Source organism: Nostoc sp. PCC 7524 (genome assembly GCF_000316645.1).
Taxonomy (GTDB): domain Bacteria; phylum Cyanobacteriota; class Cyanobacteriia; order Cyanobacteriales; family Nostocaceae; genus Trichormus.
The window spans coordinates 3463944-3521614 of the sequence record NC_019684.1; the positions used below are offsets into that span (position 1 = coordinate 3463944).

A 57671-nucleotide genomic window follows, 5' to 3' on the forward strand; every position below is an offset into this window, starting at 1 on the left:
AACCAATGGGCAGATTACCGGGATTAACTGCATGAATAAATTCACTACCTGAATTTGGTCTACCGCGTTTATAACTCGCTTCTTCTGGTTTACCCCAACCAAGCTGTAAAATTATCTCCAAAAAGTTAGAATTTTCCCACTTCCATAAACTAGCCCATTCTGTTCTTTGAGCAATTCTCTCTACATCAGATGCTGTAATTTTTTGGTGTTGTTTACTGTTATTAAAACTCAAATACAAATCCATTTGTGCTGTGACTTCACACCAAAAATTCCAGATAGAATTTTTGGCGGATTTCAATATTGCTAAGTCACTGGAGAGTGCAATTAATTGGGCATCTACTTCTGGATAGCGCAAGCTTTTACCCTTGACTGTCATATCGCGCCAAATAATCCCAGACACTAGATATTCTCTTTGATAATCGTGAATCGCAGCTTTAAAATCTTGATAAGCTGTGAATTTCTGTAGCCCATCTGTTCTGATAAACTGGTCAATTAAGGGATTACCAGAAACTGTTACTTCTAACTTGAGACGTTCACCTTTGAGGCAAGCTTGGCGTTCAGCTGCCAAAATTTGAATTAACTCCTCGGTAGTGTAAACCTTTGACATCAGAACACACTCAATTAGTCAATGGTCAATGGTCAATAGTCAACAGTCATTAGCCATTAGTTATTACTTTCGACTATTGACTAAATCAACATTATCCTTTGCAACATGGAGAATACAGTAACAGATGGCACTAAAATTCAGGGCAGACCAATTTGGCCTACCCCCACAGTTATTTAGCTAACTCACTACTGAACTCATTGAACGATCGCCGCCTTAACTGTACTGATTCGGTACGAGGTAGTAAATCAAACACTTCTCGCAATCTGTCATCGATCTCTTCATAGGGTACTTGACCCTGTTTATTTAAAACTACCTTACCTGATTGATCAAACACTACAACTTGAGGCACACCTCCAGTATAGTAATATCCTGGTTCTGTGGGGTCGTAGCTGTTTTTGGCTGGAATGGTATCAACATTAATCGGCATAATCTCAGCTACTTGACCGTAAAATTCCTGTACTCGTGAAATCACGATCGCATACTGTTTACAATCACGGCTATCATCCAAATAAAAAGCCAACACTGTCGGTCTATGTTCGGCTAAAGATTGCGCTAGGGTGATTTTAGGCGGTACTAACGAACCATTACCAGCGTAAACCACAAACATATTCCCATCATAAATGTCATCGTTAATACCTGCTAAAGCTGGCTGTGTACTAACAATAAACAAACAAGTCAGCAACAACAGGCATTTGGAAACCAACCGCCGCCAGTCAGCATTTTTTTTATGTAAAAAAGGAAACTTGATACTAATCATCAAAAAGCACCTTGCCAGTTACTATTTATCGTTAGGTGTGCTGAATTAGGCAACCAGGGCTGGATATATAATTACGCCCGTACACTATTTTTTAAGATAACGCCTAGGGGGATCTATGGGGATAGGTGACAGGTGACAGGTGACAGAGGGGGCAGGGGAGCAGAGGAGCAGGGGAGAATAACTATTGCCTATTGCCTATTGCCTATTGACTCCTATTGCCTATTGACTATTGACTATTGACCATTGACTATTGATCAAAAGAATTAGGGTATGGATGTGGGTAATAAGATAAAACTTATAGATAGACTACGTTTGGGGTTTGCGGTGTTGGTGGCGAAAAGCGTCACCTTTGGGGTGCGATCGCTGCGTCTGGGTGCTGCTAGTGTATTACCAGGGTCAATCGCTCGTCGTATTGAACCTAGGCTGTTAGAATTGTTGAGCCAGCAAGTCAAAAACGGGGTGATTATCATTGCTGGGACTAACGGCAAAACTACCACTTCGCTGTTGTTACGCACGATATTAGAAAATCAAGGCTACCGCGTCTCTCATAACTCCACAGGTGCAAATCTGGAAAATGGCTTGATGACAGCGTTGATAGAAAGCACCAACTTGGTGGGGACGCTAGATGTTGATTATGCGATTTTGGAAGTAGACGAGAATATTGTTCCCAAGGTATTAAAACCACTCCAGCCGCGAATTATCCTGTGTTTAAACCTCTTTCGGGATCAACTTGATAGATACGGCGAAGTAGACACCATCAGCAAGCGGTGGACAAAAGTTATCTCGACTCTCCCACCAGAAACAGTTGTCATTCCTAATGCTGATGACCCCACTTTATCCCATCTTGGTCAACAGCTACCCCAAAAAGTCTTATTCTTTGGTTTAAATGAACCAGAACATTATTTAGAAGCCATTCCTCACGCCGTTGATTCTATATATTGCCCTCGCTGTGGACATTCCTTAGATTACCAAGGTGTATATTTATCTCATTTAGGAGATTTTACTTGTCCTAGTTGTGGATTTAGTAAGAGTCAACCAGCCTTAGAAAGTAGTGAATGGCAACAGATTTTAGTTGGTTTATACAACAAATACAACACTTTAGCCGCAGCCACAGCCGCTAAAGAATTAGGAGTTAATGAAAGTACAATTAGAGATACTATTAATAACTTTCAAGCTGCTTTTGGACGGGCTGAAGATTTAGTCATTGATGGTAAACGAGTCAGAATTTTATTATCAAAAAATCCAGTGGGGACGAATGAAACAATTCGCGTCGTCACCCAAAGCACTGATAAAACTACATTAATGGTATTAAACGATCGCACACCCGACGGCACAGATGTATCCTGGATTTGGGACGTAGATACAGAAAAATTAGTGGAACGTGGTGGGACTTTAGTAGTAAGTGGCGATCGCGTCTATGATATGGCCTTACGTCTGCGTTACAGCGAAAAATCACCGGAGAGTAACATAAATTTAATTGTCGAAGAAGATTTACGTCAAGCGATCGCCACCGCCTTAGAACATACACCACCAGATGAAACTCTGCACATTCTCCCCACCTACTCAGCCATGCTAGAAGTGCGAGAAGTTCTCACAGGAAGGAAAATTCTTTAAATTAGTCAATACTCATTTTCTCCCCTGTCACCTGTCACCTGTCACCTGTCCCCTATTCCCTACTCCCTAAAACCATGAAACAATTAGACTTAACAATAGGTTGGCTATATCCTACACTGATGAGTACCTATGGCGATCGCGGTAATGTGATTACTATAGAACGTCGCGCTCAATGGCAGGGATACAGCGTTAAAGTATTACCCCTCGACCAAAACGCTACAGCAGATGATATTAAGTCTGTAGATGTCATAGTTGGTGGTGGCGCACAAGACAGGCAGCAAGAAATTGTCATGCGTGATTTGCAAGGCGCAAAAGCCGCAGCCATCCGCGAGAAAATCGAAAACGGTACACCAGGAGTCTTTACTTGTGGTTCACCCCAACTCTTAGGACACTATTACGAACCAGGATTGGGACAGCGTATTGAAGGTTTAGGAATTCTCGATTTAGTCTCCGTCCATCCCGGCGAAAATACCAAGCGTTGCATCGGTAACTTAGTCATAGAAGTGACAGCCAGCCGACTAGCAAAAGATTTAGAAGAGATGACTGGAAGCAAACCCTATCTAGTAGGTTTTGAAAATCACGGTGGACGCACGAAACTAGGTAAAGTCGAAGCCTTGGGCAAAGTCGTCTATGGCTTAGGTAATAACGGTGAAGATGGTACAGAAGGCGCATTTTATCAAAATGCCATAGCAACTTATTCCCACGGGCCATTATTACCCAAAAATCCCTTCGTTGCCGACTGGTTAATTCAAACAGCACTGCGGTTAAAGTATCAGCAGCCAATTACTCTCAAACCATTAAATGATGATTTAGCCGCACAAGCCAGAGAAGCTATGTTTAAAAAGTTAAAAGTTAATCTGCCGAATACTACTGTGGCTAAAGTTTAAATTTGATATCAGGTGGGTAATACCTACCTGAATTTATTAGATTTTCTTAATATTTAAAAAGTCAATTTTTCCTCTAAAAAAGTAAAAAATCTATATTTTTCTAGAAGTAATGTTCCCAATTAATAACTTTAGATAGATGACAAATTGCAGTATCACTTGTTTTGTGTATGACATCTTCATAGAATCTTTAAAATAATAAAAATCATCAAAAATATTCATCTTTTGGTTGTTTTTCCAGCAATTTTACTAAACAATCTTGCTTAGTGTTGAAATTTACCAAGCGTAATTAATCAGGCAAAGTTGCAATTCTCGTAGGGTGTAATTAGCAAAAAATTAGCTAAATTTCTCTATTAATTTAGCAAACTTAACACTAGCAAGTATCTTACAGATAAAAGATTTTCTTGATTAATGACATTGGCAGTTTCTGATGGCAAAGATTCCTGACCACAAGCATTTTGATCAAAGCTATGTTTACAACAAATAATTCCAATGACAAACTATCTCAGGCAGTCACTGAAGGTAGTACAAACCGTGGCATTTTGTTTATGGATGGGGCAGTAGAAAATTACTCCAGTTTAGTAACAGGAGTCTTACCAGGATTTGAGGTGATTATCCTTGATTCTACACAGGATGGAGTAGAGCAAATTACTCAAGTATTGTCACAGCGTCAGGGAATTGACAGCGTTCACATCGTCTCACATGGCAGTTGTGGCAGCGTGCAGTTAGGAACGGCTAACCTCAGTTGGGATACCCTGTCTTTCTACGCCAGTCAACTGCAAAGTTGGCAAAATGCCCTCACAGATGCAGCGCAAATCTTGTTATATGGTTGCAATGTAGCAGCCGGTGCAGTTGGTAAAGCATTTGTACAGAGGTTGAGTGAACTAACCTCTAGTGTAGTCGCTGCTTCGGATGACTTGACTGGCAATGCGGCGTTGGGTGGTGACTGGGAGTTAGAAGTGCAGACTGGTTGTGATGCTGTGACATTGGCATTTAGTCAAGCCAGCATAGAGGCTTATGAGGGAGTATTGAATTCTCAACCATACTTAGTAACCGATATCAATCTTGGTAATTTTTTCTCTCCCAACTATTTGACCAATGTTAATGGCACACTCTACTTTGAGGCATATACCCCCACCTACGGTAGAGAACTATATCGCTTAGACAACACCACAGGCAATGCTGTACGCCTGACTGATATTAATCCTGGTGCACGAAATTCCAGTCCCTACAACCTGACCAACATCAATGGCACACTCTACTTTGTGGCAGAAAACCGTACCTATGGTAGAGAGTTATATCGGTTAGACAATACCACAGGCAATGCTGTACGCCTGATTGATATTAATCCTGGTGCGGGAAGTTCTCGTCCCGAAGCTTTGAGATACATCAATGGCACACTCTACTTTGAGGCATATACCTCCACCTACGGTAGAGAATTATATCGATTAGACAACACCACAGGCAATGCTGTACGCATTACTGATATCAATCCGGGTGCAGGGGATTCCAATCCCTACGAGCTGACTGAAATCAATGGCGTACTCTACTTTAGAGCATATACCTCCACCTACATCTATGACTTATATCGGCTAGACAATACCACAGGTAAAGCTGTACGCGTTACTGATAGCAATACTGGTGATGGGTTGTCCTTTTCCCAAGAGCTGACCAACATCAATGGTACACTCTACTTTACAGCAGTAAATACACTAGATTCCTATCGTAATTTTAAGTTATATCGAATAGACAACACTACAGGCAATGCAGTCGTTATTGATATCAATGCTGGTGCTAACTCTTCCGATCCCTATCGGCTGACCAATATCAATGGCACACTGTACTTTACGACATCTTATGGCATATATCGAATAGACAACAGCACAGGCAATCCTGTACCTGTTACTGATAACAATTTTGGTAATGTGTCTGCCGCTCCCTACCAGCTGATCTACATTAATGGCACAGTCTACTTTAGGGCATATAACTTCACCTATGGCCATGAGTTATATCGAGTAGACAACTCCACAGGTAAAGCTGTACTTGTCACTGATATCAATCCTGGTGTTGAGTCTTCCCATCCCGACACCCTGACGAATATCAATGGCACACTCTACTTTACAGCATCTACCCCCACTTTTGGTAGAGAGTTATATCGAGTAGACAATTCCACAGGTAAGGCTGTACTCGTCACTGATATCAATCCTGGTGTTGAGTCTTCCCATATCGACAACCTGACGAACATCAATGGCACACTCTACTTTACGGCATCTACCCCCACTTTTGGTAGAGAGTTATATCGAGTAGACAACTCCACAGGTAAGGCTGTACGCATTACTGATATCAATCCGGGTGCAGGGGATTCCTATCCCGGCTACCTGACCTACTTCAATGGCATACTCTACTTTAGAGCATCTGACTCTACTCTTGCCTATCAATTGTGGGCTTTACCAATTGAGGCTGCCAATCAGAACGAAATTACAGGCACATCAGCATCAGAAACCCTCAACGGTACTGCCAATCCAGATATTATCTATGCTTTAGAAGGCGATGACAAGTTGTATGGCTTTGTAGGAAATGATACCCTGTATGGCGGCACTGGTAACGATTGGCTAGATGGTGGTGCTGGCGCAGACGAGATGATTGGCGGTAGTGGCAATGATATTTACTTTGTAGACAATCCACAAGACACCATCATCGAAGATGCAAATGGCGGCATAGATGCAGTTATCTCTACTATCAGTTGGGAATTGGGCAATCACCTAGAGAATTTAACACTCACAGGCAACAATACTATTAACGGTACTGGTAATAGTGGTAATAATGTCCTGATTGGTAACTCCGCAGCCAATATTTTGTCAGGTGGTGATGGCAATGATTGGCTTTCTGGTGGTGCGGGAAATGATACCTTGTATGGGGAAACTGGTAATGACACCCTGTATGGTGGCACTGGTAACGATTGGCTCGATGGTGGTGCTGGTGCAGACGAGAAGATTGGCGGTAGTGGCAATGATATTTACTTTGTAGACAATCCACAAGACACCATCATTGAAGAGGCAAATGGTGGCATAGATGCAGTTATCTCTAGTATTAGTTGGCAATTAGGCAATCACCTAGAGAATTTAACACTCACAGGCAGCAATGCGATTAACGGTACTGGTAACGGTGGCAATAATGTCATCATTGGTAACTCGGCAGCCAATATTTTGTCAGGCGAGAATGGCAACGATTGGCTGTCTGGGTTGGGTGGAAACGATCGCCTGTTGGGTGGCAATGGTAATGATACTCTCGATGGTGGTACTGGTGACGATTGGCTCGATGGTGGTGCTGGTGCAGACGAGATGATTGGCGGTAGTGGCAATGATATTTACTTTGTAGACAATCCACAAGACACCATCGTTGAATATGCAAATGGTGGTACAGATGCAGTTATCTCTAGTATTAGTTGGCAATTAGGCAATCACCTAGAGAATTTAACACTCACAGGCAGCAATGCGATTAACGGTACTGGTAACGGTGGCAATAATGTCATCATTGGTAACTCGGCAGCCAATATTTTGTCAGGCGAGAATGGCAACGATTGGCTTTCAGGGCTAGGCGGAAACGATCGCCTCGTTGGTGGCCATGGTAATGATACTCTCGATGGTGGTACTGGTGACGATACACTCATCGGTGGTAGAGGTTTAGATGATTTAATTGGTGGTGCTGGCAAGGATAGTTTCCAATTAAGTCTGCCTGTGGTGGGTGATTTTGATACCATTGCTGACTTCAGTGTTGCCGATGACAAAATCCTCATTTCTAAAGCGGAGTTTGGTTTAACTCAAGCTTTGGGTGTACTGGATGCGAGTGTATTCCGCCTGGGTACAAGTGCGGTCACAGCAGGCGATCGCTTCATCTATGACCAATCTACAGGTAATTTGTTCTTTGATACCGATGGGTTAGGTGGTAACACACAAGTTCAGATTGCCCGACTCTCCAATCAAGCTGTCCTGAACAATACCCACATTACCGTAATTGCATAGTTTGATGGATAGGTCGCCTGCGTCTGCGGTGAAGTAGGCGATCTATCTATGACCAATCTACAGGTAATTTGTTTTTTGATACCGATGGCAATGGTAGTAATACACAAATCAGAATCGCTCAACTCTCCAATGAGAAAGCTGTGGCCAATATCAGCATCACTGCGATCGCATAGTCGGTTCACAACCAATCCAATATTTTTACACTCAATACCAAATACACAATCCTATGTCTACAATCAATCTTTCCGGGAATCCTTCAGTTTTTACAGTTGCTGTTGACAACCAACACCAAGGCATGGTGTTTATTGATGGGGCGGTAGAAAATCATTCCAGTTTATTGGCGGGAGTCTTACCAGGATTTGAGGTGGTTATCCTTGACCCTACACAGGATGGAGTAGAGCAAATTACCCAGGTATTGTCACAGCGTCAGGGAATTGGCAGTGTTCACATTGTCTCACATGGCAGTTGTGGCAGTGTGCAGTTAGGAACAGCTAACCTCAGTTGGGACACCCTGTCTTTCTACGCCAGTCAACTGCAAAGTTGGCAAAATGCCCTCACAGATACAGCGCAAATCTTGTTATATGGTTGCAATGTCGCTGTCGGTGCTGTTGGTCAGGCATTTGTGCAGAGGTTGAGTGAATTAACCTCTGCTGTAGTCGCCGCTTCAGATGACTTAACTGGCAATGCGGCGTTGGGTGGTGACTGGGAGTTAGAAGTGCAGACTGGGAAAGACACTATTGCACTTGCTTTCGATGCAGCAAAGCTCAAGGCTTACGAAGGAATATTGAACTATGAGCCATACAGAGTCAGGAATATTGTTCAAGGGTTAGACCCTGTAAATCCTAGAAACCTCACTAACCTGAATGGCACACTTTACTTCATTGCCTATGACACCAATCATGGTGAAGAATTATGGCAAGTTGACCCGACAACAAATAAAGCAGTCTTGGTCAGTGACATCAATCCCGGTGCTGGGAGTTCTTCCCCCCGTTCACTGACCAACGTCAATGGCACACTCTACTTCACCGCCTATGACACCAATCATGGTGAAGAATTATGGCAAGTTGACCCGACAACAAATAAAGCAGTCTTGGTCAGTGACATCAATCCCGGTGCTGGGAGTTCTTCCCCCCATTTACTCACCAATGTTAACGGTACACTCTACTTCACCGCTAATGACAACACTCATAGTGATGAATTATGGAAAGTTGACCCGACAACAGGTGAAGCAGTCTTGGTCAGTGACATCAATCCTGGTGCTGGGAGTTCTTCCCTCCGGTTACTGACCAACGTCAATGGCACACTCTACTTCACCGCTAATGACAACACTCATGGTGAAGAATTATGGCAAGTTGACCCGACAACAAATAAAGCAGTCTTGGTCAGTGACATCAATCCCGGTGCTGGGAGTTCTTACCCTGGTTTACTAACCAACATCAATGACACACTCTACTTCACTGCTTATGACAATATTCATGGTGAAGAGTTGTGGAGCATAAACAATAGCACAGGCGATATTGTACAAATCACTAATGATCCCATTAATGTAGATATTCAAAACTTTTTCCACTTCGATAACGAAATTTACTTAGTCCAATCTTTGTCTGGCATCCGGGAGCTATGGAAGATTGAGCAGGATACAGGCAACAAAGTCTTGGTTGAAGATTTTGCAGATTACAGCGATTTTTACGGTTACATTGACAGTATCAATAACCCAATTGAAATTAACGACACACTTTATTTCAGTGTAAAACTCTCTTACCCACAACCAGAAGATGATACCTTTTTCTGGTGGAAGATAGACAACAGCACAGGCAAAGCAGTGCAAGTTACCGAACGTTATAGCGGTACTGATATACTAGGTTACTTGGATGGCACACTATACCTAATAAAAAATGATGGTACTGGTTTGGAGTTGTGGGAAATAGACGATGTTACAGGCGATGCTTTACCTCTGACCGATATTAATCCTGGCACTGGCTCTTCCAATATTCTAGACTTAACATCCGTCAATGGTACACTGTACTTTAGTGCCTATGATGGCTTGAGTAGACAACTTTGGGCTTTGCCTACTGACGGTCTATCTAATTATCCTCCCATCGCCAACAACGACAGCATTATTGCAACTAAGAATACACCCATTATTATCAGTGCTGCCAATATTCTGGCTAATGATCTAGATCCAGAAGAAAGTAATTTGTCAATTATTGCCGTCAGTCAACCTAGTAATGGTAGCTTAGTTAACAATAATGATGGCACTTATACTTACACTCCTAATCCAGACTATTATGGCTTAGACAGCTTTACTTACACCGTCAGTGATGAGCAGGGAGGTAATAGTTCTGCTACTGTTAACTTGACCATTAATCCAGTATCTACTTCTGCACCATACTTGGTTGCTGACCTCAATCAAGGATCTGCGTCTTCCATACCTAGGAACCTGACTAATATTGATGGCACACTCTACTTTATTGCAGCTGATGCCGATCATGGTGAACAACTGTGGAAACTTGACAATAACACAGGCAGCCCAGTCAGAATCACAAATGCTAGTTTCATAAATACGGAAAATGTTGGCAGGCCTAACTCTGTCTTATGGACACCCCTAACAACTGTCAACAATAAGCTTTACTTTTTTGTCCTCCAAGAAGTAGAACTTAGAATTGACCCTTTTGAAGGCACTTCAGTTAGATTATGGGAGATTGATAAAACTACAGGTGATGCAGAACTTAAATACACTTACCTTAGTTTTGGAGATATCAATGACTTCAAAAATTTCAATATCATCGAAACAACTAGCGTTGATGGCATATTCTACTTTGTTACCCAACCATACACAGAAAGTGAGTTTTTGAAAGTTGACAATGAAACTGGCAACGTCATTGCAGTTCAAGGACTGACAGATATAGAGTCAGTCGATGGTTTGACCAACGTTAACGGTACGCTTTACTTTATTGGATTTGACACAAATTATCAAAGAAGTTTGTGGAAGATAAATAACTCCACTGGTGGAGCTGTGCGGGTTAATGGTAGTAATGGTTCTGAATTTTCGTCTCCTGGCATACTCACCAATGTTAACGGTACACTGTATTTCACCGCCTATGACAACATTCATGGTCAAGAATTATGGAAAGTTGACCCGACAACAGGTAATGCCGTTTTGGTTAGTGACATTAATCCTGGTTCTGGGAGTTCCAATCCTGACATACTGACCAATATCAATGGCACTCTGTATTTCAGAGCCAATGACAAATTATGGAAAGTTGACAATACTACTGGAGAGGCTGTGCAGCTAGCAAATCTCCCCGGTACTGGAAGTAGTGTGGATTTCTCTGACCTAACCGATGTCAACGGCACACTCTACTTTGTCGTATATGAATTTGCTCAATTCTCCCGAAGATTGTGGAAAATTGATAGTGGTGTCAACGAAGCCGTACGGGTGAATGAAACGTTAGAGGTGGAGGCATATTTAAATGCTGCCACTAATCTGATGAATGTGAATGGAACCCTGTATTTTATTGCTGATGATGGTACTCACGGTAAAGAGTTGTGGAAGATAAACAACAGCACAGGCAATGCTGTATTGGTACAGGATATTAACCCAGGTTCTGGCTCTGCCAATATCAGTAACCTCAGCAACATTAAAGGTACACTCTACTTTATTGCTAACAATAACATTAACGGCGAAGAACTGTGGAAGATTGACAATTTTACAGGTTTACCAGTGCTGGTGGCGGATCTCAATCCTGGGACAGCATCCTCCTCACCCAGAGAATTGACCTATATCAACGGCACACTATATTTCCGTGCCTCTAATCAAACTACAGGTAATGAACTGTGGGCATTACTTATCAATGAAGTATCTAATACTTCTCCCATTGCAGCCAACGACAGCATCACTGCTAACAAGAACACACCTATCATCATTAGTGCTGCTACACTCCTAGCTAACGACACCGATGCAGACGGCGATACCCTGTCAATTACAGCCATCACTCAACCCAGCAATGGTAGCCTGATTAATAACAACAACGGTACATACACTTACACCCCTAATCCCAACTACTACGGCACAGATAGCTTTACCTACAGTATCAGCGACGGACAAGGCGGTAGTAGTACAGCCACAGTCAACCTCACAATTAACAACGTCATTACAGGCACATCAGCATCAGAAACTCTCAACGGCACAGCCAGCAAAGATATCATTTACGCCTTAGACGGTAATGACAAGTTGTATGGCTTTTCCGGAAACGACACCCTTGATGGCGGTACAGGTAACGATTGGCTAGATGGTGGTACTGGCGCAGACGAGATGATTGGCGGTAGTGGCAATGATATTTACTTCGTAGACGATTTAGGAGACACCATCATCGAAGAAGCAAATGGCGGCACAGATGCAGTTATCTCCAGTATTAGTTGGCAATTAGGCAATCACCTAGAGAATTTAACACTGACAGGAAGCAATGCCATTAACGGTACTGGTAACGGTGGCAATAATGTCATCATTGGTAACTCCGCAGCCAATATTTTGTCAGGCGGTGATGGCAACGATTGGCTTTCTGGTGGTGCGGGAAATGATACCTTGTATGGGGAAACTGGTAATGACACTCTGCATGGTGGCACTGGTAACGATTGGCTCGATGGTGGTGCTGGTGCAGACGAGAAGATTGGCGGTAGTGGCAATGATATTTACTTTGTAGACAATCCACAAGACACCATCGTTGAATATGCAAATGGTGGTACAGATGCAGTTATCTCTAGTATTAGTTGGCAATTAGGCAATCACCTAGAGAATTTAACACTCACAGGCAGCAATGCGATTAACGGTACTGGTAACGGTGGCAATAATGTCATCATTGGTAACTCGGCAGCCAATATTTTGTCAGGCGAGAATGGCAACGATTGGCTTTCAGGGCTAGGCGGAAACGATCGCCTCATCGGTGGCAATGGTAATGATACTCTTGATGGTGGTACTGGTGACGATACACTCATCGGTGGTAGAGGTTTCGATGATTTAATTGGTGGTGCTGGCAAGGATAGTTTCCAATTAAGTCTGCCTGTGGTGGGTGATTTTGATACCATTGCTGATTTCAGTGTTGTTGATGACAAAATCCTCATCTCTAAAGCGGAGTTTGATTTAACTCAAAGTTTGGGTGTACTTGATGTTAGTGTATTCCGTCTGGGGACAAGTGCGGTAACGGCAAGCGATCGCTTCATCTATGACCAAGCCACAGGTAATCTATTCTTTGATACCGATGGGTTAAGTGGTAACACACAAGTTCAGATTGCCCGACTCTCTAATCAAGCTGCCCTGACCAATACCCATATTACCGTGATCGCATAGTTTAACGTCAGTTCGATAAACCTCTCCCTCCCAACCTCCCTCTCCTGCAAGGAAAGGGAGGAGTAATGAAAAACTGGGCTTTTTACTCCCCTCTCCGCGTCGGAGCGAAAAGTCTGAGCGGAGGTTTCCTCCGATCAGAACTTTTCAAGAGAGAGGGGTTGGGGGAGAGGTCAAAAAAGACTTATCGAACTCACGTTAGTTTAATGGTTTACGATGGATAGCGATCGCTATCCTCTGTCAATCTTCCCAAATCCAAAATTTTATAACTTGGTAAATTGAGCATCCGCCTTTTATCGGGAAATCAAAACCTCATGCTTCTATCGTGGGGGAGATATAACCAATTGGAAGATTGATCAGAATATGAGAGCATCTTCGTACCAAAAGGTAGCTTATGAAAAGTTTAGTATCCCTTACTGTAGCAGTGGTGTTGGGAACTGCTTTTTCAGGATTAGTATTTTCTCGTCCTGAAGCAGTAAACCGACAAGTGGTGGCACAAGAAACAACACCCACACCGACACCCACACCGACACCCACACCCACACCGACACCTACACCCGATTAACTCTGTCTAGATTCCAACAAGACTTCTCAACGTTTTTATTAGTGTCTTAGTTCATACCTTCCATACCCTGACCATCTTATCGGTTCTTGGCAACTTTTGGTGATCTTAGCCGGGGGAAGGCAGAGGGCAGAGGGCAGAAGGCAGAAGTCGGAAGAGTAGAAGTAATAATTTCAACCCTTGAGTTTGTTTAAAGTAGCAACTAATATACTTTGCATTTCCTCAACTTCATTTAATACGGGAGTGAAAAGGTCTTTATCAGCTAAATCTACTTCTTTGGCAATGATTAATTGCGTATCAAGTTCTCTCAAAGAACCTAGCGCAATATGTAAAAACTGGATATATTCTGGTTTGGAACGCCTACCATAGCCTTCAGCTATATTAGACGCTACAGATACGGATGAACGGCGTATTTGACTAGTTAAACCGTACAATTCTGACTGAGGAAATAGGCGGGTAAATTTATAACAATTGATAGCAAGTTGAACTGCCCTTTGCCAGATAAACTGATTTCTATAACTCATATAATCAAGTGTAAATTGTCAAAATTTTCTTTTCAAATAGCCAACAGAAATCGTCGTTCTAGTAAGTCTATCTTGGCGCGACCATACATCTGCCGTTTTAACATTTTCAGTCGATTAATATGCCCTTCAACTGGGCCATTACTAACTGACATAGTTACACCTGCTTTCACAGCATCGTAGTCAGACTCTAAACTAACAGCAAAGGAGCGCAACAAAGAAACCAAGCTGTTTTTAGCTTTGTTTAACCAAGCATCGAGCTGCTCAGGCAGGCGTTGACGCACAAGAGATGCAAACTGTTGTGCTAGTTCAATAGCTGACTTCAAATCCGAATGGGCTTTTTGTAGTTGAGCGATGACTTCACGCTCATTAGGCTGTATTAATTCTGGTCGTCGCAAGACTAAAGCTGTGACGCGACTGGGGGTGAGAGGACGATGGGCGCAAGAGCTAACCCTGGGGGAAGCGTTTTTTCTTGAACCTTTTGCTGGCTCAAATCCGGGCAAGGTCTTGAGATAACGAGTGAAGCGAGCGACCGTGGCATAACTACCGGTATAGCCGCAGGTGCGAATTTCTTCAAACAGTTCTTGGGTGTTGTGGTTCCCGCTATTCCAGCGACTGAGGAGGTAATCATGATAAGGGTTGAGAAGACTCAGACCGTGGTCGCTACGTTCACGACGTTCGGTAAAAGTTGAGCTACGCAAGTAATTGAATACGGTAGTTTTAGAAACTCCCAGCTCTTGAGCGATTGCTAGCCCTGATAAGCCAATAGACCGCAGTCTCCAAACTTGCTCATGGATTTCTCTGCGTCTATCCCGTGCTTTGGCGGATTGAACTTTTCTTTTTAAAGATGTGTTTTGGGGAAACCTTGGCACAACTGGACTCTTATTAGTCTCAGCAATCATGGAAAGGTTGTTTGCTGTTTCCACCTCTAAATGCACTTTAGTATCAGTATTAAAGACTTGTTTTTCCACTTCTTTTAGTGTTTTGGCGTGATTACCAAAGACTTGATAAAGCGTTTGAGATAAGTTCTGCAATAGATGAAAGCGGTCTGCAACTTGAATGGCTTCTGGCGCACCTTGGCGAATACCACTTTCATAAGTTTTTGACCGATCTCGTGAGACGACTTTGACACCAGGGTGAGCTTTTAACCATTCTGCCAAAGTTTCAGCCTTTGCATCTTTGAGTAGAGCAATTGGTCGTCTGCGTTCGAGATCAATTAGTGCTGTGCCGTAAGTTTTACATTTACGAAAACAAAAGTCGTCTACCCCAAGAGTATGTGGCGTTACGATGGGTGGTAGTGGAATTGAGCGGACTAAATTTAATAGCGTGTTGCGAGAAACTTTTATCCCCAAGTCCTGTGAGAGTCTTACCCCTGCTGCACCACCATTAGCTAAACCAATCGCACTCAGTCTTTGAGCTAAACGTAGAGTTCTTCTCGCCCAAGGTGCGGTAACATTGGTCAGCCTTTCTGCAAAAATGCGCCGTTTACACAATTTATTAAGGCAAAAAAACTTCCGCACCCTTAACTGTAAAGTAATGCTGTAATCAGCCCAGGGTAAATCTGCTAACTTTCGCTCATAGCGACTATGAATTTTATGAGTTGGTTGGTTACAAACTGGACAATTAACTACTCTATTGATAGCAGAAACAATCAACTTTATCTGAGTTTTTATCTCGTCAAGAATGCAATTTTCAAGTTTCAGGTTTGCTGAATCTGGTAATAGATAACTTAGCACTGACATAACCAAGCTGAGGCTTATCCCTCAAATGTTTGATGGAGTGAAGTTTGACGTATCTCAATTATATCTTTCTAACTTCTGCCTTCTGCCTTCTGCCCTCTGCCTTCCCCCAACCAAGATCACCAAAAGTTGCCAAGAACCATCTTATCTTTCAAATCAAGATATCTCTAAACCATTGTTCTACGCGATCGCCCATTGCTGATTGAGAATATTCTACCTCTGCCTGTTGGCGACAAGCACGACGCTCAATTTTATCTAGTTGTTTGATAGCATTCACCAACCCATCAACGCTATCTGGTTCTACTAAAAAGCCCGTTGCACCATCTTTGACAATTTCCCTGAGTCCACCACGACGATAAGCTATCACCGGTACACCACAGGCTAACGCTTCAATAGCCACGTTACCAAAGGCTTCTACCCAACGCGGTGTTACCAGTAGCGCCCGACACTTACCTAATTCCTGTTGCAGTTGCTCTGTGGGCAGAAATCCTAAATATTCTATGGGAGCATCTGGATATTGTTGCAAAATTTCTTGCCAATATTGCTCATTTTGTTTGAATCCAAAAATTTTCAGAGGAATTCCAGTCATTTGTGCTGCGGCTACTGCATCCTCCAAAGCTTTTTCTGGTGCAATTCTACCTACCCACGCTAGAGATTCACCTGGTTGATTACAGAACTGATAAATCGATAAGTCCATCCCATTCGCTAAACAACGACATTGATCTGCAAAGTTAAATGTCTGCGCTTGTGTCAACGTATGTACGCCAATCGTACCAGGAAAATTAGTTGCTATTTGCTCAAGTATGCAATCCATTGCATCGGTTAATGAACCCATACTGATTAAATGAGCGATGGGACGGCTAAAAAATGGAGTCAGGTATAAAGGTAGCCAATCATAGGCAAAATTGACGATTAAATCGTAATCTGTCTGCACTTGTCGAGCATAGTCCCACATATTCGCCAATACAGAATTTCTGGGCAAAATAACCGGCTCATCACGGCTCTGGGTTTGGGCTGGTGTCTGCACTTCGCCAGGAATTTCTACTACAGGTACATTTTTTACTACTGAGCCACTAGGCGCTACTATTTTTACAGTATGTCCACGCCGAATCATTTCTTGGGCAAGATTGCTGAGAGTAAGTTCTACTCCACCTCCCACACCTGAACCAATCGCACCCACAGGGGTAGATAACATGAGCAACTTGAGCAAGTTGCTTTGGTATGTAGTCATGGTATTTAATCAACAAAACTTAGTATAGGATATTACGAATAACAACTTGGTATAACCCTTTCCTATGGGCTATTCTAAATTTTGACTTTTGCAAAAATTATTGATGAAATCGACAATCTTACCTGAACCTCTCAAAAGCGGAGATTTACTGCGAGTGATTGCCCCCAGTGGAGCTTTGCGAGAATTTGCAGCTTTAGAGCGCAGTATAGAAATTTGGCGATCGCGCGGTTATCGTATAGAAGTTACCCCTGATATTGCTCATCATTGGGGATATCTAGCGAACACAGATGAAATCCGCCGTCATCAATTAGCTGCTGCTTGGCAAGATCCAGATTGTCGCGGTATTCTCTGTGCTAGAGGTGGTTTTGGTAGCACTCGCATCTTAGAAAATTGGCATTGGCAAACTAACTCCACTCCCAAATGGCTGATTGGCTTTTCTGATATTACTGCTTTATTATGGAGTCTTTACAACGCAGGTATATCTGGTGTTCACGCCCCTGTGCTGACAACCTTGGCGGATGAACCAGATTGGTCAATTCAGCGTCTGTTTGATTGGGTAGAAGGAAGAACCCTCACACCACTCAAAGGTTACGGTTGGGGTGGAGGTGTGGCTACTGGGATTTTGCTCCCAGGCAATTTGACAGTGGCTACCCATCTTTTAAGCACACCAATTCAACCTAATTTTGATGGGGTAATTTTAGCCTTAGAAGATGTCACCGAAGCACCATATCGCATCGACCGGATGCTGACACAGTGGCGTTTAAGTGGTCTACTTGCAAAAGTCAAAGGTATTGCTTTAGGTGGCTTTACCAGATGCGAACCAGCCGCTAACATACCTAGTTTTAGTGTAGAGGAAGTTTTACGCGATCGCTTAAGTGATTTGGCTATTCCCATAGTTTCCAACTTACCATTTGGTCACGACAGTCCTAATGCAGCTTTACCTGTAGGTGTTTTGGTAACGTTAGATGCAGAGCAGGGTATATTAGCAGGATTTACGCCAATATCATAAGTAACAAATGACTAATAACTAAGTGGTATGAACTTGATCCTCTTTCAATTACCAATAAAAAAATTTTGTCGCCACTTGATAAATTCTGCTTGGCGGCGCTCACGGCTGTTAATTTTTCTGAGCATATGCCTGATACTTTTATCCGGTTGTCAAGGAACAGTCACCAAGAATGACGGAGTAATTCACCTCACCCTGTGGCAATCAATCAATCCTCCGGCTAACCGGGATGTGTTTGACAAGCTAGTGAACAAATTTAATCAAACTCATCCTGATATCCAAGTAGAATCTGTTTTCATTGGTCAACCCCAATTACCAAAAATATTAACAGCCGTTGTAGGCAACGTGCCTCCAGATATTTTGGCATACGATCCCCAAACTACTGGTCAATTTGCAGAATTAGGAGCAATTCAACCTCTAGATGAATGGCTGGAAAAATTACCTGTGCAATCTGAAGTTATCCCTAACCTATTACAAGAATTGCGGTTAAATGGGCATCTTTGGTCAATCCCCTTATATACTGCCAATCTCGGCATTTTTTACAGACCAAAACTTTTCCAAGCTGCGGGCATCACCGAAACGCCTAAGACATGGGAAGAATTAAGACAAGTTGCCAAAAAGTTGACTATTGACCGGAATAGTGATGGCAAACCCGAACAGTATGGAATGTTACTACCTTTAGGAAAGGAAGAATGGACTGTTTTTAGTTGGTTTCCTTTTTTATTGAGTGCTGGAGGCGAAGTAGTCACCGATAATAAACCCAATTTGACCAATCAAGCGGCTATTAATGCTTTGCAATTCTGGCAAGACTTGATCAAAGATGGTTCAGCAACTCTTTCTCCACCAGAACGTGGTTATGAAGAAGACGCTTTTATGACCGGTCGGGTGGCTATGCAAATCACAGGACCTTGGACTTCTATTATGAAATCTCAGGTTGATTATCAGATGTTTCCCATCCCTGCAAATGTAGAACATTCTACAGTCACAGCTACAGGAGTTCTCTATTTAATGAAGACCACACCAGCTAAAGAAAAAGCTGCACTCAAGTTTTTCGAGTATGTTTTGAGTGAAGAATTTCAAACAGAATGGAGTATGGGTACGGGTTTTTTACCAGTTAATATCAAAGCTACTCAAAGTGAAGCTTATCAGCAATTCCTCAGCAAACAACCAGTATTAAAAGTGTTTGCTGATCAGATGTCTGTAGCCGGGTATCGACCGATAATTGCTGGATATAGCCGCCTATCCGATAGTTTGGGGCGAGCGATTGAAGCCACACTGTTGGGTGAGCCTCCTGAAACAGCTCTTAAAACTGCACAGGAACGTTTAGAACTAATTTGGGATCAGTAGTTTGGTAGCAATATTAGCGCGGCTTTTGATGAGAATCACTCAACTGAGTGCCTGTATAACTGGGAACCCAACCATCTGCGGTGGTGAAATAGCGTACTGCTTTGCAGTGTAACAACGCAGTCGGACTACACCAATGTTCTACCGCAGTTGGGATGTGTAAATAATCTTGAGACTGGAGTAAAAGCTGTACATGACTACCATCAGGTTTGACGAAGCCAAAAATAATTTCCCCAGCCAGCACATATAGTGATTCAGGTGCAGTGTGAGTGTGGTACTTGCTATAGGTAGTGATTAATATGTCGAGATTAGGCAACCCTGGATGCAAATTCCACAAATCACTCCACAGATACCCGTTTTCCTGTTGGAGAAATTCAAACACACTGTTGTGCAGATCCACAACATAGCACTTTTCGGCATCTGTGAAAATCTCCTGTCTTAAGAGTTCGGGAAATAACAGTGATGTGCCAGGATCGTAATGTTTTACATAGATACCCAGAGGTGCTAGTTCACGTACTATCTCACTTAAATCACTCTCAATTGTGCCGTCTTCCAGTAACAAGGTCGCCATGACAGAAAAACTAAATGCAGTATTAACAAGAGTATACTTAACTTTAAATTAATAAGCCACTATTTCCGATAGAGTTAGTGGAGTTCAATTTGTGATCAGCATCAAAAATGCCTTAGCTAAAATAAAGCCACGTCCAGTCACAAAGATATGACCTACACTCCACCCAAAATACTCACTTTTGAGGAATTTGTCATCCAATATGGTGATAATACACGTTACGAACTCATTGACGGAGAGCTAAGAGACATGGAGCCTACAGGCCCCCACGAAGCTGTGGCAGGTAGTATTGCTGGTAGAATCTATGTAGAAATTTTTAGTTCTAATTTGAACTGGCTAATTCCCAAAACTTGTCTGATTAAACCACCTGCGGCGGCAGCTACAGCTCTGCGTCCTGACGTGATTGTCTTAGATAAAGCAAAACTTAGTCAAGAACCACTCTGGCAAAAAGAACCCATTATCTGTAATGGCAGTACAATCAAGCTTGTGGCTGAAGTTGTTAGTACAAACTGGCAGGATGATTATGCCAGAAAAGTTGAAGAATACGCTTTGCTAAACATTCCAGAATATTGGATTGTAGACTTTCGTGGTTTGGGTGGGTTGCAATTTATTGGTAATCCCAAACAACCTACCTTGACTATCTGTCATTTAGTTAACGGTGTCTACCAACAGCAGCAATATCGCTTAGGGGATACTATTCACTCTTATCTGTTGCCAAATCTACAAATAAAACTCGACGATTTGATGCCTAATAGTTAAATAGTGCTACTAGAGTTTAAGCTAGTACGAGTGAACTATACATACATCTAAAATGTCTGACTTAATTTTATTTTGGCATCGCCGGGATTTACGCATTGCAGATAATACAGGATTAGCTTTGGCAAGAGAGCAAAGTCCGCAAGTAGTGGGTGTATTTTGTCTTGATTCTAATATTCTGGAACGGGATGACGTAGCACCTGCGAGAGTGACTTACATGATGGGCTGTTTGCAAGCACTACAACAGCGATATGCCCAAGCTGGAAGTCAATTATTAATCCTTCATGGTGAACCTGTACAGGCAATTCCTCATTTAGCTGAGACGTTACAAGCCAAAGCAGTGTTTTGGAATTGGGATGTGGAACCATACTCCCAAATACGCGATCGCGCTATCATGGAAAGCTTAAAAGCCAAAGGTATAGAATTTCTCACCCAAAACTGGGATCAAATTCTCCACGCCCCAGAAGAAATTCGTTCAGGTAGCAATACACCCTACACTGTTTATACCCCCTTCTGGAAAAATTGGATTAGCAAACCGAAGGCGCAACCCGTCGCCACGCTGGAAAATACGGCAGGATTAACAGAAAAACAACAGGAACTGGCAAAACAAGCCGGAGCGATCGCCTTACCGACAGCCAAAGAGTTAGGATTTGTTTGGGATACAGACTTAATTATTTCTCCAGGGGAAGCAGCCGCCCAAGAGAAACTAGAGGAGTTCACCGCCAAAGCCATTACAGAATACCAAGAACAGCGCAACTTTCCAGCCGTTGATGGCACATCACAACTGAGTGCTGCCTTAAAATTTGGTGTCATTGGCATCCGCACAGTTTGGCAAGCCACAACCGCAGTATTAGAAGATTGCAACAGCGAAGAAGTCACCACCAGCATCCGCACATGGCAACAAGAACTAGCTTGGCGGGAATTTTATCAACACGCTATGTACCACTTTCCCGAACTAGCTGAGGGTGCTTACCGCGATATCTTTAAAAGTTTCCCGTGGGAAAATAACGAAGAACATTTTCTAGCTTGGTGCGAAGGTAAAACGGGTTATCCCATTGTCGATGCCGCCATGCGCCAGATGAATGAAATTGGCTGGATGCACAATCGTTGTCGGATGATTGTGGCAAGTTTCCTCACCAAAGATTTATTAATTAATCCACAGTGGGGAGAAAAATATTTTATGCAGAAGCTGATTGACGGTGATTTATCCGCTAACAATGGCGGTTGGCAATGGAGTGCTTCTAGTGGCATGGATCCCAAACCCGTGCGGATTTTTAACCCAGCTAGTCAAGCCCAAAAATTTGATCCCGATGCTGAGTATATTCGCCAGTGGTTGCCAGAATTGCGGTCTATTGATACAGAATATTTAGTCACTGGTAAAATTACCCCCCTAGAACGTCGTGCCGTTGGCTACCCTGATCCGATAGTGGATCATAAAAAACAGCAACAGCAATTTAAACTGCGTTATCAGCAGCAAAAGGGAGGTAAGGAGTAGGGAGTGGGGAGGAGCCACTGCGTTGGGCGGCTATGCCGACTTGTAGCAAGTGGCGTTGGGGAGTGGGGGAGGGGAGCAGGGGAAGCAGGGGAAGCAGAGGAGTAGGGGAGGAAAACTAATGACTAATAACTAATAACTCTTGCCTATTGCCTATTGCAAGAGTGCCTATTGCCTATTCCCTAATAACTTACGGCTATTGAGTGGTTGGATAGGGCGAGAATTGTGGGGAAAAATGGCGGCAAATTGTTGAATTTGTTGCCAAGATACTTCTATTGGTTGCTGCATGACAAACCACAGTACATCTTCAGAGCAGGGTGGTGTGGTGAGGGAACCACGATACTCATAGAAACTGCGATCGCTTGGCAACAATTGACTAACATTAATACTGATATTTTCAAACAGTTGTTCTGGCTGTGGCTGACTCGGCATGACATCCCAAATGGTTTGCAGAATTGGGTTTAATGCCCCTGCTTGGGCAAATATACCTACAACTGCTAACTTGCCAGCCGCACTACGATGAACTAAATGAATTTCTAAGTCGAAAGGTTGTCCAGTAATTTGGTGTTCGCTGGGATGATGAAAGTGAAACTGAAGTAAGTTAAAGATTTCACCTTTAAATGTGATCGAACTACCTGGTGTGTAGTTTACTTGAATGCTATGATCATTGTTAATAATTTTTAATGGTGTGTGGCGATAGTTGAAGACTAGGGCTGCCGTTTCAATGTCAGTTGTACCTTGAAGATTAATCGGCGTTTGTTGTCTGCCGGTTTGGCATAGTTGATATTCTGGAGCAAGTTCTGCCCAGTGTTCCGGGCTACCTACGCCTATATAACCCCATTTAATGTTCTCTAAAGTAGTAGCAGATGCTGGAAATGATCTAGTGTAGGCGATCGCTTCTCCTAAAGCACTAGCTCCGAGCAATTTTAGTAAGTTTCGTCTATACATATTTGCCTAGCTTACCCAGGAAGAGTGAAAAACTCTAACTCTCAAAACAATAAATATGGGCTAATAAACTCTACTCCTGGTTGCGTATACCTGACTATAGATTCCCTCTTCGTAATTCATAGTCTACATTAACAAGGTAATCTCACACTAGGAAAATGCTTAGTCGTGGCAAACAACCAAAACTTGGAGGAGCAATTAATCTCCCAGGCAGCTGAGAGACAGGTATCAGATCAGCTAGATGCAGTAGAAGAAATCGATATATTTGTACAAACTAATCTCTTAAAAATAGTTCAGGGACAAGCTGATGGAGTGACAGTTTCTGGGCAAGGCTTAGTAACTAAAGATAATATTCGTGTCCAAGAAATTAAACTCGAAACAGATAGCATTGATATTAATCCTGTCAGAGCGATTTTTGGACAGATAGAATTGAATAAACCAGTTAATTTTGTAGCTCGTGTTACTCTCAAAGAAGCTGATCTAAACCACGCTCTCAATTCTCCAATATCTCGCAAGTTCGTGCAGAAATTCCAGTTAGATGTGGAGGGAAAGACTGTTAACTTTGATTTAGAGGAAATGCAGTTATCTTTATCTGAGAACGGCCAAATAATAACACGGGGAAAATTACAATTAAAAGAAAATGGACATCAGCGTTTACTAGGATTTACAAGCATGATTCGCCCACATACACGCTCCCATCCCATCATGCTAGAAAGTTTTAACTGTACTCAAGGAGGAGGACTTTCTACAGGATTTATTCTGTCTTTGATGCAAAAAATGGAAGAACTGGCAAATTTACCTTATTTAGAAATGGATAATATAAAATTGAGAATTCAAAATATTGAGGTGCAGAAAGAAACTTTAATTCTTTTAGTCAGAGCTAATGTCGGTGACATACCTGATTACATCACATAGGCTAGATAATTATATCATTGTTAGCAACCATTAACTGATTTTTTAACTAATTCTCAAGATTGTAATTTCTGCTGACGCTCTGTAATATTATCAAGCCACTCTATTCTAAAATTAAAATATGCAAGAATATGATGTAGTAATTATCGGTGCAGGACACAACGGGCTAGTATGCGCGGCGTATTTGCTCAAAGCTGGCTATAGCGTCCTCCTACTAGAAAAACGTTCTGTTCCAGGTGGTGCAGCCACAACAGAAGAATGTTTACCAAAAGAAGCGCCTGGATTTAAATTTAACCTGTGCGCCATTGACCATGAATTTATTCATCTAGGGCCAGTTGTTGAAGAATTAGAATTAACAAAATATGGCTTAGAATATTTAGAATGTGACCCAGTTGTTTTTTGTCCCCATCCTGACGGTAAATATTTTTTAGGTCATAAATCCCTGGAAAAAACCTGTGCTGAGATTGCCCGTTATAGTGAACGCGATGCCAAAAAATACGCAGAGTTTACGGAATATTGGCAACGGGCTATAGGTGCAATGATTCCCATGTTTAATGCCCCTCCCAAATCTGTCATAGATATTGCGGGTAACTACGACATCACCAAATTAAAAGATTTATTTTCTGTCATTGGTTCGCCATCCAAGACGCTGGACTTTATCCGTAATATGATGACCAGCGCCGAAGATATACTTAATGAGTGGTTCGATTCAGAATTTCTCAAAGCACCCCTTGCCAGATTAGCATCAGAATTAGGTGCGCCCCCATCCCAAAAAACCATCGCCATTGGCGCAATTATGATGGCTATGCGTCACAACCCAGGTATGGCTAGACCCCGTGGTGGTACTGGCGCACTGGTACAAGCTTTGGTTAATTTAGTGACCTCTAAAGGTGGTGTAATTCTTACAGAACAGCACGTAGAAAAAGTTTTAATTGATAATGCTAAAGCTGTTGGTGTCCGGGTAGCTGGTGGTACAGAATATCGTGCTAAATATGGAGTGATTTCTAATATTGATGCCAAGCGGTTGTTTTTACAAATGACCGATAAAAGCGATATCGATGCAGTAGATCCCAATTTATGGGAAAGATTGGAACGCCGCATTGTCAACAATAACGAAACCATCCTGAAAATCGATTTAGCTTTAGATGAACCACTGCGCTTTCCCTACCACGCCCATAAAGATGAGTATCTAGTCGGATCAATTTTAATTGCAGATTCTATTGCCCATGTAGAACAAGCACACAGTAAATGTACCTTGGGAGAGATACCTGATACTGACCCATCCATGTATGTAGTCATGCCCAGCTTCCTTGATCCCACCTTAGCACCTCCAGGCAAACATACTGTATGGATTGAATTTTTTGCCCCTTATCAAATTGCTGGTGCAGACGGTACAGGTTTGAAAGGTACTGGTTGGACGGATGAATTGAAAAATAAAGTTGCTGATAGAGTTGTTGATAAGTTAGCAACCTATGCACCCAACGTCAAAACTGCAACCATTGCCCGACGTGTGGAAAGTCCCGCAGAATTAGGTGAAAGATTAGGCGCATACAAAGGGAATTACTACCACATTGATATGACATTAGATCAAATGGTATTTTTCCGTCCCTTACCAGAAATAGCCAACTACAAAACCCCCATTGATAATCTCTTTTTAACTGGTGCGGGAACTCATCCAGGTGGTTCTATTTCGGGAATGCCAGGACGCAATTGTGCGCGGGTATTTTTGCAGAATAAGCACCCAATTACCCAGACACTGAAAGATGCACGGGATTCAATCAAGTCAACGGTAGGGTCTGTGTTTGGTATTGGGTAGATTTTAGCCCATCTCATATATTTTGCTTGTATAGCCCCAAGCTGAAACCCTTGTAGAGACGTTCTATAGAACGTCTCTACATTCATTTTCGGAGAGGTCTATTCAATGCTTCCAAAGCTTGGAGGTTTTTACATTTAGTTAAATCTTAATTCCTAGCAATGGGATCGCCACTACTCTATTACCAGAAGCGATCGCATCGGTGATCGCCCACATTCACCCCATCATCAAAAGTGCGATCGCCTGACATGAAGAACTTTGATGACAGCTTATATGCTATCATCATCACATGGTGATTAAAATTGTAGTTGATACTAGCGTTTTTATTAGTGCGCTGATTAGCTCTCAAGGCTCCAGTAGAGAAGTCATTCGGCGCTGTTTCAAAGGAGAATATCAGCCTTTGATGGGAAATGCTTTATTTTCTGAGTATGAGTCAGTTATTCATCGCTCAGAAATTATCGCTAAATGCCCTTTAACTACTGAAGAAATTTCTGTTTTACTTGCATCATTAATGAGTGTAAGTCAATGGATTTATATCTACTATTTATGGCGGCCTAATTTAAAAGACGAAGCTGATAATCACTTAATTGAATTAGCAGTGGCGGGAAATGCTCAAATTATTGCCACTCACAATGTCAAAGATTTCCAAAATGCTGAATTGCTATTTCCTAATTTATCAATATTAACACCCGAAGAAATTATTAGGAGTTGAACACAAATGGCAACTTTAACTATTCGTTTACCAGACGATAAGCACAACAGACTAAAAGAACTTGCTCAAGCCAAAGGCATCAGTGTAAATAAATTAATTGAAGAACTTTCTACCATAGCTTTAGCAGAATTTGATGCCCAGACAAGATTTAAAGCAATGGCTGCAACTGGCAACCCAGAAGCAGGCTTAAGAATACTGGCTACACTTGATGATCACTTAGGAAAATGAGCTAACTTGAAAATTAGAATCCCCATCAGTGGGTAAGTCATACTTGTAACTGATGTCAACAGGACAAAAAACTGGTCAAATGGAGGTATTGTTGCCCACACTGGAGTAATGACAGAGCGCGTATTAATTTTAGGAGGACGGGGGCGGATAGGTAGGAGTGTCGCCCAAGATATCGCCACCCATACATCAGCAAAAATTACCATCACTGGACGTTCTCCACAGACGGACAAGGGGGTTGGCTTGTCGTTTCTGGTGTTGGACTTGGCGGAGGTTGACAAGTTGCGGGAAGCGATCGCCAACTCTGATTTAGTCATCCACTGTGCTGGCCCGTTTCATTACCGAGATGCTAATGTTCTCAAAATCTGCATTGAACAAGGCGTTAACTATCTAGATGTTAGTGACCATCGTTCCTTTACCAGTAAGGCTTTAAGTTATCATGAACAAGCCGTGGCATCTGGGGTGACAGCTATTATCAATACTGGTATTTTTCCCGGTATTTCTAACAGCATGGTACGTCAGGGTATTGAACAATTTGATCAAGCAGAGAAGATACATTTAAGTTATTTGGTTGGTGGTTCTGGTGGGGCTGGTATTACAGTCATGCGGACAACTTTTTTAGGCTTACAATATCCTTTTCAAGCCTGGATTAATGGTCAATGGCAATTTGTCAAGCCATATAGTGATAGAGAAGTGATTAGTTTTCCACCTCCCTACAAACGCAGTGGTGTTTACTGGTTTGATATGCCAGAAACTTTTACACTACCCCAAGTATTCCCCTCTGTCAAAACTGTGATTACTAAATTTGGCTCAATTCCAGACTTTTATAATCATTTAACTTGGATTGCTGCCCATATTTTCCCAAAATGGTTGATGCAGCGTCACAACACAATTGAATTTTTATCTTATGTTAGCCATTTCATGACAGATGTGACTAATAACCTTAGTGGGATTGGGGTGGCAGTGCGTTCAGAAGTTACAGGCATCAAAAATGGTGAAAATGCTGCTTATTGCTCAACTTTATTCCATGAAAATACAGCGATCGCTTCTGGTTGTGGTACAGGTAGCTTGGCTCAATTGTTACTGGAAGGCAAGCTCAAAAAACCAGGGGTTTGGCCAGTAGAAGCAGCATTATCAACAGATTTATTTATGCAATCTATGGCAAGTAGAGAAATTACAATTGCACATAATTGGTTATAGGAATTTACATCACACAGAAACACAGAGAGTTAGGGAGATGAAAATGCAGATTTTTCTATGCAATCAATTTCAATATACCTTTGTTTATTCGTGTCTCTGTGGTTAATAAATTCCATTATTCTACTTCACTCAGGGTGGAATGAGCAGCAGATTTTCTGATAGCAATTTGGTGTTCATACCAATTCATTAAAGGGGTAGCAGAAATGCCATGCACAATTACAGAAGCTACGACGGTAGTATAAGTTATCCAAGAAATTTGTTCAGCAGTTTCACCTTTTAAGCCATGACTAAAGGCATAGGCAAGATAATATAAAGAGCCTACACCACGAATTCCAAACCAGCCAAATAACAAGCGGGTTGCAGGGTGAAAACTACGACGTTGTGAATGTAGAGGACGTTTACCAATTGTACTAATCCAAGCACCTAGAGGACGGATGATAAGAAATAGGCAAACTATCACTATCAAGGATTGGTAGGCATAATTTAGCATTGGCTGCCATAATAAAATTGACCCCAACAACAAAATTGTGCCAACTTCTAAAAGCCTTTCTAGACGCTCAATAAACTCTAATTGTGCCAGTGGTTTATCGGGATCTCTATAACTGTACTGCACAAATAAACCCGCTACAAATACAGCAAGAAATCCATAGCCATTAACTATTTCTGTGACAGAATAAGTTAATAGAATCGCACTAATAGCAATAAAATCCTCCATAAGTACATCAGCAGCACGTTTTTTTTGCACTCTTTGATCAATCCAAACCACTGCTTTAGCCATTAAAAAACCCATAATCATCCCAACTGCGATCGCCCAGATTAAATCTACGACTAACCAAGCTCTAAACCAGTTGTGCCAATTGGGATCTTTAATTGCATACAGCCCAAAATAAACAAAGGGAAAAGCTAAAGCATCATTTAATCCACCCTCAGAAGTTAACCCAAAGCGTAACTCATCTCTGTCATTGGTATCTGTTAGTTGAACTTCGGAAGCCAATACTGGATCAGTGGGTGCAAGAATCGCTCCTAATAAAATCGCTTCTCCCCAACTCATCCCTAAAAATAAATTGCCGACAAGTGCCAACCCAATAATAGAAATTGGCATTAATAAAACTATGAGCCTTGCTGTGATATCCCAAACTCTCAATTGCAAAGGACGAATAATTTTTAAACCACAGCTAAATACAGAAACAATGACTACAAATTCCGTTAACCTTTCGAGTAACTTGGCATTAAATACATCGTTTTGTCTGAGTTGGATCATCCCCGTACCTTCAGGCCCCAGAAAAATCCCAACTAATAAATAGATAATGGCAAAGGAAAGAGGTAAACGAGAAATCCAACCAGAACCGAGGGTAACAACTAGCAACAGAAGTCCAATAATTAGTAGATCAAGAATATAAATATCTATCATGTAAATATGTATAAAAAAGAAATATGCACTTGTCAGTCTATCTGCGTTCTCCTATTTGTATAAAATATCTATAGATAGATTTTATGAAGAAATTTTCCAGTTTTTCCTAATTTTGCTAGCTTAGGGTGAATAGTGCGAAGAGGAGCATTGGTCATGAAACTTCCAGATAGTCCCAAAATGCCAAAATTTATGCAGCTAGTACAGTGGATTTCTAATCCATTGCAGCTAATGGAAGCATCTGCCAAAGCTCACGGGGAATGTTTTACTTTATGGCTAACTAACCAACAGCCAATGGTGTTTTTAAGTAACCCCCAAGCAATTCAGGAGATTTTTACCAAACCTTTAGAACAAATAGATGCTAGAGGTTCAGCCCAAATTTTACAACCCTTACTAGGAGATAACTCCTTACTATTGCTGTCGGGTGAAACTCATCAACGCCAACGCAGGTTGTTAACTCCGCCCTTTCATGGCGATGCCTCACGGCAAGACCTTGCGGGTCAACGCATGAAAGCTTACGGTGATATCATCACGAACATCACCAAAGATGTCATCAGTAATTGGCAACTAGGTAAACCTTTTTCTGTGCGTGATTCCATGCAGGAAATCACACTGCGAGTCATCTTACAAGCAGTATTTGGACTACATGAAGGTGAACGTTATACACAGTTGCAAAAACGGTTGTGTTCTCTTTTAGAATTAACTTCCTCTTCCTTGCGTGCATCCCTATCGTTTATCCCTGCATTGCAAGTAGATTTAGGTCGCTGGAGTCCTTGGGGAAATTTCCTCCGTCAACGAGAAGAAATTGACAAACTACTTTATGCAGAAATCCAAGAACGCAGAGATAACCCAGACCCATCTCGTAGCGATATCCTCTCCTTAATGATGTCAGCCCGTGATGAAAATGGCGAACCAATGACCGATGTAGAGTTACGTGATGAATTAATGACTCTGTTAGTCGCCGGTCATGAAACCACAGCCTCCGCCTTAGCATGGGCTTTCTACTGGATTCACCATCTACCGTCAGTGCGAGAGAAACTGCTAGCAGAGTTAGATAGTTTTCCCGATGCAGATTGCAGTGAAATCACTCGCCTTCCTTATTTAACTGCGGTTTGTCAAGAAACACTCCGCATTTACCCTATTGGCATGATTACCATCCCCCGCATTGTCAAATCACCTATCGAAATTATGGGGCATAACTTCGAGCCAGGAACCATGCTATTAGGTTGCATTTATTTAGTTCATCGCCGGCCAGATTTATATCCCCAACCTGAACAATTTAAACCGGAACGGTTTTTAGAAAAGCAATATTCACTTTATGAATATCTACCTTTTGGTGGTGGTAATCGGCGCTGTTTGGGTATGTCCTTTGCTTTGCTTGAAATGAAGTTGGTATTAGCAACAGTCTTATCTCATTTGGATTTAGCATTAGTTGCAAATTATCCAGTTAAACCCATCCGTCGAGGAGTGACGTTAGCACCTTCTGGTGGTAAATGGTTGATTGCAACTGGACAACGGCAAAAGATGAAAAGTCCGGTTGAAGTGTAGTGTCTATCCCGCCTTGGAATGAATGATACTGTGGGCGCACTCTGCACAAGGTAGTGAACTGGCACGAGCGACAACGGTTAAATAACCCTGATTATTTTATCCCGCACTTAACTGCACTGCTAGAGGCGATTGTTGGGAATGAATGGTTATTTGATCGCTTTTAATTCAAATCCCCGACTTTTTGAACAAATCGGGGATCTAGGCTGCTGTACCTACAAAAGTAATTGATATCCAGTATCGCTACAGCTATACTTTTCACTCACTTATGACAGAGGCACAGGCTTGAGCCTCCCGCCACAATTTGTGTAAAAAGAACTCTGTGCGTGAACTCAAACCATCACCATTAGGTGTATCGCTGATCATTGTCACAAACACGCCATCAGCATCCTGAGAACCATCGGATAACCAAGAACCCCGCAGGGTTACTTCCACATATTCAGGATCACAGATAGACAAATCAATAATTTCACTATTCACCAGTTTAGCTTCAGCCTTGAGTGCTTCAATCCCCGGCAAATCCGCAGGTAGCAAAAAGGAAGCCGTGCTGGGTTCCACGCACAAACTTTGACCAACGCGTAACGCCAAAATTACTCGCGTTTGTACCCATTCCTCCAACGACAAAGCCAGATACTCTAAATAAAAACTGTTTTCAGTGTAAGTTAATTTCAGCATTCCCTATGCTCTCCTGCTATTCCAGGTTTGCTTGCACATCTATCCAAAATTGTGTGGCGCTGTCTTGCCAAGCTTCGCTAAAAGCAAAGGCTACCGCCGGGTGAACTGGAGGTTTTGGCTTGGTACGTAACTGCATACCCGCCTCAGTTGGAGTGCGATCGCCTTTACGAGAATTGCATCTTTCACAAGCTGCAACTACGTTATCCCAAGTGTGAGTACCACCTCTAGACCTAGGCAGTACATGATCTAGGGTGAGACGTTTCCTACTGCCGCAATATTGGCAACTGTGATGATCTCGCCGTAGTATTTCCCGCCGATTTACTGGGGGAAGTTTCCATGTCCTTTCAATAGAAGCGATTTTTAAGCGAATATGTTTCGGCACATTAATTATCAAGCTGGGTGAGTGAACTCGCCACCCATCGGCTGTAGAACCCAACAAAGGTTCTGCTTTGTTGGTAATTAACAGCACAATTGCCCGCTTAATATTAACCCGGCACAGTGGTAAGTAATTTTGCGAAAATACCACCACAGACTGCTCTAACACTGGCATTGCAATCGCCACAGCTTCACTCCTTAATAAAAAACCCCCGCTTCTGATTTGGGTGAAGCGGGGGTAAGAAATTGACCGTAATTTTTTTTGGTCTTATATTGGTACAGCACTTCTCTGTCTGTACCTCCCGCTTCTTTTATCTAGTTGTGGTTTGGCATTCAGCCCATGAATGCTGACATATATAAAGTCATAATTACCCTCTGTGATTTGCCCATCCTTGTAGCCACCATCACCCATAAATAAATACTCCACTCCCGCAGCGCCTAATTCCCAACTAAATCGCCAGTTGGTGGTACGCAAGGAAGTAGAGATGGGGTAAATGGATTTCACAGAAAATTTCACCTATTGAACATTCCTTTAAACATACTACACTTGTATTACTATCCTGTCCATACTTTAAGGAGAAAAAGTCATGCACACAATTACTCGTACCCCAACTACCGATATGGAAGTTACCAGCATCCGTTTAGAACGAGAACTTAAAGAGAAACTCAAAGAAATTGCTGGCAATCAGGGATATCAAGCCCTCATCCGAGATATCCTCTGGAATTATGTGCAGCAAAAATCCGGTGAGTGGAAACCTCGGTTTTCACGCGCCGATATTCGAGCTAGTATAGCCGCCACCGCCCAGCAAGAAGAACGTTGTGTACTCACAGGTCAACTCATTCAACCCCAACAACCAATGTTGTTAGGACTCACCAGACATGGCGACATGGTTCCTCTCAGTATCGAAAGTTTAGCTGGCTAGTCACCTTACAGTCCCATGAATGCAGTCTAGTTATTGCCGAGGGTAATCACTGGGCTGCATTCGTCGTTTTTAGAAGGGGCAGGCTGTAGCTTTTGTCCATCAGACACGGGTTTTAGGGTCTAGGGGTGCCTCTTGACAAAAAAAGATTCTTAACATATCAAGTAAAAAACTATAGAGCATAGGAATAAAATGACAAACTCTTAAAATTCTGTCGGTAGCTTCTCCCCTCCTAGCTGGAAAATACTACTTCGACCAATATCGATGTAGCTACCGCAATGCCCCATGCCCATTTTCATGCTTGGGTGTGAGACTCATCTCATCGGGACTACCTTCATAAGTGTAATTTAAATCACAATAGTAATAATGCGGTTTCTCAATATGAAGTTCTTGTCTGAAATCCAGAGAAATTACGGTTTATGTATAGTTATAAACAAGATATCTTAAGTTCAAGCTATTGACTGGATACTGCCTTGATCAATCAAACGCAAGTTTGTAAAGGCATTTTAACAAGCTGAGAATATTTCGATATCTATGTATAAATTATCTTAATATACTGATAACTTGGTCATCTGCAAAAGAAAGGGGCTATAACAGATGATAGAAAATATTGATACAAAATTTGTCATCCATCCGGTATGGCGACACAACTAACGGTGAATAATATGCCAAAAAGTTGGGTGCAAGCAAAACGGGGTCACTATTCAAGAGCATATCAGGAATGAAAAAGCATTTAATACTGCCGCCACAACGCCCCGATGACCCAGAGCGACTACAAACATACCCAGTCAAACTGATGCAGCATCAGGAAAAAACAGCCCACAAGTTGGCACAACAAATTAATCACATCATTGCTAGTAGTCCAGCGACAGAATTGATGCTGCAAGAGATTGCCGCGTTGGTAGGAGTTGCCACTCAAGTAGATTGTTGTTGCTTAGTTACGGTAAATAGGGAAGACTCAACTGAAGCCACAGCAGCTAGTTGGTGTTCTGATGAATATCTCGGAATTTCGCAGCAAAATGAGCTGTTCTCAACGGAAGGGTTATTAATGGAATTGCCAGTGGTGCAATGCGCTACTGAAACATTCACGATTGAGGATATTGCCACAATCCAAAATAGCTTGGTGATGGGATGTCAACAGTTGTCATTACCAATCAAGGCGGTTTTAGCCATTCCCACCCGCTTCGGAGGTCAAAATAATGGTGTAGTTCATCTGATTAAATTCCAGTCTTATGATTGGGGTGAGTCGGAAAAACGAATCCTCAAAACGATTGAATCGTCCTGTGCGATCGCTTTTTCTCTGGTGACACAAGCACAGTTGATTTCTTCTCAGCAGCAATACCTGCAAAAGAGCAATCAACATCAAAGCTTGATCAAGCAATTAACTATATTGAGTCGGAGTAACTTGGAGTTAAATCAAATGCTCCAATTAGCCATAGCATCTACTGCCGAATCTCTCCAAGCAGATCGGGGTTTGCTGATCTTGCTGAAATATACAGATCCCCTATTTAGATCTGCCGCTAAAAAACAAATTCCCCAAGCTAAAGCTGAGGTTTTGGGTGAGTGGCGTAGGGAACATCCCCATCAAACAGAGTCTGTAACTCAGTCCTTCTCTCTGGCGGATTGTGGCTTGTGTCAGCGAGTGTTCACAGAGGGAGGAAAGCCAGTTATTATCAACGACTACACAGATTTACAAGACACCTCTGCCGTTGCTCCCTTGTTTGTCATTACAGAATTACCAGCTGTCCTGGTAATGCCGTTAGAAAATCAAGGCAAAATCCTCGGCTTTTTGGTGCTACAGCAAGCAGTGGCTCGTAATTGGCAACTCTCAGAATTAAATCTGGTAGAAATGGTATGCGCTCAAGTCAGTAACGCCATTATTCAATCCAAGACACTGCGACAAGTACAAACTTTAGTAGATGAGCGTACCGCCAAACTCCAAAGCAGTCTGGAATTACAAGCCAAGTTGCACGAAAGAACACGGCAATATGTAGAGCAATTGCGGGAACTCAACCAGCTCAAAGACGAGTTCATGAGCAATATTAGCGATCGCTTGCGCTATCCCTTGACGAATATGATGATGTCAATCAAGAACTTACAGTTGCCAGGGATCACGGCAGAACGTCAAGGCAGATACTTGGATATTCTCGAAAAAGAATGTAGCAAAGAAATCAATTTAATCAATGACTTGCTCACTCTCCAAAAATTAGAATCGGAGTCCCAGCAAGAACCCCTACGTTTTCAAATGATCAATTTAAACGCCAGAATCGAAGAATTTAGTAATTCTTTCACATCCAGGCTGGCGGAAAAAGGATTAAGCATCACATTAGACATCCCAGAGCAGCCGTTAAAACTCCAAACCGAACTAGAGAGTTTTGACCGGATTCTGCAAGAGTTATTAAATAATGCCTATACATACTCTGAGCGCGATACCATTATTCACTTGCACGCCAGCCACCAAGTTAATCAGTTAGTTGATCAAGTTATGATCAAAGTAACAAACACAGGACGTGGCATCTCCGAAGAAGACGCAACCTATATATTTGATCGGTTCCGTCGCGGTAGAGGAGGTCGCTGGACTCCGGGTACTGGCTTAGGACTAGCTTTAGTTAAGTCCTTGGTGCAGCATCTTAATGGAGCGATCGCAGTAGAAAGTACACCCATTGCTGACTCTCAACTCAGCGAAATTTCTTTCACCCTGACTCTACCCCAGTTTTCTGAAGACAGCAAACCATATTCTGACAGTGACTAATCTAAAAAACACCACCCAGGACTTTGAACTCGATCCCAATCTTGATCCACAATTGATTGCGGATATAGGTAATTTGCCCCCAGTAGAAATTCAAATTGAAAAAATCGCCGAGCGACAGCGACAAATTACAGCTCAAGTCCAAATTCCCCACCCGGTAGAGCGAGTCTGGAAAGTGCTGACAGATTATGAAGCCTTGGCGGACTTTATCCCCAACCTTGCCAAAAGTTGTCTGCTGGAACATCCTCATGGTGGCATTCGGTTAGAACAAATCGGCTCTCAACGCTTACTCAATTTCAATTTTTGCGCCCGTGTGGTTCTAGACTTGGAAGAATATTTCCCTAAAGAAATCAATTTTCAAATGGTAGAAGGGGATTTTAAGGGCTTCTCTGGTAGTTGGTGTCTAGAACCTTATATCTTAGATGAAGCGATCGGCACTAATCTCTGCTACAAAATCCAAATCTGGCCTAAGCTGACTATGCCAGTGTCAATTATTGAACGCCGCGTGAGCAATGACCTCAAGTCAAATCTGCTAGCAATTTATCAGCGAGTACAGTATCTCACCAATCAGTAGCTTAAAAAAAAAGTTGCTACAGCTAAATAGTTGTAGCAACTTTGAATTATTTATAAGCTATGTTTATTTAGTGTTTTAGCTTACTTATTTAGTACCCCCAGGGGAATTCGAATCCCCGTTACCTCCGTGAAAGGGAGGTGTCCTAGGCCTCTAGACGATGGGGGCATCAACCTCAGACCTTTTATAAATTAACGGATTTTTCAGATGATGTCAATAGATTTAGAAAAAAAATTTTTGGGGGTTGGGGATTGGGGATTGGGGACTGGGAACTGGGGACTGGGGACTGGGGACTGGGGGCTAGGAATAATAACTCTCTTCAGATCCCCTGCTCCTCTTCTTCCTCATCCCCCTCATCTCCCCCTGCTCCACTACACCCCTAAAAAATAATTGAGTACACGGTGAACATCTGACAAAGGGGAGATTATTCGCATCTATCAAATGTTGTAGTTTTGCTTGTGTTTAATACTAAAAGAATTAATGAATTGTTGGCTAATCGTCACACTCTGTCGCCAATCAGCGAGAAATGGAGTATTGTGAAGAACTAAGTATGAAAAAAACTCTGAATTTATCAAGGGATATAAGGTCTAATGTTGTACCCTGTAAAGGGAGTCTTTATTATTCTTTACAAAAGATTTTGAAATACATCGCGCAAAATCGACAGCATGGAAGCATCTTTTGAAGTCACCCTACAGATGGTGATCACTGTCGTTGCAGGTATTAGCGCCCAGGTGTTGGCTGCGTACTTTCGTGTACCCAGCATCGTCCTGCTACTACTATTGGGCATTGTGCTTGGTTCTGATGGCTTGGGGGTATTGCATCCCCAATTGCTCGGTACAGGACTGGAAGTGATTGTTGCCCTAGCAACGGCGATCATTCTATTTGAAGGCGGACTCAACCTAGATTTGCGAGAGTTGGGTAGAGTTTCTTTGAGTTTGCAACTACTTGTTACTTTGGGAACTCTCGTCACGCTGATTGGTGGCAGTATGGCGGCTCACTGGTTGGGTGAGTTTCCTTGGAATATAGCTTTTCTCTACGCTTCTATAGTGGTGGTAACAGGGCCAACGGTGATTGGTCCCCTACTTAAACAAATCAATGTAGACCGCCAAGTGGCAACGCTGTTAGAAGGGGAAGGAGTTTTAATCGATCCAGTGGGTGCTATTCTCGCTTTCGTAGTGCTGGATACCATCGTTAACGGTGATGCTGATCCCATCAATGCCATCATAGGTTTACTGATGCGCCTTGGTGTTGGTGGCGCGATTGGTGCGGTAGGCGGTTATTTGATGAGCCTGATTTTTAAACGTGCCACTTTTCTCTCATTTGAAGTGAAAAATTTGGTGGTTTTGGCAGTGCTATGGGGGTTGTTTACCCTAGCACAAATGATCCGCAGTGAATCAGGGGTGATGACTACCGTCGTTGCTGGGGCAGTATTTGCTAACTCCTCTGTACCAGAGGAACGTCTGTTGCGTAGCTTCAAAGGTCAACTGACGATTTTGAGTGTTTCCGTACTCTTTATTCTGCTAGCGGCTGACCTTTCCATCGCCAGTGTGTTGGCTTTGGGTTGGGGGAGTTTGTTCACGGTTTTGGTACTGATGTTTGTTGTGCGTCCAGTGAATATCCTGTTGTGTACTTGGAACAGTGATTTAAACTGGCGACAAAAGTTGTTTTTAAGCTGGGTTGCGCCGAGAGGGATTGTATCTGCTTCCGTTGCTTCTTTGTTTGCGATTTTGCTGACTCAGCACGGTATCAATGGTGGTGATGCAATCAAGGCTTTAGTATTCCTGACAATTATCATGACAGTAGTTTGTCAAGGACTAACGGCTGGCTGGGTGGCTGAATGCTTGCAAATCACTTCCCATGAAGCGACAGGGGCGGTAATTGTCGGTTGTAATCCTTTAAGTCTGTTAATTGCCCGATTTTTTCAAGAACGGGGCGAAAACGTCGTTCTCATCGATACTGAACCGGAATATCTCGCTCAAGCAGAAGCTCAAAATATCAGGGTAATTGCTAGTAGTGCTTTGGATGCTGAGGTGTTGGAGGAGGCGGGACTAGCCTCGATGGGTACTTTTGTGGCCATGACTAATAATGGTGAGGTGAATTTTGTCGTGGCGCAACGAGCCGCCGAGGAATTTAATCCGCCGCGTGTGTTAGCAGTGTTTCCCCGTGACCCCCAAGCGAATAATTCCGCTAATAATAAAGTTCAGCAAGCTTTTGTTGCCGATTTAGCCGTTAAAACTTGGAATGAGTATCTCAATAGTGGAAGGGTGAAGTTAGGGACAACTACACTCAATGAATCGGAATTTACTCAACAACAAGAACGTATTCAAGAAAAAATTCGGACTGGGGTATTAGTGCCGTTGTTGGTAGAACGGGAAGAACGGCTACAGATTACCCCAGCTAATCAAGAATGGGAAATAGGCGATCGCATTATCTACTTGTTGTATGACCCCAGACCAAATCTCCTCAAACGGTTATCTGGTGCTAGCCAGTCTACACCTCTGGCTTTAGAAAGGTTGCCAGAGTTGGAAGAATTACCATTAGCAAAATTGGCTCAACTTTCCGCCAGCGATGCGCCTGGAAGTTGAATTGTCTCATCTACTGGTTGTGTATACATTTGTCGTTCTTGCCACAGCAAAGCTGCCAAATGCACCACAGCCAATACAATGGCAACAACGGTAATTATATAGCTGTGCAGAGTGTAGAGATGTTGGACAGTAATACTACTAATGGCTCCACCACCTGTGAGGATATCTCGCAGTTGTGAACCGATGACAGGAATGGCTTCGATATTGCCTAGCTCAATGTTAAATCGCCAGTAGCCTTCTTGAGTCCAGTCGAGAATCATGGCTGTCCAATCTAAACCAATGGCGCTGAGGGTAAAGAAAATTCCACTTACCCAAGCTACTAGCCAACTGTTGCGAAATTGCCGCCCTAAGAACATCACTACAATTTGCACCAGAGCGATCGCAATCATGATATTACCTGCAAGATCATGCGCTCTATGGAATAACCAACCATAGGCAACTTCCGTATCAATCATTCTCAACGAGTTATAAGCCCCGCCTGCTGTCGGTTCGTAATAAAAAGACAACAAAATTCCTGTGGAGACATAAATCAGGCACAGGGAAAGAATCACAACCGCTAATATCGTGGCTATTCGCCGCAAAATCCTATCAAACTGGGTGGTTTGCATAGCTACACCCCTCCTGTTATTGGTTTGATTATGTATTTTCATTACAATATAACTAAGATTTATAAATATATCTATATTAATTTTGCGAAAAATATATTTTTAAATCAAATACTGTCCCCAAATTTTCAAAGGTTCTGGCGAACCATACCAAACTCCCGGACTTCTAGGGGAATGTCTCACACCTGCAATCACTAGATTTTCTGCCCCTGTTAAGTGAGCCGCCGCAATTGGTGTAATTCCATCGCCCCAGGTATTACCTTGTCCACAAGTTAATTGATAGCTGCTGTAGGCTAACCAACCACCGCGCCGCCGTTCCCCAAAAGTTGTTTTACCAGCGACACAAATGTAATTCACGCTGGGATAAAAGGCTCCGGGGTAATTATTATTGACAAAATCCAAATTCCGGCGTGTCCAGCGTTCTTGGCTGGTGTGAGGTGTCCCTAGGGTAACAAGAGTAGCTACTAGAGGATGAGCATTCCAGACACTCACAGCATAAGGTTGTTCTCCTAAGTAGATCCGGGAAATCCAACCGCCGGCTGAGTGACCAATCAAGTTAATTTGAGTAGCGTTATATTGTTGTAATGCTTGTTTAACAGTGCGATCAAGTTGCTGCAAAATCGGTGTAATCGGTCTACCGCCGATAGTAGGTATCCAGTCACGCCGTCTAAGCGGTACGGTGAACGTTGGGAAACCCAACTGTTTGAGAGATGTTTCAAGTTGATGGTAAGCGATCGCGCTTTCTAAATATCCCGGCACAATGATTGTAGGTAATGGCATTTTGGACAAGTTAATTCAAAATTTAAAATTCAAAATAGTCTACGACATCTCTACGAGAGGCTAACGCCAACGCGTAGCGTCTCGTAGAGAAGGCTTGCGCCTACAAAATTCAAAAATTAAAGGATTATTAGGGATTAGGAGAGAAATAGCCAAACTGGCAACATTTTCAGTGTAGGCAAGTATGGTAATATGACGCGACCTACAATTATCATGACAAAAGCCCAGCTTTTTCTCCCTCATGCCTACTCAACAAGAAATTTAAGCTCTACATTTCGACGGATGCGATCGCTCTGACTTGTCACTACCCTATGTTTAAGCTGGTAATGGTGCAAACCATAGAAAAGTCAACTTTCTCTATAAGTATTTTTGATAACTTTGTCAGCCAGTGCCACCGATAGAAGTGTGATGAAGCCCTAAAAAATTAAAGTCTTAAAAAAGAAAAAATCATCCTGTTTTGAGTGCCAACGTCGGCAGCTATTATTGTATAGGGGCGCATTTATTCCCATCAAGATTAAATTGCTTTGCTAGTCAACTGCAACCGAGCCGAGTGAACGATTAACAGCTATGTCTTACGTCTCCCTGTTAAAAAATATACCAGAATTATTAAGCCAGCCAACCGGAATAGCAGCAATAGCCTCTCTTGGCATTCACGGTGCTATTGCGTTGATTGTGCCATTGATGCCTGTAGATTCCAACCAACCAAAAGACTCATCCTCTCAAAAAAAAGTTGGTGTTTTAGAACTCAGCCAAGCGGATCAAAGTCGTTTGCCACAAAGTCCAGATACTAACCAGGTTGCGCTACAAGCACAATTACCTTTACTACAAAATCAATTTCCGCAACAACCGCCACTGAATAATCCTCCTGGATTGGATGCTCAAACGACTGTATTGCCTCCTTTACCGCCACCTGTAGCTCCACCGCTATCACTGCCACCAATTGCGACATTACCGCAAAATTATGGTGTAGCCCCCTTGCCCCAAAGTCAGCCTTTGCGGATATCTCCTAGACGAAATTTACGATTTGATGATTCTGGTTTCAATGCTGCTAACAATAAATTTACGCCTGTAACTCCTCCTAGTTTTGATAACCGGGAGACAGTACCAGCAACATCAAAACCTCTACCTGTAGATAAATTGCCAGAATTAAGTGCAGCTCAGATACCAAATGATTTGCCGGATAATCTCCCTGCTGTCACACCAAATAGCAATGCCAATCCAGCAACTACACAGCCTAGTAGTGATGCAGCTCAGGTAGCTCCCATCGAACCACAAGTAGCGCCAGTTGGTAAAACTCCTAAAGTTGGGGATGATTTAGCCTTTGCTGATCAAAGCATTCCCAAATGGGAGCAAGGCTCTACTGCCAATGTACCTAATTTACCTTTCAAACAAACTGAACAGACTGAAATTGCTCAGGTAGACTCCTACGCCAGATTGAGAACAGCTCTTCAGCAGCAATACCCCAATTCGCAAGAAAAAGCAGTCATTCGCAGCACGATTTCCACAGATAAACAAGGTCTTGAAGGTACAGTTTTGGGTGTATTGGTAGTAGATGCGGAAGGCAAAGTCTTAGATATCCAATTCCAAGACAGGTCAGTTTCTCCAGAATTACAACTCAAAACCAGACAATATTTTACTCAAAATGCACCTAAAGGAGATAAGCAAATCAGCCGTTATCCGTTTAGTTTGAGTTTCCAACATAATAGCGGTAATTCGGGTGCAGCTAATCAAGAAAAAACTCCAGCTGTAGTTCTCCCCAAACCAAGTGCGACTCCAGCAGTTAATGATGCTCAACCGACAACTACACCAGCAGTTACTCCCAAACCTTTACCACAACTACAACTTAACCGAAATCAGCCTCAGACAACTGCGCCCACACCAACACCAGCAGCTACTGTTAAACCATCTACTGAGTCTACAGTAGACAAAGATGAGTTATCCTCTTCAGTAGAATCTGGTCAAGAACTCATACGCAAACTACAAAAATTGCGTGAAACTCAACAGCAACGGCAAAGCTCTAATTCTTTAAAAAACTAAAATGGGATTAGTGCTAAAAAACATTAAGAAATGATGAATGATTAATTGTGAAATTAATCATTCATCGAAAATATAATTTATGAGATTGGGTGTAGAGAATTTGCCTCTACAAGATGGGTTTTAGGTTGAATAAACTTAGTTTTCCCCATTACCTACTCCCTACTTACCAATCTTGCTCTGCCTTTTGGAAAACGTAGGCAGCAACCTCCAGAATTTCTTGCTCGCTCAACTTGTTTTTAAAGGCAGGCATAGCATTCTTACCATTTTCTACTTGATGAATAATTGCTTCTATGGCGTTATTGTTGTAATCGTTCAAATACTGTGATAGTGCTTCTTTTTTCAAGGTTTTTTTAGAAACGAGAATATTGCCACCGCCGATGTGACAAGAAGCACAATTATTAGTAAAAATTTTTGCCCCTTTGGATGTTTCGGCTGCTAGAACTGGATTGGTAAATGTAAGTTGCAGTATAGCGATCGCTAACCATAACATTAATAAGAATATTCTCAAGATAGTTTCCTCGCAAGCAAGCTCTAGCAGTTGACTCGTGTGCCGTGGGTTGATTTTAAAAAGACTTTTCCCGACAAAACTGTCATGTACTCCATCTGAACAATCAACCCGTACTAAGAATGATCAGCATTAGCCTGGACAAAGCGCGTTTTACACCTTGACCATCTCAACGATTCTATTCCTTTAGGTTCGACACACTCAAGCAACTTTTTAGAATGACATAGCTTTAGCAGCTAACCATTCCTGAAACATTTTATTTATAATCTCTTCCCGCCTTTCATCTGTTAATTCGGCAGGAATAAACTCTTTCACCATTAAAATATAATTTACTTTGTCTATAATTAGTGGGCCGATCAGGTCTCCTGGTGTGGTATTAAATACCACTGCGGCTACATCAGGCTTGAGGCTCCAACGGTAAAATTTGCCCTCATAGCCGCAGTGGTTTCGCCGTCTTTGATCAATATCGTAAATATGAGCAGCTTCATAAAAGCTGATTTCACCTTCTTCAATTTGATAGCAAATTTCTTGTGCTAATTGTTTATTTGATACAACTATTTGATAAAGTAAGACCTGATCGTAGTCTAATTGATTTTCTAAAAAATACTTCTCTACATCTTTAGCAAATAAACTTACAGCTAATTTCTTACTTAATAAACTATCAAGAATACCTGCTTCCCAATCTTCAGATAACACTAGCTGATCAACTAACCATGCAATAGTATCACTGGCTTTGACTAAACGTTTTTCATAACGCAGTCTATCAGCTTCAATCTGAATTTCTGCTTCTGTAATTTTTATGTCTCTTTCTTGAGCGGCTGTGTTGATAATTTTTTGATACAAAACATTATTGCATACTTCTTTGATTTGCAAAGTTTTTTTGAGATATGTAACTACTTCTCTGGGAGTAATAATTTCGCCATTAAATTCAATCATAAAGTCAAAGCAGATTTTAAATTAATAGACGATGGTAAAATACAAAGAAAGGGTCAGATCGGAGTAAATTTTTACAAGATCCAACCCCAAACCTTTCTGAATTGGGAAATTAATTAATTGACTCTAGTTATGCTGTCGATAAAATTCTGCCATCTTTGTTTCTAAAGTTGCGGGCGAATTCCTAACTGGAATTTTAGCCTGTTTGGTATCGCCAGATTCTAAATGATCCAAGTCATCTATCTTGCTGACAACTGGAGACGAATTTCTGTTATTAGAACTAGAAATATGACTATCTTGGGATATTTGTATACTAGGAACTTGGCGATTTTCCTTCATTAAACGACTATAAGTTCTCTGGGGAATAAAGTGAAGAGGATTGTAGCCAACAAAACGCAACATTAAGACACAAGCCCAAGAATATCTACCATCAGTAATGGCTTCAATTATCTGATTTAATTGTTCAATAGTAATTGCATTTTGAAAACTTTTATGAGAAGAATGAATGTGGTGGTTCATGGTCGTCTCGAAGGTAATTAATTTAACTGGAAATTCACAAACTAATTCCGCCTGATTGCAATTGTTTAATTGGGTCAAGCAGAATATCTGCAATACGACGGCGACGGATGATGATCTCAGCCTTTGCTGTTTGCCCAGCTTGAAACTTGATAGTTTGACGATTGGCTTTTACATAGTTATGCTCCAGAGCAATTTCTACTCGATAGACTGCACCAAGTTGTTCATTAAGTTTGCTATTGGGGGAAATAGATATCACTTGACCAGAAACAATACCGTAATCTTGATAGGGGTAAGCGTCGAATTTGATTTGCGTTGTATTTCCTACTTTGACAAAACCTGCTTCTTTGGTAGGTAAATTAGCCTCCAGAACCAATGGTGCATTCTGAGGAGCTAATTCCGCGATCGCTTGTCCTGGTTGTACGACTTCCCCACTATTGCGGACGTTAAGTGCTAAAACTACTCCATCTACAGGTGCAGTTAGGGTGAGCTGTTGCAATCTCATTTTTGCTTCTGCGATTTGCTTTTCGGCCTGTTTGACTTTGGCTCGCATCTGAGTTTTTTCTAATTCCAGTTTCTGGATTGCTTGCTCAGTCTGTATTTGTATCGTGTCCCCTTCTACTTGTTTTTGGGTTAACTGTGCTTGTAGACGTTGTGATTCTGACAGAACTTGTTGTAAATCGATTTGCGATCGCTTGGAGTCGGCTAAGGTTTGTTGAATTTCCCCCATCTGCTGGGTAATGGTACGCTGGCGATCGCTCAAACTTTGCTGCGCTTGAAACAATTGTTCTTGAGACAGTGCGCCTTGTTGTACTAGAGCTTTGAGCCTGTATAATCGCTCGTTTTGAGCCATCGCATCGGCTTGTAATTGCCGCAGCAGCTTTTGACTGATATTAGCTTTTTCTCGACCTTGGGCGATCGCTACCTGATGACTTTGAATTTTAGCCAACCCTTGAGTAATGATTGCCTCTTGACCTTTAATCTCTGCGTTATTGAGTGCCAAACGGGTTTTAGCTTCCAAACGAGTTTTTTCCATCAACCCTTGGATTTGTAAGAGTTGAGTTTGATAGGCAACGCTCTCTTGTGTCAAACGCTCCACTTCATTGAGGGCAATTTCTTTGTCTAATTGTGCGATTACCTCTCCAGCCTTGACTACCTGGCCTTCTTGTACTCGCAAATAAGCCACCTTACCTGTAATTTCCGGATGGATTTTATAAACCTCCCCTTGGGGAATTAATCGTCCTGTGGCTTGTCCTACTTCATCAATCTGTGCCACATTTGCCCAAGTTGCAACTGCTAAACAAAAAGCAATTCCACCTAATACCATTTGATAGGGAATAGATGAAGGTGGTTGGTCAAGCAACGTTTGCAACGATGTAGACCATTGAGCAGTTTGATTATGGGTTAAACCATCTTGCAATTCACTATCTTGCAAGTTAGTAGGTTGTTTAGGAACAAATTTGACAGATGTAGTTGTACCCCCAAATACCCCATTGAGGGCAGATGCTGCAACAAATTTCTTAGTATATGAATCTTGCTCAACAATTTTAGAACTAGCAAAGCCATTATCTGTATTAGAGGTCATCACTGAATAGTTTTGCAGACGCTGGCGTAGAGCTTTAAATGGTAGTTTCATGGAAGCCGTATAAAATTATAACTTCGCTGTTTACAACTCACTTCACTAGCGAGATATTCAGTTTTAGCTCCATTGATTTGGCGTTTTAACCTTGATAACTAACTTGAAATAGCCCAACTATAAAAATCTAAGCAATAATGAATTGTTTATTCAGCAACTACTGCTGATTTTAACAACAATTCATAATAAGTAAATGTGTAATCAACAAAATACAGAGTTTAGTTAAATATATATTCCTTCAGCAATAATAATTGTTTTAATTTTGTGTTTTATTTAGTTATTTACTTAATAAAAATTTTATTGCTTTTATCTTGATAAATTTTCAGTTTTTCATCTAAAATCTTGTGTTTCATAATCTTCCCTTAACTTTGTATAGTAATTTTAGAAACAGAAAATTTATTGTAAAACAGTCACTTAAAATACAGAATACTATTTTTTTGACGCAACTTAAGCCAATTTGGCATTTTTTTGAATTAGGGAGTGTTGAGTTAGGGCATGGGGGGATGAGGGGGATGGGGGGATGAGGAAGAAGAGGAGCAGGGGAGCGGGGGAGCAGAAGAGAGTTCTTATTCCTAGTCCCCAATCCCCAATCCCCACTCCCCACTCCCCAATCCCCACTCCCCACTCTTCATCCCAAAGCTAGAAGTCAAAGGAATCAACACTTATCTACCATACAGAGGTTCAAGGGAAATGCACCTCTAAAACACCATTGCACAAAACTAGAGTGGGTGAGGAGAGAACAATGAGGTCGTGACCTGACTAAAGTTCTGAGATTCGCCATGCGGGAACTACATCACACCATTTTGGCTGACAACGAGGAAAAAACTGCTTTGCGTCAGCTGATATTTACATTAAAAGCTTCAGGTCAGTGTTACTTTCTGAGGAACGAGATTTTACAAGCTTTTTCTAAATACTGTCACCAAATCCAAAAACCTACATATTTTTATTACTCTTCAGCTATCGGTAAATTACTTCATCGCACCCACGAAATAATTCTGGAGGAGGAAAGTACATGGTTTGTAGTGCGTCCCAAAATCGCTAGCCAAGAGGTTTGGCGACTGACATCAGAGTTTACCCAGTTTGAGTTGATGTCAACCCAAGCGTTTTTGGATGTGAGCGATCGCTTAGTCAACGCCTATAAACCTAACATCTTAGAAATTGATTTAAGCCCATTTTACAAAGCTTCCCCCAGTATCAGTGACCCGCGCAACATCGGTCAAGGTTTAGCTTTCCTCAACCATTATCTATGCCATCAATTGGAGAATAATCCCCAATGTTGGTTTGAGGGATTGTATTTAGCCTTACAAGAATTGCAATACGATGGGATGCGGCTGTTACTCAATGATCGTATTTCCTCCGGAATTCAGCTAGCGAAACAAGTTCACCAAGCAATCAAATTTCTCCATCAGCGCCACCCTGATGAACCTTACGCAAAATTCCGCTTTGACTTACAAGAATTGGGTTTGGAACCGGGTTGGGGTAATACCGCCCACCGCATCCTCGAAACTCTAGAACTCCTAGAACATCTGATTGATAGCCCCCAACCTGCCATCCTCGAAGCGTTCATGTCTCGTGTACCTGCGATCTTTCGCGTCGTCCTGGTTTCTATCCACGGTTGGGTGGCGCAAGAGAGAGTCATGGGACGTGACGAAACCCTAGGCCAAGTAGTCTATGTCCTGGAACAAGCACGCAGCTTAGAAAACAAATTGCGGGAAGATATTAAACTGGCTGGTCTTGACTTGTTAAATATTCAACCCCATGTCATTATTCTTACCCGCCTCATCCCTAAATGTGAAGGTACACTATGTAACCTACGTCTGGAAAAGGTAAATGGTACAGAAAACGCCTGGATTTTGCGTGTTCCTTTTCGCCAATTTAATCCAGAAATCACCGACAATTGGATATCTAAATTTGATATTTGGCCTTATTTAGAATCATTTGCTCTAGATGCAGAGACAGAATTACTAGCACAATTCCAAGGCAAACCAAATTTAATTATAGGTAACTACAGCGATGGTAACTTAGTCGCCTTTCTGCTTTCTCGTCTTCTCCAAGTTACCCAGTGTAATATTGCTCACTCTTTAGAAAAACCGAAATATCTATTTAGTAATTTACATTGGCAAGACCTAGAGGAACAGTATCACTTTTCGGCACAATTTACCGCCGACTTGATTAGCATGAATGCGGCTGATTTTATCATCACCTCGTCATATCAAGAAATTGTCGGTACACCTGACTCGATGGGACAATACGAATCATACAAATGCTTTACCATGCCAAATTTATATCATGTGGTAGATGGTATTGATTTGTTTAGTCCAAAGTTCAACTTAGTACCACCGGGAGTTAATGAAAGTATTTTCTTTTCCTATAGACAAGCCAAAGACCGAGATTCCAATCTGAGTAAACAAGTCTACGAATTAATATTTCACCATGAAGATGCTGAAATTTTGGGTTATTTAGAAAACCCCAGCAAAAGACCCATCTTTGCAGTTGCTCCTATCACTTCTATTAAAAATCTTGCTGGTTTAGCGGAATGCTTTGCCAAAAGCCCGGCTTTACAAGAGCATTGCAATCTGATTCTGTTAACCAGTAAACTACATACTTCCGAAACTACCAACCCAGAAGAAGCTGGAGAAATTCAAAAACTGCATGACCTCATTAATCAGTATGGATTGCACAACAAGATACGTTGGTTAGGGCTACGCCTACAAAATCGTGAAGTCGGCGAAGCCTACCGAGTAATTGCAGATTGTCGAGGAATTTATGTTCATTTTGCTCGGTTTGAAGCCTTGGGACGGAGCATTTTAGAAGCAATGATTTCCGGTTTACCAACTTTTGCGACTAAATTTGGCGGCGCTTTAGAAATTATTGAAAATAACACAGATGGATTTTATGTTAATCCGACAGATTTAGAAGGTACTGCCCATAAAATTGTGACGTTCCTCGAAAAATGTGATGCCTATCCTGAATATTGGGAAGAAGTATCTGAATGGATGAGTCAGCGAATTCACCATAAATACAACTGGCATTCACATACCAGTAAGTTATTGTCTCTAGCTAAAATTTTTAGTTTTTGGAACTTTGTCGTGCCAGAAAATAACGAAGCTAGGGATCGCTATATGGAAGCTTTATTTCATCTTCTTTATAAACCCAGATCAGAAAAGATTTTAGAAAAACATATGGAGAGATAAAAAGGCAATAGGCAATAGGTAATAGTCATTAGTTTTTCTACTTTGCTCCCCTACTTCCTCATCTCTAGTCTTCAAGACATCTTTTATTTGGAATTTTGAATTGATTTGACCATGAATACCACCAGTTCCTCTCGTGATTTTATCTATAAAGATTGGATGTTAATTGAAACTCAGTTTGACCCTGAGCAATTACAGTCCAGAGAAACGGTTTTTACCATAGGTAACGGTTACTTAGGAACAAGGGGAAGTTTTGAGGAAGGCTATCCGAATGGAATGCCAGGAACTTTTATTCATGGTGTCTATGATGATGTGCCGGTAGTGTACACAGAATTAGCGAACTGTCCTGATTGGCTACCGATGATAGTAACAATTGATGGCGATCGCTTTCGTCTCAATCAAGGTGAAGTATTACAATATCAAAGACAGCTAGATTTGCGTCAAGGTCTTTTGTCTCGTTTCGTGCGTTGGCGCAGTCCTAGCGGCAAAATTGTTGATATCTATTTAGAACGCTTCGCCAGTCTCACGGACAAACACGTATTAGCCCAACGTTGTCAGATCACACCCTACAATTGTGAGGCAGTGATTGAAATTCAGGCAAGCATCAACGGCTATGCAGAAAACCAAGGTTTCAATCATTGGGAAGGAATAGACCAAGGTAAAACTAATCAAGGCGTTTGGCTACATAGTCGTACCCGTAGTTCCCGTATAGAAATTGGCATGGCGGCGAAAATCAACATATGGGGAACGGAAGCCACATTACAAGTCAATACTGTGCCGGGTTATCCCACCTTAAGCACCAGTTTCTTAGCCACATCAGAAAAAACCGTGAGAGTAGATAATCTGGTGACAGTATTTACATCACGGGAGGTAAATACACCAGTCAACGCTGCCAAAGAAAAACTGACACAACTGCCAGACTACGATACTTTACTCACAGCTAACGCTCAAACCTGGGAGCAAGTTTGGCAACAAAGCGACATAGTAATTACAGGAGATAGTCAAGCTGCTTTTGGTGTGCGCTACAACCTGTTTCAGCTACTAATTGCTGCCCCACGCGATGATGAAAAGGTGAGTATTCCTGCTAAAACCCTTTCTGGGTTTGGTTATCGCGGTCATATCTTTTGGGATACAGAGATTTTTATCTTGCCCTTTTTCATTTTCAACCAACCAGCCTTGGCAAAAAACTTACTTAGTTACCGCTATCACACATTAGATGGTGCGCGACGCAAAGCCAAGCATTATGGATTTAAAGGCGTGATGTATGCTTGGGAAAGTGCTGTGACAGGTGATGAGGTGACACCCCGTTGGTCACTGCCCTATGATTATTATGGCGAAGACGTGCGGATTTGGTGCCGCGATCGCGAAATTCATAACAGTGCAGATATTACCTACGCTGTGTGGCACTATTGGCAAGCCACCAATGATGACGAGTGGATGCGCGATTATGGTGCAGAGATTGTTTTAGATACGGCGATTTTCTGGGCTAGCCGAGTTGAATATAATCCCCAGTTTGACAGATATGAAATTCGTGATGTCATTGGTGCAGATGAGTATCACGAGTTAGTTCACAATAACACCTTTACTAATCGGCTGGTGCAATGGCATCTCGAAAAAGCCCTGAAAGTTTACCACTGGTTGCATGAAACTTTCCCAGAAACAGCAACCAAACTAGAAAATCAGCTGCAACTTTCCCCAGAAATACCAAAGCAATGGCAAGATATCATAGAGAAAATTTGGATTTTCTACGACCCTGAAACCGGACTCATTGAACAGTTTGAGGGCTTTTTTCAACTGAAAGATATTGATTTAGCCAACTACGAACCACGCCAGCAATCAATACAAGGGATTTTGGGCATTGAAGCCACTAACCAAAGCCAAGTTCTCAAGCAACCTGATGTATTAATGCTGCTGTACTTAATGCGACTATCAGCAGAGTTTCCCTACCACCAAACAGCACTAGCAACCAATTGGGACTACTACGCACCCCGCACCGATATTACCTATGGTTCATCCTTGGGGCCAGCCATTCACGCCATCCTAGCCGCCGACGTAGGCAAACTAGAAACAGCTTATGAACGGTTTATGCAAGCCTTAATGGTGGATTTAGAAGATAGTCGCGGTAATACCAGAGATGGTATTCACGGTGCTAGCGCAGGTGGTATTTGGCAAGCAGTGGTTTTTGGCTTCGGTGGTATTAAATTTACAGACAATGGCCCTGTAGCTCACCCGCACCTACCCCCTGGTTGGTCCCGCTTGAAGTTTCAACTCAATTGGCGCGGTCAATGGTATGTGTTTGATTTGACAGGAGATAAGGAGATAGGGGAGATGAAGGAACAAGGTAATCTATTCAACACCCAATCCCTAGTCCCCAGTCCCCAATCCCTAATCCCCAATCCCCAATCCCCAGTCCAAGGCTTTATCTTTGACTTAGATGGCGTACTAACAGATACAGCCGAATATCATTACTTAGCATGGCAAAAACTGGCAGATGAGGAGGGTATACCTTTTAGTCGAGAGGCAAACGAAGCCTTGCGGGGGATATCTCGCCGTGCTTCTCTCATGCTAATTCTTGGACACAGGGAATATTCAGAAGAGCAAATCTTAGAAATGATGGAGCGTAAAAATAACTACTACATAGAACTAATTCAACACATCACACCCAAGGATTTGTTACCAGGAGCAGAGGCACTGTTAGATGAACTACGGCAAGCTGGTATTAAAATAGCTATCGGTTCAGCTAGTAAAAATGCTCACACAGTGATAGAAAAACTGGGTATTACTGATAAAATAGACGCGATCGCTGATGGTTATAGTGTCAAGAAACCTAAACCAGCGCCTGATTTATTTCTCTACGCCGCAGAGCAACTAAACTTAAAACCTGCACTATGCGTAGTTGTAGAAGATGCAACCGCAGGTGTAGAAGCCGCCTTAGCTGCTGGTATGTGGACAATAGGTATCGGCCCAGAAGAACGTGTGGGAATAGCCCAGATAGTCCTTCCCAACCTAGCAGGAATCACCTGGAAAGATTTGCAATCTCGACTAAACAAGATAGCCACATCTAAAAATCACTAAACACCCTTAACCTCTCCATCTCTACGCCTCTGCGTGAACTTTTCCTAATTTCATCACTCAACACCAACAAAACTGATATTTGATATTAAGTGGAACACTAAACCAAAAAGTTAAAGCCTCATGGAACTTAAAACTGTTACCCTAGAAATTCCTGAAAATTGTAACCTGATCCTAGGGCAGAGCCACTTTATTAAAACAGTAGAAGACCTCTATGAAATGATGGTGGGGATATCCTCACAAGTAAAATTTGGTATTGCTTTTTGTGAAGCGTCAGGAGATTGCCTCATTAGGCTAGCTGGTAATGATTTGCCTTTACAAGAAATAGCCACAAAAAATGCTCAAGCTGTAGGTGCAGGTCACAGCTTTGTAATTTTACTTAAACAAGCCTATCCTATCAACTTTCTCAATGCCATTAAGCAATGTCCAGAAGTCTGTACAATTTATTGCGCCACCGCTAATCCTGTCCAGGTAATTGTGGCAGAAACAGAACAAGGTAGAGGTATTCTCGGCGTAATTGACGGTTTTTCACCCAAGGGAATTGAAGATCCCGAAGATATCAACGCACGGCATACTTTGCTGCGGCGGATTGGTTACAAGTTATAGCTATTAGCTGGGATTTTTAACAAAAAATCATAGCAATGATTAATGCGATCGCAACAGGAGCTATGCCAAGAATATGTCCCTTAATTACCGGGAAAAAATCGTTGCTCTGTGGATAGTCTTTCTTTTAGGAACTCTGTTTCATACCCAATTGGCTTTGATGCCACTTTTCCACGGCTTGAGCGTAATTGAATCACAAAAAGCCACATCAATTAATGAAATATCAGGAATTATGTGGTTGATGTTGGGCTTTTTTAGCCTACCGATGCTAGCAATAATTGCTACTGTCTTTACTGATGCTAGACGCTATAGAGTCATTCATTTTGCTCTCACTGTGTTTTATACAGTCATGAACTTAAGTCATGTAATTGTAGACTTGTTGTTACCGCAAGTTATCTGGTATCAAATCACCCTAATGGTGCTATTGTTTTTGATTGGTTTGTTATTAAATATTGTCGCCTTCCAATGGATGAAAGCACCTCTAAGAAATAACAACAGATTCTCAGAACCATTAACAACTCAGCGTTAAAATCCTAACCTCTAGCCCCTCTTTGTCAAAGCAAGTTAAAAACCTACTTAACGCTTTGCTTCTTTTGCTGCGAAATCAAAATAGTATAGCTATACTGCCGTTGAGTTAAATTACCCACAGATATGGAGTATTTACCAGACTGCCAATGACCAGATAATTCTGGGAAACTATCAGGGGAACTATCTGGTAAAACGCAAAAACGCCCTCCAGGACCATTAATTAATAGTGTTGTCTTTCCTAGGCTTTGTGCAGTGACACGTAGATAAGGTAATGCCTCCGTAACTTCAATAACATGGTTGGGTGTAGCCGGAATGTTACCACAATTACTGGCAACAGTTTTCTCAGATGTACCATTTAAAACCAGTGGATCTGAGGGTAAGTTGCGGCTTACCTTAATCACAGGTGTTTGAGCTACAATCGCCTCAGCCAACACAAAACTGATTGCCAAAGCAGTAGGAACAATTCTTAATAGGCTAAAAGTCGTCATATATACTTATTTACACTCGGAACAATTATTAATACAAATATTCTGATTTAATAGACGCTACTCAACTAGCCTTGTTCCTCAATCTCTTGTATAAATTTTTATCAAATTATTTAGTAATAATATCTTTAAATAATGAAAATAATGTGAAGTAATTAAAATATGAGAAAACCTGGAATAAATTGATTATATAGCCGTAAAATTGACCAAATTTATAAGTTATTTAAAGTAGTTAGAAAATGCAATACTGAAAAGCCAGTTACAGAAAATAGCGAATTATACCTAAAGATCAAGGGATTACACACCAAGACATTGGTTAAAATCACAGACAAAAGCACTAGCAATGATGGGGACTGATGCCCAGATAGAACAGCCAAAAATCCCTTTGTATCAGTCCTGATCATATGTTGGTAGGCTTGTTATTTAACAAGGGTCTTAACTGAGGTAAACAAATTTATGACTCCTCAACCAGAAGAAGACGTACAACGTCGCCTCCGACAATTAGAAGCTGAGGTTAATTCCACAAAATCGCCAGTGGCAGATCCCAAACAGACTTCCCAATCTAGTTGGCTCAACTGGAAAAGTCACTTAGAAAGATGGCAACTCTGGTTCAATGGCTTATCAGGGACAAGTAAGCTAGTGTTTGTGGGCGTGGCAGCGTTATTGGGTTTGTCGATTGTGCAAATGGTACTAAAACTGGTTGTATCTGCTCTCAGTCTGGCGTTGTTAGCTGGGTTGGTGTATCTTGGATACAAATTTTTTGTATCTGGCAATTCACGTAATTAATAGTCGTTATTAGGGGTTAGAGGCTAGGAGCAGGGTAGGGGAGCAGGGGAGCAGAGGAGCAGAGGAGAAAATCATACTCATTACTCAGCACTCTTGCAAATCAGTCTATGTTAAACACACCGGCAACGGTAAAGAAATAAAGTCAAAGGGAATCATAATAATGTCCACCCCAATTGTTAAAAAAAATCATAATCAATCAAGTAGAGTCAAAAATCAAGTAAAAGCCAGTTCACGGCAGTTAACCACAAGGCGCTTTGCTGCTTGGGCAGCAGAAATTACACTGGTGGCTACCAGTGGGTTGATTCCCTTCGGCCTTGGTATGTATGCCAATTCTAGAAGCGATATTAATCGAGTACCACTTAACCCTGTACTGGTAGTGACAGAAAGAGCGATCGCTCGTCCTTTGGCTTTACCTGCTAACTATGGCATTCGTAATGTGGCTTGGCCGACTAATTTTTTATGGACATTGGCTTTATTAGCGCCTACCGCGCTGTCGTGGTGGCAATTATATTTACTGGCAAAAACAGGCAGTACACTACCTAAACGTTGGTTTGGTGTGCGGGTAGTCAATGAAGAAGGCACACCGCCAGGGTTAGCATCTGTATTTGTCCGCGAAGGGATTGGACGGTTGACTGTGCCTATGTCCATTGCTTATATCCTCTGGCGTTATAGCTTTGCTTTTCCCAACTTGGGATTATTCACATCTTTAGCTGTGTTGATGATCCTGGGTGAAGCTTTAGCATTACCGTCAAAGCGAGGACGCAAAGCATTACATGATTGGCTAGCTGGTACTTATGTAATAGATGCTTATCGTTCCGCACCGTCTACTGATGTGGCGGCTAGTGGCCGGGTTGTACCTGCCGTAAGTCATCAAAATCCTGCACCAGAAGGCAATGAAGAACTACGGACAGCTGCAATGGCTATGGCCTACAACCCACAGGAAGCGATCGCTACCGATAACAGTAATTTAATGTCCCTATGGCGGCGGATGCAGCAAAATCCGAGCCTGACGTTGTTTGGGGTAGCTTTGACTAGCATGACTGCGGTATTAGCTACTTTAATTGGGACTCAGGTTTATATCCAATCACAACAAAGCCATCGCGAATCTCAAAAAATCAATAGTCAACAGTTTTTAGCACTGGTTAAACAATTAAGTCCTAACTCTGGGGCTAGCGTGGAAGAACGCCAAAGTCTAATTCTGGCACTGGGCAGTCTAAATGATTCCCAAGCGATTCAGTTTTTGGCGGATTTGATGGTCAATGAAACCAACCCCATGCTGTTAAATACCATTCAACAGGCATTAACAAGTGTTGGGACTCCAGCTATTCCCGAATTAAAAAATAAAAATCAGTTTTTAGCTGGTGAGCTAGCATCTGTCAACAGCAACTCACCAGAATGGGCAATCCGCCAACAACGCCTACAAATCAATCAGCAGACAATTAACAAGATTCTCAGCGTTTACAGTGGTCAAACCCAAGGTTTGGATCTCAGTCGTACCCAATTAGGTCAAAGTGGTACTCCCGGCGGTTTCTACTTCAACTTGGTACTTGACAACGTTGATTTATCAGGAATTCGCTTTAAAGCTGCCAATCTTAACCAAGCCAGTTTTAAAGGTAGTCGCTTCCGCAGTGTTGGTGAAGATGGACGCTGGGATACTTACGACGATGTAATTGCCGATTTCACCCAAGCTGAGATGAAACAAGCCAATTTCACTGATGCTAACCTCAGCCGCGTGTTGATGGTTCGTAGCGATTTAAGCCGTGCTACCCTCAACCGAGCTAATTTAGCTAATGCACGCCTAGTTGGTGCTAATCTGAGTAGCGCCCAGTTAGTCGGAGCTGATTTGCGGGGGGCAGTGTTGGAAAATGCTAGCCTCACCGGGGCAGATTTAGGCGATGCTAAATTTAAAGATGCTAATTTGTATGGGGCGCGTCTGAGCCGTGTTATTGCTATAGGTACGCAATTATCCTTTGCCAACTTAACTAAAACCGATTGGCAAGCTTCCGACTTATCAGGAGCCGATTTAGAACGGGCTAATCTCACTAATGCGAACTTGAGTGCTACTCGTCTTACAGGCGCAATTTTGCGCTCTGCCCAGTTAGAAAATGCTAACTTGAAAAATGCCGACTTGAGTCTGGTTGATTTACGAGGGGCGAATGTCGTCGGGGCTGATTTCCAAGGGGCGATTCTCACTCCTAGCAGACAAGATCCAGCAGATCAATTTGTGCAAACCCCAGACCTAGGTTCAGTATCTGCGGTTATTAAAGGAGTTGATTTTTCTCAAGCCAAAAACTTAGATGCTAGGCAATTAGCTTACATTTGTACTCAAGGTGGTATTCATCCACGTTGTCCGTAAAGACAGGGGATAACAGGCAGGGGGCAGGAGGCAGGAGGTACAAGATTCTTCCCCATCTTCCCCATCTTCCCTACAACCCTAAACAAATTAATCCCTTGTTCTCATAGCTTGGGCTGCTAGATAGACTTTTGTCCATTCACCCATCACCTGATGGGGTTTGAGTTGCAATTTTTCGGCTATGGCTTCTGTAGAGTCACCAGCTTTTCGTAAATCTAATATTTGCCGTCCTGTGGGGGTTAAGTTTTCATAAAATTGCTGCCACTGGGTTGGTGTTAACCCCAAGTTATTTTCCTCCAAGGAAATTGATAGCCAATTGTCTACGAGTTCTGGTTTACCTTTGAGGGCAAACACACGCACAGCATGATAGCTAATTTTTTCTCGTAGTCGGTAAATTTCTTTGATGGGCTTATTTAATTTTTTGGCGATTTCGTCCTGTGTTTTGCCTTTGAGGTAGAGTCTGAGCCATTCTACTGCTTCAGTGCCTAGATTCTCCTGTAAATAATCGGCAAATTCTTGTTGTACTGTTTGCCGCAGTAGTTGTTGTTCTTCTAATTGCTGT

At 42.1% G+C, this 57671-nt stretch carries 45 protein-coding genes and 1 tRNA gene (2 of these 46 cut by a window edge); 26 read left to right on the plus strand and 20 right to left on the minus strand.

The annotated features are described in order from the left end of the window. Both NOS7524_RS13890 and NOS7524_RS13895 read right to left on the minus strand, forming a co-directional pair. A protein-coding gene (locus NOS7524_RS13890; RefSeq protein ID WP_015139111.1) for a hypothetical protein crosses the window boundary here: on the minus strand, window positions 1-607 show its 5' portion. It extends 2 nt beyond the left edge of the window; 607 of the gene's 609 nt are visible here — the first part of the coding sequence; it begins with the start codon at window positions 605-607; the stop codon is cut by the window's left edge — 1 of its three bases falls inside, at window position 1. Window positions 608-776: 169 nt separating this feature from the next. Next, on the minus strand, window positions 777-1364 hold the full coding sequence (locus tag NOS7524_RS13895; RefSeq protein ID WP_015139112.1) for a thylakoid membrane photosystem I accumulation factor: 588 nt from the start codon (window positions 1362-1364) through the stop codon (window positions 777-779). Between the two features lie 270 nt (window positions 1365-1634). Here NOS7524_RS13895 and NOS7524_RS13900 point away from each other — a divergent pair, with 270 nt between their 5' ends. From NOS7524_RS13900 to NOS7524_RS30050, 5 genes are all read left to right on the plus strand, one after another. Further along, on the plus strand, window positions 1635-2978 hold the full coding sequence (locus tag NOS7524_RS13900; RefSeq protein ID WP_015139113.1) for a Mur ligase family protein: 1344 nt from the start codon (window positions 1635-1637) through the stop codon (window positions 2976-2978). Between the two features lie 74 nt (window positions 2979-3052). Continuing rightward, complete coding sequence (locus NOS7524_RS13905; protein WP_015139114.1) at window positions 3053-3865, plus strand: type 1 glutamine amidotransferase; 813 nt, start codon at window positions 3053-3055, stop codon at window positions 3863-3865. A gap of 467 nt (window positions 3866-4332) precedes the next feature. Continuing rightward, complete coding sequence (locus NOS7524_RS27830) at window positions 4333-7884, plus strand: DUF4347 domain-containing protein (RefSeq protein WP_015139115.1); 3552 nt, start codon at window positions 4333-4335, stop codon at window positions 7882-7884. 226 nt (window positions 7885-8110) lie between these two features. Beyond that, the gene (locus NOS7524_RS29480; RefSeq protein WP_015139116.1) at window positions 8111-13231 is read left to right on the plus strand and encodes an ELWxxDGT repeat protein; all 5121 of its coding nucleotides are present in this window, start codon (window positions 8111-8113) and stop codon (window positions 13229-13231) included. A 391-nt stretch (window positions 13232-13622) separates the two neighbouring features. Beyond that, window positions 13623-13793, plus strand: coding sequence for a hypothetical protein (locus NOS7524_RS30050; protein ID WP_015139117.1), 171 nt, complete (start codon window positions 13623-13625; stop codon window positions 13791-13793). Window positions 13794-13963: 170 nt separating this feature from the next. Here the strand turns inward: NOS7524_RS30050 and NOS7524_RS13930 are convergent, their stop codons facing one another. From NOS7524_RS13930 to NOS7524_RS13940, 3 genes are all read right to left on the minus strand, one after another. Then, complete coding sequence (locus NOS7524_RS13930) at window positions 13964-14314, minus strand: four helix bundle protein (protein WP_015137800.1); 351 nt, start codon at window positions 14312-14314, stop codon at window positions 13964-13966. Window positions 14315-14346: 32 nt separating this feature from the next. Next, complete coding sequence (locus NOS7524_RS13935; protein ID WP_015137799.1) at window positions 14347-16053, minus strand: ISL3 family transposase; 1707 nt, start codon at window positions 16051-16053, stop codon at window positions 14347-14349. Window positions 16054-16201: 148 nt separating this feature from the next. After that, window positions 16202-17281, minus strand: a complete 1080-nt coding sequence (locus NOS7524_RS13940; protein WP_015139118.1) for a glycosyltransferase family 4 protein — start codon at window positions 17279-17281, stop codon at window positions 16202-16204. Between the two features lie 103 nt (window positions 17282-17384). Between NOS7524_RS13940 and NOS7524_RS13945 the strand changes: the two genes are divergently transcribed. Beyond that, window positions 17385-18290, plus strand: coding sequence for a S66 peptidase family protein (locus tag NOS7524_RS13945; protein ID WP_015139119.1), 906 nt, complete (start codon window positions 17385-17387; stop codon window positions 18288-18290). A 27-nt stretch (window positions 18291-18317) separates the two neighbouring features. Then, on the plus strand, window positions 18318-19634 hold the full coding sequence (locus tag NOS7524_RS13950) for an ABC transporter substrate-binding protein (protein WP_015139120.1): 1317 nt from the start codon (window positions 18318-18320) through the stop codon (window positions 19632-19634). A gap of 13 nt (window positions 19635-19647) precedes the next feature. Here NOS7524_RS13950 and NOS7524_RS13955 read toward each other — a convergent pair whose 3' ends face one another. Then, window positions 19648-20202 carry a hypothetical protein gene (locus NOS7524_RS13955; RefSeq protein ID WP_015139121.1) on the minus strand — a complete coding sequence of 185 codons (555 nt, stop codon included), beginning with the start codon at window positions 20200-20202 and terminating at the stop codon, window positions 19648-19650. A gap of 147 nt (window positions 20203-20349) precedes the next feature. Here NOS7524_RS13955 and NOS7524_RS13960 point away from each other — a divergent pair, with 147 nt between their 5' ends. Beyond that, window positions 20350-20958, plus strand: a complete 609-nt coding sequence (locus tag NOS7524_RS13960; protein WP_015139122.1) for a Uma2 family endonuclease — start codon at window positions 20350-20352, stop codon at window positions 20956-20958. A gap of 52 nt (window positions 20959-21010) precedes the next feature. Next, window positions 21011-22450, plus strand: a complete 1440-nt coding sequence (locus NOS7524_RS13965) for a deoxyribodipyrimidine photo-lyase, 8-HDF type (RefSeq protein ID WP_015139123.1) — start codon at window positions 21011-21013, stop codon at window positions 22448-22450. 165 nt (window positions 22451-22615) lie between these two features. Here the strand turns inward: NOS7524_RS13965 and NOS7524_RS13970 are convergent, their stop codons facing one another. Beyond that, complete coding sequence (locus NOS7524_RS13970) at window positions 22616-23395, minus strand: carbonic anhydrase (RefSeq protein ID WP_015139124.1); 780 nt, start codon at window positions 23393-23395, stop codon at window positions 22616-22618. Between the two features lie 165 nt (window positions 23396-23560). On the opposite strand from NOS7524_RS13970, the gene NOS7524_RS13975 reads away from it, so the two are divergent. The 5 genes from NOS7524_RS13975 to NOS7524_RS13995 all read left to right on the plus strand — a co-directional run bounded on the left by NOS7524_RS13975 (window position 23561) and on the right by NOS7524_RS13995 (window position 28254). Continuing rightward, window positions 23561-24307, plus strand: coding sequence for an LmeA family phospholipid-binding protein (locus NOS7524_RS13975; RefSeq protein ID WP_015139125.1), 747 nt, complete (start codon window positions 23561-23563; stop codon window positions 24305-24307). 118 nt (window positions 24308-24425) lie between these two features. Beyond that, window positions 24426-26120, plus strand: a complete 1695-nt coding sequence (gene crtO / locus NOS7524_RS13980) for a beta-carotene ketolase CrtO (RefSeq protein ID WP_015139126.1) — start codon at window positions 24426-24428, stop codon at window positions 26118-26120. A 286-nt stretch (window positions 26121-26406) separates the two neighbouring features. Then, on the plus strand, window positions 26407-26829 hold the full coding sequence (locus tag NOS7524_RS13985) for a putative toxin-antitoxin system toxin component, PIN family (RefSeq protein ID WP_015139127.1): 423 nt from the start codon (window positions 26407-26409) through the stop codon (window positions 26827-26829). A 6-nt stretch (window positions 26830-26835) separates the two neighbouring features. After that, window positions 26836-27057, plus strand: coding sequence for a toxin-antitoxin system HicB family antitoxin (locus tag NOS7524_RS13990; protein ID WP_015139128.1), 222 nt, complete (start codon window positions 26836-26838; stop codon window positions 27055-27057). A 108-nt stretch (window positions 27058-27165) separates the two neighbouring features. Then, window positions 27166-28254 (plus strand): saccharopine dehydrogenase family protein, encoded by a 1089-nt coding sequence (locus tag NOS7524_RS13995; RefSeq protein ID WP_015139129.1) that lies wholly within the window; start codon window positions 27166-27168, stop codon window positions 28252-28254. A gap of 115 nt (window positions 28255-28369) precedes the next feature. Here NOS7524_RS13995 and NOS7524_RS14000 read toward each other — a convergent pair whose 3' ends face one another. Next, on the minus strand, window positions 28370-29665 hold the full coding sequence (locus NOS7524_RS14000) for a cation:proton antiporter (protein WP_015139130.1): 1296 nt from the start codon (window positions 29663-29665) through the stop codon (window positions 28370-28372). A 153-nt stretch (window positions 29666-29818) separates the two neighbouring features. Here NOS7524_RS14000 and NOS7524_RS14005 point away from each other — a divergent pair, with 153 nt between their 5' ends. Beyond that, window positions 29819-31210: a cytochrome P450 gene (locus NOS7524_RS14005; protein ID WP_015139131.1), complete on the plus strand. Its 1392-nt coding sequence runs from the start codon at window positions 29819-29821 to the stop codon at window positions 31208-31210. A gap of 255 nt (window positions 31211-31465) precedes the next feature. Here the strand turns inward: NOS7524_RS14005 and NOS7524_RS14010 are convergent, their stop codons facing one another. From NOS7524_RS14010 to NOS7524_RS14020, 3 genes are all read right to left on the minus strand, one after another. Then, on the minus strand, window positions 31466-31882 hold the full coding sequence (locus NOS7524_RS14010) for an alr0857 family protein (protein ID WP_015139132.1): 417 nt from the start codon (window positions 31880-31882) through the stop codon (window positions 31466-31468). A 16-nt stretch (window positions 31883-31898) separates the two neighbouring features. Beyond that, entirely contained in the window at window positions 31899-32444 is a 546-nt protein-coding gene (locus tag NOS7524_RS14015) for an HNH endonuclease (RefSeq protein ID WP_015139133.1), read from the minus strand. Window positions 32445-32525: 81 nt separating this feature from the next. Next, window positions 32526-32774, minus strand: coding sequence for a hypothetical protein (locus tag NOS7524_RS14020; protein WP_015139134.1), 249 nt, complete (start codon window positions 32772-32774; stop codon window positions 32526-32528). 70 nt (window positions 32775-32844) lie between these two features. On the opposite strand from NOS7524_RS14020, the gene NOS7524_RS14025 reads away from it, so the two are divergent. The 3 genes from NOS7524_RS14025 to NOS7524_RS14035 all read left to right on the plus strand — a co-directional run bounded on the left by NOS7524_RS14025 (window position 32845) and on the right by NOS7524_RS14035 (window position 36500). Then, window positions 32845-33180 carry a hypothetical protein gene (locus NOS7524_RS14025; RefSeq protein ID WP_015139135.1) on the plus strand — a complete coding sequence of 112 codons (336 nt, stop codon included), beginning with the start codon at window positions 32845-32847 and terminating at the stop codon, window positions 33178-33180. Between the two features lie 718 nt (window positions 33181-33898). After that, window positions 33899-35929, plus strand: a complete 2031-nt coding sequence (locus tag NOS7524_RS14030; protein ID WP_015139136.1) for a GAF domain-containing sensor histidine kinase — start codon at window positions 33899-33901, stop codon at window positions 35927-35929. Next, window positions 35922-36500, plus strand: coding sequence for an SRPBCC family protein (locus NOS7524_RS14035; protein WP_015139137.1), 579 nt, complete (start codon window positions 35922-35924; stop codon window positions 36498-36500). Before NOS7524_RS14030 ends, NOS7524_RS14035 begins: the two co-directional genes overlap by 8 nt. A 92-nt stretch (window positions 36501-36592) precedes the next feature. Here NOS7524_RS14035 and NOS7524_RS14040 read toward each other — a convergent pair. Further along, window positions 36593-36665, minus strand: a tRNA-Glu gene (locus tag NOS7524_RS14040). A gap of 497 nt (window positions 36666-37162) precedes the next feature. Here NOS7524_RS14040 and NOS7524_RS14050 point away from each other — a divergent pair. Then, on the plus strand, window positions 37163-39082 hold the full coding sequence (locus NOS7524_RS14050; RefSeq protein ID WP_015139138.1) for a cation:proton antiporter: 1920 nt from the start codon (window positions 37163-37165) through the stop codon (window positions 39080-39082). Here NOS7524_RS14050 and NOS7524_RS14055 read toward each other — a convergent pair. Continuing rightward, a complete protein-coding gene (locus NOS7524_RS14055; protein ID WP_015139139.1) occupies window positions 39049-39690 on the minus strand; it encodes a cytochrome b N-terminal domain-containing protein in 642 nt (213 codons plus the stop codon). The genes NOS7524_RS14050 and NOS7524_RS14055 overlap by 34 nt on opposite strands. 99 nt (window positions 39691-39789) lie before the next feature. Next, window positions 39790-40467: an esterase/lipase family protein gene (locus NOS7524_RS14060; RefSeq protein ID WP_015139140.1), complete on the minus strand. Its 678-nt coding sequence runs from the start codon at window positions 40465-40467 to the stop codon at window positions 39790-39792. Between the two features lie 564 nt (window positions 40468-41031). On the opposite strand from NOS7524_RS14060, the gene NOS7524_RS14065 reads away from it, so the two are divergent. Continuing rightward, window positions 41032-42501, plus strand: a complete 1470-nt coding sequence (locus tag NOS7524_RS14065) for a hypothetical protein (RefSeq protein ID WP_015139141.1) — start codon at window positions 41032-41034, stop codon at window positions 42499-42501. 163 nt (window positions 42502-42664) lie between these two features. On the opposite strand, the gene petJ is transcribed toward NOS7524_RS14065, so the two are convergent. From petJ to NOS7524_RS14085, 4 genes are all read right to left on the minus strand, one after another. Then, complete coding sequence (gene petJ, locus NOS7524_RS14070) at window positions 42665-43009, minus strand: cytochrome c6 PetJ (RefSeq protein ID WP_041555326.1); 345 nt, start codon at window positions 43007-43009, stop codon at window positions 42665-42667. Between the two features lie 210 nt (window positions 43010-43219). Beyond that, the gene (locus tag NOS7524_RS14075) at window positions 43220-43942 is read right to left on the minus strand and encodes a peptidylprolyl isomerase (RefSeq protein WP_015139143.1); all 723 of its coding nucleotides are present in this window, start codon (window positions 43940-43942) and stop codon (window positions 43220-43222) included. Window positions 43943-44065: 123 nt separating this feature from the next. Beyond that, window positions 44066-44458: a HetP family heterocyst commitment protein gene (locus NOS7524_RS14080; RefSeq protein ID WP_015139144.1), complete on the minus strand. Its 393-nt coding sequence runs from the start codon at window positions 44456-44458 to the stop codon at window positions 44066-44068. Window positions 44459-44492: 34 nt separating this feature from the next. Then, entirely contained in the window at window positions 44493-46091 is a 1599-nt protein-coding gene (locus NOS7524_RS14085) for an HlyD family efflux transporter periplasmic adaptor subunit (RefSeq protein WP_015139145.1), read from the minus strand. A 779-nt stretch (window positions 46092-46870) separates the two neighbouring features. Here NOS7524_RS14085 and NOS7524_RS14090 point away from each other — a divergent pair. The 4 genes from NOS7524_RS14090 (at window position 46871) to NOS7524_RS14105 (ending at window position 53486) form a co-directional block, all read left to right on the plus strand. After that, on the plus strand, window positions 46871-49285 hold the full coding sequence (locus NOS7524_RS14090) for a sucrose synthase (protein ID WP_015139146.1): 2415 nt from the start codon (window positions 46871-46873) through the stop codon (window positions 49283-49285). Between the two features lie 111 nt (window positions 49286-49396). Continuing rightward, window positions 49397-52357 (plus strand): beta-phosphoglucomutase, encoded by a 2961-nt coding sequence (pgmB, locus tag NOS7524_RS14095; protein ID WP_015139147.1) that lies wholly within the window; start codon window positions 49397-49399, stop codon window positions 52355-52357. 120 nt (window positions 52358-52477) lie between these two features. Next, window positions 52478-52960 (plus strand): adenosine-specific kinase, encoded by a 483-nt coding sequence (locus NOS7524_RS14100; RefSeq protein ID WP_015139148.1) that lies wholly within the window; start codon window positions 52478-52480, stop codon window positions 52958-52960. 73 nt (window positions 52961-53033) lie between these two features. Further along, on the plus strand, window positions 53034-53486 hold the full coding sequence (locus NOS7524_RS14105) for a hypothetical protein (protein ID WP_015139149.1): 453 nt from the start codon (window positions 53034-53036) through the stop codon (window positions 53484-53486). Window positions 53487-53529: 43 nt separating this feature from the next. Here NOS7524_RS14105 and NOS7524_RS14110 read toward each other — a convergent pair whose 3' ends face one another. Continuing rightward, window positions 53530-53973, minus strand: a complete 444-nt coding sequence (locus NOS7524_RS14110) for a hypothetical protein (protein ID WP_015139150.1) — start codon at window positions 53971-53973, stop codon at window positions 53530-53532. A 453-nt stretch (window positions 53974-54426) separates the two neighbouring features. Here NOS7524_RS14110 and NOS7524_RS14115 point away from each other — a divergent pair, with 453 nt between their 5' ends. Both NOS7524_RS14115 and NOS7524_RS14120 read left to right on the plus strand, forming a co-directional pair. Next, on the plus strand, window positions 54427-54756 hold the full coding sequence (locus NOS7524_RS14115; protein ID WP_015139151.1) for a hypothetical protein: 330 nt from the start codon (window positions 54427-54429) through the stop codon (window positions 54754-54756). 160 nt (window positions 54757-54916) lie between these two features. Continuing rightward, window positions 54917-57112 carry a pentapeptide repeat-containing protein gene (locus NOS7524_RS14120; protein ID WP_015139152.1) on the plus strand — a complete coding sequence of 732 codons (2196 nt, stop codon included), beginning with the start codon at window positions 54917-54919 and terminating at the stop codon, window positions 57110-57112. Between the two features lie 87 nt (window positions 57113-57199). Here NOS7524_RS14120 and NOS7524_RS14125 read toward each other — a convergent pair whose 3' ends face one another. Further along, window positions 57200-57671, minus strand: the 3' portion of a protein-coding gene (locus tag NOS7524_RS14125; RefSeq protein ID WP_015139153.1) for a HetZ-related protein 2. Its footprint extends 704 nt past the window's final position; only the last 472 of its 1176 coding nucleotides appear in the window; its start codon lies beyond the right edge, outside the window; the stop codon is at window positions 57200-57202.

Bases quoted from the DNA above. Each gene is read 5' to 3' on its own strand.
- NOS7524_RS14010 (WP_015139132.1), bottom strand. From the start codon at position 31,882: ATGCTGAAATTAACTTACACTGAAAACAGTTTTTATTTAGAGTATCTG.
- NOS7524_RS14075 (WP_015139143.1), bottom strand. From the start codon at position 43,942: ATGATTGAATTTAATGGCGAAATTATTACTCCCAGAGAAGTAGTTACA.
- NOS7524_RS14085 (WP_015139145.1), bottom strand. From the start codon at position 46,091: ATGAAACTACCATTTAAAGCTCTACGCCAGCGTCTGCAAAACTATTCA.
- NOS7524_RS13995 (WP_015139129.1), top strand. From the start codon at position 27,166: ATGACAGAGCGCGTATTAATTTTAGGAGGACGGGGGCGGATAGGTAGG.
- NOS7524_RS13900 (WP_015139113.1), top strand. From the start codon at position 1,635: ATGGATGTGGGTAATAAGATAAAACTTATAGATAGACTACGTTTGGGG.
- NOS7524_RS14120 (WP_015139152.1), top strand. From the start codon at position 54,917: ATGTCCACCCCAATTGTTAAAAAAAATCATAATCAATCAAGTAGAGTC.
- pgmB (WP_015139147.1), top strand. From the start codon at position 49,397: ATGAATACCACCAGTTCCTCTCGTGATTTTATCTATAAAGATTGGATG.
- NOS7524_RS13985 (WP_015139127.1), top strand. From the start codon at position 26,407: ATGGTGATTAAAATTGTAGTTGATACTAGCGTTTTTATTAGTGCGCTG.
- NOS7524_RS14090 (WP_015139146.1), top strand. From the start codon at position 46,871: ATGCGGGAACTACATCACACCATTTTGGCTGACAACGAGGAAAAAACT.
- NOS7524_RS14000 (WP_015139130.1), bottom strand. From the start codon at position 29,665: ATGATAGATATTTATATTCTTGATCTACTAATTATTGGACTTCTGTTG.
- NOS7524_RS14065 (WP_015139141.1), top strand. From the start codon at position 41,032: ATGTCTTACGTCTCCCTGTTAAAAAATATACCAGAATTATTAAGCCAG.
- NOS7524_RS14060 (WP_015139140.1), bottom strand. From the start codon at position 40,467: ATGCCATTACCTACAATCATTGTGCCGGGATATTTAGAAAGCGCGATC.
- NOS7524_RS29480 (WP_015139116.1), top strand. From the start codon at position 8,111: ATGTCTACAATCAATCTTTCCGGGAATCCTTCAGTTTTTACAGTTGCT.
- NOS7524_RS13935 (WP_015137799.1), bottom strand. From the start codon at position 16,053: ATGTCAGTGCTAAGTTATCTATTACCAGATTCAGCAAACCTGAAACTT.
- NOS7524_RS13945 (WP_015139119.1), top strand. From the start codon at position 17,385: ATGAAATCGACAATCTTACCTGAACCTCTCAAAAGCGGAGATTTACTG.
- NOS7524_RS13955 (WP_015139121.1), bottom strand. From the start codon at position 20,202: ATGGCGACCTTGTTACTGGAAGACGGCACAATTGAGAGTGATTTAAGT.
- NOS7524_RS14005 (WP_015139131.1), top strand. From the start codon at position 29,819: ATGAAACTTCCAGATAGTCCCAAAATGCCAAAATTTATGCAGCTAGTA.
- NOS7524_RS13905 (WP_015139114.1), top strand. From the start codon at position 3,053: ATGAAACAATTAGACTTAACAATAGGTTGGCTATATCCTACACTGATG.
- NOS7524_RS14025 (WP_015139135.1), top strand. From the start codon at position 32,845: ATGCACACAATTACTCGTACCCCAACTACCGATATGGAAGTTACCAGC.
- NOS7524_RS27830 (WP_015139115.1), top strand. From the start codon at position 4,333: ATGTTTACAACAAATAATTCCAATGACAAACTATCTCAGGCAGTCACT.
- NOS7524_RS30050 (WP_015139117.1), top strand. From the start codon at position 13,623: ATGAAAAGTTTAGTATCCCTTACTGTAGCAGTGGTGTTGGGAACTGCT.
- NOS7524_RS14050 (WP_015139138.1), top strand. From the start codon at position 37,163: ATGGAAGCATCTTTTGAAGTCACCCTACAGATGGTGATCACTGTCGTT.
- NOS7524_RS14115 (WP_015139151.1), top strand. From the start codon at position 54,427: ATGACTCCTCAACCAGAAGAAGACGTACAACGTCGCCTCCGACAATTA.
- NOS7524_RS14030 (WP_015139136.1), top strand. From the start codon at position 33,899: ATGAAAAAGCATTTAATACTGCCGCCACAACGCCCCGATGACCCAGAG.
- NOS7524_RS14055 (WP_015139139.1), bottom strand. From the start codon at position 39,690: ATGCAAACCACCCAGTTTGATAGGATTTTGCGGCGAATAGCCACGATA.
- NOS7524_RS13960 (WP_015139122.1), top strand. From the start codon at position 20,350: ATGACCTACACTCCACCCAAAATACTCACTTTTGAGGAATTTGTCATC.
- NOS7524_RS13930 (WP_015137800.1), bottom strand. From the start codon at position 14,314: ATGAGTTATAGAAATCAGTTTATCTGGCAAAGGGCAGTTCAACTTGCT.
- crtO (WP_015139126.1), top strand. From the start codon at position 24,426: ATGCAAGAATATGATGTAGTAATTATCGGTGCAGGACACAACGGGCTA.
- NOS7524_RS14110 (WP_015139150.1), bottom strand. From the start codon at position 53,973: ATGACGACTTTTAGCCTATTAAGAATTGTTCCTACTGCTTTGGCAATC.
- NOS7524_RS13970 (WP_015139124.1), bottom strand. From the start codon at position 23,395: ATGTATAGACGAAACTTACTAAAATTGCTCGGAGCTAGTGCTTTAGGA.
- NOS7524_RS13940 (WP_015139118.1), bottom strand. From the start codon at position 17,281: ATGACTACATACCAAAGCAACTTGCTCAAGTTGCTCATGTTATCTACC.
- NOS7524_RS14105 (WP_015139149.1), top strand. From the start codon at position 53,034: ATGTCCCTTAATTACCGGGAAAAAATCGTTGCTCTGTGGATAGTCTTT.
- NOS7524_RS13895 (WP_015139112.1), bottom strand. From the start codon at position 1,364: ATGATTAGTATCAAGTTTCCTTTTTTACATAAAAAAAATGCTGACTGG.
- NOS7524_RS14100 (WP_015139148.1), top strand. From the start codon at position 52,478: ATGGAACTTAAAACTGTTACCCTAGAAATTCCTGAAAATTGTAACCTG.
- NOS7524_RS13990 (WP_015139128.1), top strand. From the start codon at position 26,836: ATGGCAACTTTAACTATTCGTTTACCAGACGATAAGCACAACAGACTA.
- NOS7524_RS13965 (WP_015139123.1), top strand. From the start codon at position 21,011: ATGTCTGACTTAATTTTATTTTGGCATCGCCGGGATTTACGCATTGCA.
- NOS7524_RS13950 (WP_015139120.1), top strand. From the start codon at position 18,318: ATGAACTTGATCCTCTTTCAATTACCAATAAAAAAATTTTGTCGCCAC.
- NOS7524_RS14080 (WP_015139144.1), bottom strand. From the start codon at position 44,458: ATGAACCACCACATTCATTCTTCTCATAAAAGTTTTCAAAATGCAATT.